Below are 55,541 nucleotides of genomic sequence, written 5' to 3'. Positions count from 1 at the left end.
GGGCAGCGCACCGCCGCATCAAGGATTTCCTGCCCTGGTCCGCTCTGGCCGGCATGGTCTGGGCGGGCTACAGCGTCTCCCTCGGCTACTTCGGCACCCAGTGGCTGGGCACCACCTGGCTCGGTACGGCCGTCTCGGTGGCCGCCCTCTTCGCCGCGGGCACCCTGGCCGCCTACCTGATGCGCCGTCCGGACCCGGCCACGGCCGCGTAACGCCTCCCGGGGGCCGGGTGCGCACGCCGGAGGGGGATCCGGCTGCGCGCTCCGGCCCCTTCTGCATGCCCCGGCACCGGTCCCGGGGCGTTCCGCGGGAGCCACCGGGCGGGCGGCCCCGTACGGAGCAGTGCGGTCACCCGTTCATCCGGTGCCGCTCACCCGTTCACCCGGCCCCGATCGCCGCCGGAAGCCCCGGCTCCTAGCGTCCGAAGCACAGCGGTGCGCAACCGAAGCTGCGTCACATCCGTGCCCTGGCCGCGCCGTTTCCGAGGAGCAGAAGGAGTTCCGCGCATGCGCCTGACCACCGTCGCGGCCGCGACCGCACTGACCACCGCACTGACCACCGCCGCCCTGATCCCTGCCGTCGCCGCCGCCGCGCCCGCCGGCTCGACGACCCCCGATCTCGTCGGCGGGGTGACCTCGGCCGCCCCCGGCGGCACGGTCGGCCTCACCCTCCGGAACTGCCGGAACACCACGTCCACCGCCACCTCGACGGCGTTCATCTCGTCTGCCACTCTGCGGCGACTTCTCGGCTCCTCCGACGACTTGCAGGGCGGCAACGCGACCCTCTCCGCCAACGTCACGCCGGGCAGCACGTACATGGTCCGGTTCACCTGCGGCAACCGCTCGACGACCGCCAACTTCACGGTCACCCCGGGCGCCGCCCGCGGTGGCCTCGGCGGCAGCATCGACACCACGAGCCCGGCTCACATCGCCATCGGCGCCGCCCTGGTCGCCGGCGCCGCGGGCACCGCCGTCTGGGTCGTCCGCCGCCGCTCGCACTCCCAGGCCTGACCCGCAGCACGCCGGGGGCCGGTCAGTCGTGGGCGTGAGCGTGGGCGGGCGCGTGCCCGCCGCTCCCGCGCACCTCGATGCCGTCCAGCAGCGCCCGGGTCGCCTCCGCCACGGCCGCAACGGCCGCGTCGAACACCTCCCGGTTGTGCGCGGCCGGCGCCCGGAACCCGGACACCTTCCGCACGTACTGCAGCGCCGCAGCCCGCATCTCCTCGTCGGAAGCCTTCTCGGGAATGGCCGGCGGCCTCAGGGTCTTAATACTCCGACACATACTCCGAGTATCCTCCCGGGCCCTGCTCCCGGGGCGGAACTCCGGCGCTTCGGCGGTCGAGGAGCCCATTCCGTTCCCCGGCCGGCGAGCGCGGCCGGGACCCGGGCCGCGAACCGGGCCGCGAACGGGCCACAAGTGGACACACCAACCCGGTCTCGTTACGGTCGAGTGGTAGGAGCCACGGCCGCCCCGGCAGCCGCATCCGGCGGGCAGACCCCCGGAGCCGACGCCTCGGCCGCACCGCCCCTCCAGCGCCACCCGTGCACGGCACCCGCCCGTACGAGACGTACGGGCGTGGACCATGGCCGCACCGACCGGCGCACCCAATCCCAGCGACGGCACCCCGCAGGTGGCGATCCGACGCCGCGCCCGGACCGGCGACCAGCTCTTTCGACGTCCCTCTCCACGGTCAGCGCGGGCCGAAGCAGACGAGCGGAGACCGACATGCAGGTCCTCAGCAGCAAGCGCAGAAGACTCGCCGCCACCCTGGCCGCAGCCTCACTGGCCGCCGCCCTCCCGGTCGCGGCCACGGGCACCGCGGAGGCCGACCCGAAATCGAGCCGGGTCACCGTCGTGGGCACCGCGAGCTGCGAGGAGGAATTCGTCGACACACTGGTCACAGAGGTGTCGATCACCCCCAAGGGCGGGACGCCCAGAACGGCCGAACTGTCGGGCGAGGAGCCGTCGGAGAAGTACTCCATCAAGTTCACCGGTATCCCGAAGGTGAAAGGCGTGACGGCCAAGGCCGTGGTCACCTGCGTGGACGGCGACGGCGAATCCCACCAGTTCGACAAGAACATCACCATCAAGAGGCCGGCCGGCACCACCATCGAACAGACCGTGGACCTCAAGTAGCGCCCGCCCCGTCCCCGAACGCCGGAGGCCCCCAGCCAAGATCGACTGGGGGCCTCCGTCATGGTGGGCGCGGACGGTTTCGAACCGCCGACATCTGCTTTGTAAGAGCAGCGCTCTACCCCTGAGCTACGCACCCGTGGACGAGGAGACAGCCTACATGGAGGGGCGGGGACGGACGCAAACCCGTTGCCGTGAGGGAGAATGGACCGGGGCATGGCGGATGCGACGGGGCACGGGAGAGGGATTGTGACGGCGACTTCCCGGCGGTGGTTCGGTGGGCGGGACGAGAGCCGGCGGGCCGACGCGCAAGCGGCCAAGGACGGCGCCGCCGAGGCCTTCTACGAGCTGGACACCGCACAGCGGGACCTGCGGATCTCCATCGAGACCATCGCCGCCGTCGACCGGTCGCCGGCCGCGCGCCAGGCCGCGGAGGGGTTCGCGGCGCTCGGGCGGCGGATCGACGAGGTCAGCCACACGTACATCCAGTCCGTCGACGCGTACGACCTGGACCGGGCGGAGCTGGAGGCCTCGGTCGCGGACCGGGCGCGTACCGAGCTGACGCGGGCCCGGGACGAATTGGTGCGGGTCAAGGGCGAGCTGGACCGGTTCGCGCAGGGGCTGCAGCCGCTGCTGGACACCGCGGAGACGCAGCTCGCGCGGGTGGCGCCGGCCCGGGAGCGGGCCAAGGCCGCGCTGCTGGGCGCGAGTGACGCGCTGGACGCCGTACGGGCCTCCGGCCTGCGGGCGGACGACCTCGCGGCGCGCCTCGCCGCGCTCGGCCCCGAGCTGACCCGGCTGAACGAAGGGGCCGGGCAGCACGGCGTACCCGAGACCGTGCAGCGCGCCGACCGGGTCCTGCGGGAGGCGGAGGCGATACGGGCCGATGCCGAGCGGCTGCCGGAGCGGGCGGCGGAAATGGACCGGCGGCTGGTGAGCCTGCGGACGCGGGCCCAGGCGCTGGAGACGCGGGCCGGGCAGGTGGACCCGATCCTCAGCGAGCTGCGGCGGCGGTTCAGCGCGGCCTGCTGGCAGGACCTGCAGCGGGTGCCGGACCAGGCGGCCGGATCGGTCCGGCAGGCCGAGGAGCGGCTCCGGGAGGCGGCCGCGGCCCGGCAGGAGCAGCGCTGGGCGGATGCGACGGCCTTGCTGGGGACCGTACGGGCGCTGCTCGACGCGACCGACGAGGCGGTGTCGGCGGCGGGCGACCGGCTGCGGCAGCTGGAGGCGGTGGCGGCGAGCCCGCAGCAGGAGGTGGACCGGACCCGGTTCGCGATCCGCGACGCCCAGCGGCTGGCGATGGAGGGCCGCAGCGTCCCCGACCCGCGGCACGCGCGCCCCCTGGACGAGTCGGTGGCGCGCCTCGACCGCGCGGTGGCCGGCCTGGAGGGCCGCCACCCCGACTACTGGCACTTCCTCCGGGAGACGGAGCAGATCCGGGCCGCGGTGGGCCGTGTCGTGGCGGACCTGCGCGACCGCCGCGGCGCGAGCTGAGCCGACGGCGGGGCTGGGCGCTCCCGGAGTTGTCCCCGTACCGCCACCGGCGGATGCTGGGAGGTGCAGGGAACGGAGCAGAGGAGGGCGCCATGGCTGCCCACACATTCCGGAAGGCCCGCGAGCCCCAGGCACCCCCGGCGTCCGGCTACGCGCCGCACGCCGCGTACGGGTGCACCGAGCCCCACGAGCACTACGCGCCCTACATGCCGCACGAGCCGTACGGGCCGCCGCCCGTGGAGGAGACGGGTCCGGTCCGGCACCTGGTGGACCGCGTGGTGCACCCGGTGAACGCCACGCTCGACGAGCACCTGCCCACCGACCACAAGCTGAGCAAGGTCTACCGGGTCGGCGCCGGCGTGATGGGGCTGCTGCTCCTGGTCTTCGGCATCCTCGGCCTGACGGACAACATCGGCTTCTTCGACACCGGCGGCGACACCGTCCTCGGCCTCAACACCAACGGCGCGCTGAGCGTCCTGTCGATCTGCGTCGGCCTGCTGCTGTTCGGCGGCATGGTCGTCGGCGGCACCTTCGCATCGACCCTCAACATCGCCCTGGGCCTGCTGTTCATCGCGAGCGGCTTCGTCAACCTGGCCCTCCTGGACACCGGCCTCAACTTCCTGGCCTTCCGCATCCAGAACGTCCTGTTCAGCTTCGTCGTCGGCGTCATGCTCATGTGGTTCGGCATGTACGGCCGCGTGGGCAGCGCCCTCCCCCACGACAACCCCTACTGGCGGGCCCGCAACCCGGAACAGGCCGCCCGCGAGTCCCGCCCCCCGGCCCGCCCCCGCCCGGCGGTCTCGCACTGAGCGCGGCTTCCCGCCGCCCCGTCCGGCCGCTTAGCCTGGGGGCATGCCTCGATACGAGTACCGGTGCCGGACCTGCGGCGAGACGTTTGAGATGAATCGGCCCATGGCGGAGTCCGGGGCTCCGGCCTCGTGCCCGGCCGGGCACGACGACACGGTGAAGCTGTTGTCGGCGGTGGCCGTCGGCGGGACCGCGGCGGCTCCGGCGCCGTCGGGCGGCGGGTGCTGCGGAGGCGGCGGCTGCTGCTGACCCCTGTCACACCGCGTGCCGGGCCGGGGAGCGCCCCCGGCCCGGCGCGCGGTGCCGGTCAGCGCTTGCGGGAGAGGGTGAGGCCGTCGGAGATCACGGTCAGGACGCTCTCCATGCGCGGGTCGGCCTGCACGTGCTTGTTGAAGGCCTGGACGCCGGCCGCCGACTCGGACGGGTCCGCGTCGAGGACGCTGCCGTGGAAGAGCGTGTTGTCGGTGACGATCAGGCCGCGCGGGCGCATGCGCGGAACGAGTTCCTCCCAGTAGAGGATCTGGTTCTGCTTGTCCGCGTCGATGTACGCCATGTCGATGTGCGGCTCGGCCGGCAGGGCCCGCAGGGTGTCCAGGGCAGGCGCGATGCGCAGGTCGATGCGGTCGGCGACGCCCGCCGCCGCCCAGGCCTCGCGCCCGTACGCGGTCCATTCCTCGGAGACGTCGCAGGCGATCAGGGTGCCGTCGGCGGGCAGGGCGCGGGCCATGGCGAGGGTGGAGAAGCCGGTGAAGGTGCCGATTTCCACGATCGTGCGGGCGCCGGTCAGGCCGACGAGGAAGGCGAGCAGCGGGCCCTGTTCCTCGGCGGACTGCATGCCGGCCGAGTCCGGGAACTTCTCGTAGGTGGTGGCGACGAGCCCCCGCTGGATCTCGTCCAGCGGGGGGTTGTGCGCGAGCATGTACGCGTAGAGCTCGTCGGTGATCTTCGTGGAATTGCCCTTGGTCATGGGCTCAGTCTGCCGAGGGGACGTCCGTTCCGCGCGCGGCACGGCCGAACTGGCGGACGATTTCCTCTCCGGCCAGCACGCCCGCCTCGGTGAGGGCGGTGACGCCGGGCGCCGTCCAGCGGCTGTCGGCGAGTTCGCCGTGGCCGGGCCGCCAGGCCTGGTCGGCGGCGGTCAGCAGGTCCGCGTCGAGCAGCGAGTCGCCGGCGGCGAAGGTGCGGACGGCACCGGTGCGGCGGGCCACCTCGTGCATGGCGGCGCTCTTCGTCAGCGGGCGCGGAACGGCGTAAATCTTTCGGCCCTGGAGGGAGACCGTCCAGCCGCGGGCCTCCGCCCACGCGCTCAGCTCCTTCACCCAGTCCGCGGGGAGCAGCTGCCGTTCGACGACCAGGTAGGCGAACAGGTCCTCCGCGACCCGCTCCTTGCGCAGCCAGGCCGGATCGGCGGCCGCGGTCAGGTGCGCCCGTACCTCGTCCAGCGGGGCGCACTCGGCGGCGAGCCGGGCGGCGACCTGCCGGCGCCAGTCGCGGTCGGGCACGCCGTCGACGAGCAGCTGGCCGCCGTTCGCGCAGATCGCGTACGGGGCCGGGCGGCCGGGGAAGCGGATCCGCTGGTACTGCTTGCGGGTGCGGGTGGTGGTGGGGACGAAGACCACGCCGGGGTCCTCGGTGAGCGCCGCGAGCAGCCCGGCCGCCGTCTCGGTCATGTAGGACAGCGGCTTGCTCTCGTGTACCTCGACGCACAGCAGCCGGGGGGCCTGCGCGTCGGGCATGGTCAGCCCGAGGGCCGCCGTGGAGTAGATGAGCGTACGGTCGAGGTCGCTTGCGATCAGCACGGTCACTGGGAGGCCACTGCCTTTCCGTCGGCGCCGGTGGCGCCTCGTGTGTAGCGCGGGTGGATGAGACCGACACAGGAGTAGGGGAGGTCGTCGACCTCTTCGACGGGTACGCCGCGCTGTTCGGCGAGCAGGCGTACGTGGCCGAGGTCGGCGTCGGCGCCGCGGCGGGCGAGGATCTTCCAGGGGACGCGGCGCAGCAGGACGCGGGTGGTCTCGCCGACGCCGGGCTTGACGAGGTTGACGTCGTGGATGCCGTACTCCTCGCTGATCCGCTCGACGGCCGCCCAGCCCTCCCAGGTGGGGGTGCGGTCGGCGGCGAGCAGCTCCTTGACGTCGGCGGCCACGGCGTCGGCGACCTCGCCGAAGCGGGCGGCGACGGTGTCGACGAAGTCGGTGGAGACGTCGGCGGGGGCCAGTTCGCGGTAGAACTTCGCGCCGTGGAAGTCGTCCGCGCCGACCAGGTCGGCGCGCAGCACGGTCCGCGATATGAGCCCGGAGACGGTGGAGTTGAGGCACGCGGAGGGGATGAGGAAGTCCTCGCGGGTGCCGTACGTGGAGACGCAGCCGCCGGGGTCGGCGAGGACGACGATCTCCGGGTCGAAGCCGGGGAAGTCGGCGAGGGCGGCGGCGAGTTCGCGGGTGATGGCGCCCTTGCCGGTCCAGCCGTCGACGAACACGACGTCGGCGGGGTCGTGGTGGGCGGCCAGCCAGCGCAGCGCGGTGCGGTCGATGCCGCGGCCGCGCACGATGGAGACGGCGTAGTGCGGCAGGTCCAGGCCGTGCCGGTACGCGGCCCAGTGGCGCATCAGCACGCCGACGGGGGTGCCGGCGCGGGCCAGCGAGACGAGCACCGGGGCCGGTGAGCGCTCGGCGAGCACGGTCTCGGTGACGGCGCCGACGGCGCGGGCGAGGCGGGTCGCGGAGGCGTCGAGGGCGGCCTGGTAGAGCTGCTGGTAGGCGGCGGTCGGCTGGTACTCGACGGGCAGCGACTCGGCGTAGTGGGCGCCGCCGGACTGGATGGCCTCCTCGCGCTCCTCGGTGGGGGCCTCCAGCGCGGTGTCGGAGAGGTCCTGGAGGAGCCAGCCGACGTCGGCGGCGGGGTACGAGGAGAACTCCGGGCCGCGCAAGGGGGCCGGGCCGTCCCACGGGTGGGAGGGCTGGGGCATCGTCGGCTCCTGCCGGTCGGGTCGGGGTGCGGGGGTGTGCGACGGTACGACGGCCAGCAGGACCCGGCCGGTGTGCGGGGCGAGGCGGGCCAGGAGCCCGTCGGGGGCGTGCAGGGCGGGGGTGTCGCCGACGGAGTCGACGACCGCGACGACGGCGTCGAAGCCGGCGCCGGCGATGTTGTAGGCGTACCGGTCGCCGGGGCCGTCGGCCGGGTCGTCGTGGGCGGGGAAGACGAGCCGGGTGCGGATGGCGTAGCCGGGGTCGTCCACGGCGAGGACGGGCGAGCGGGTGGTGGTGGAGAACCGGACCTCGGCGGCCGCGCCGGCCGCCTCCAGCGCGCGGGCGAGCCGCAGCGGCGCGTACATCAGCTCTTCGTTGCCGAGCACGAGCACCCGTCCGGGCCGCGGCCCCAGCGCGTCGGCGATCCGCCGGGCCATCCCGGGCAGCGCCCCCTCCAGGGCCTCCCGTTCCCCGGTCCCGAAGCCGTGGCGCCCTCCGTCGGGCACCCCGGCGGGCCAGCCGAGGCCGACCCGCAGGACGGGGCCGGACGGCGCCGGGGCGCCGGTGGCGCCGGCGTCCGTCGCGCCGGCCGCCGCTTCGTGCCGTTCCACCAGGGCCGCGCCCTGGGCCAGGACGTCGTCCGGGAGGGTGACGGTGCCGGTGGCCAGGGCGATGAGGTCGATGCGGGCGCCGAGGCCGGCGGCGAAGGCGTCCAGGCGGTCGCGGTCGGCGGGGGACCGCATGTCGACCAGGGCGACGACCACGTAGCGGTCGCGCGGGTGGCGGGCGTGCAGGTCGCGGATGGTGTTGAGGACGGTGTTGCCGGTGGAGAACTCGTCGTCGACGAGGACCAGCGGGCCGGAGCCGGCCAGCAGGGCCGGGTCGGCGGGGAGCAGGAGGTGTGACGTGGCGTGCGAGTGCGCCTCCTCGAAGCCGCCGGCCCGGGCGACGCCGGCGACCGGCCGGCGGGTGGAGTGCAGGTAGGGCGCGGCGCCCAGGCCGTCGGCGACGCAGTGGCCGAGGCCGGTCGCGGTCTCGGCGTAGCCGAGGACCAGGGCGCGGGCGGCCTCCTGCGGGCCGAGCAGCGCGCGGACCCGCACGCCGAGGCCGTGGCCGGCCCGGTAGACGGTCTCGGGCGACTGCGGCACGTGCTTGCCGAGCACCTGCGACACGAGCAGGTGCGCCCGCTTCGGGTTGCGGCGCAGTGCCAGCCCGAGCAGGTCGTGCAGGCCCGGTCCGGCCGCGCCGCCGTCCTCTTCGAGCCGTATGCCGAGCCGTTCGGCGACCCAGGTTCCCGACCACACCACGTCGACTGCTTTCCCTCGTCTCGTCGTCACCGGGTCAGACCGCGAGCCCGGCCGTGAGCAGGTCGACGAAGCCGACCCGCTCCCTCGCCACGCCGAAGACCTCGGCGCGGAGCATCGTGCGCTCCGCCCAGGCCCGGTGCGGCTTCACCTCGTTCATCTTGTTCGTATAAGCAGACCGCATCACCCCGCCGCCGTCGCGTTCGGGGCGCAGGATGTCCTCCGCGTCGCAGTACTCCTCGTGGGAGACCACGGACAGGGCGTGTACGGGAGTGACGTGCGCCGGGTGGATGCAGGTCTTGCCGAGCAGCCCGTTGGCCCGGTCGAGTTCGATCTCGCGGAGCAGTCCGTCGAGGTCGTGCTCGATCAGCGCGGTGCGCAGTTCCTCCGCCTCGCCGTCGAGGAAGGGGCTGCGCCGCAGCTGGGGCTTGAAGAGGCGTTCCTGGTGGCGGAAGTACTCCCAGACCGGTCCGGTGACGGTGAAGCCGGTGCCGTCGGCCCGGCTGAGGACGTTGACCACGTCCGCGATCACCCCGGCGACGATCTGGACGTCGTACGCCGTCATGTCGGGCGTGCGGCGCAGCCCGTACGCGGAGCAGAAGTCGGTGACGCCGAGCCGGAGGGCGAGGACCCGGTCGCGGTGCCGGTTGACCGTACGGGAGATCGCGGCGAGCGTCTCGGCCCGGGTCTCCAGGTGGAGGATCTCGGGCGATTCGAGGACGGGCATCGCGAAGAGCCGGCGCCGCGAGGATTCGGCCGCCCGGGTGACGGCGTCGAGGAAGACCTCTCCGCGCTCGGCCGTGAACTTCGGAAGGACGAATCCGGCCAATCTGCGGACGGCAGGTCCGAGCCGGGTGACGAGATCCGGGATCTGCTCCGGCTGCCGCACCCGGATGAACAGCAGCGGCAGCTCCCCGCCCCGCGCGTCCAGGTCGGCGAACTGCCGGACGAGGTTCTCCTCGGCGCCGGCCACTTCGGCATCGCCGATGGAATCCTCCAGGCAGAGCACCATGGACACGACCCCGCGGGCGGCCTGCTTGCGGACGTCGTCGGCGAGGTGCGGGCGGGTGGCGGGGCTGTAGAGGGTGGCTCCGAGGGCCGCGGCGAGGATGCGCGCCGGGGAATCGGCGGTGAATTCGCACGGCTCCCGGTGGAAGAGGTCCTTGCGGAGCGCGGGCGAGATGTGCCCGAAGTGACGCATGTGCTTCCCCCGTACTGCCTCGGTGGCCCGACTGGCGTGGCCGGTAATAGTACGTACGAATGAGTGTCAAGAGTTCCCCAAGCGCATGAATTTCGGGTAACCCTGTTGCACCATGCCCACGCACCGTCGCGGGGACAAGGGGCACGGCACGGCCCCGCCGGGCGCGGCACGCCCGTCGCAGGGGGGCCGCATTGTCCCGCCCGGCTCCGGGAGGGCAGGATGACGGGCATGACGCACGCGATGCAGAAGGGCTCCAACATCCCCGTGACGCCGACGGCGGTCCGGGCGGTGCTGCGCTGGACCACCGGCCCCGAGGTCCCGGATGTGGACGCCTCGGCCCTGGTCCTGGGCCGGGACGGCCGTGTGCGCTCGGACGAGGACTTCGTCTTCTACAACCAGCCCCGGCACCCCTCCGGCTCGGTGTGGCGGCTCGGCAAGAAGCTGCTCGGCGAGGACGTCACGGACGCGATCCAGGCGGACCTGGCCGCGGTGCCCGCCGCCGTGGACCGGGTGCTCGTGGTCGCCTCCGCGGAGGACGTCCCCTTCGAGCGGGTCCGCGACCTGCGGATCCTCCTGTACGACGCCACCGTCGAGGGCGGCGCCGAGCCGCTGGCCTACTTCGACGTGCGGCCCGAGACCGGCGCGGAGACCGCGCTGATCTGCGGCGAGCTGTACCGGCGCGGCGAGGGCTGGAAGTTCCGGGCGCTCGGCGAGGGCTACTCGGACGGCCTGGTCGGTCTCGCGACCGACCACGGCATCTCGGTGGACGAGAACCAGGCCGACCCCGGAGCCACCCGGCACGCCACTCCCCCGACCACGCAGTCGGCCGCCACCCAGGCGATGGCCCAGGCCCCGCAGACACAGGCCCCGCCGGCCGCGCAGCCCGCGTACGGCTACCCGCAGTCGGTCGGGGCCACCCCGCCTGCACCCCCGGCCGGCCCTCCGGTACCGGTCCCGGTGCCCGGCCCGGCACACGGCGGCGACCAGGCCTTCCGGCTGCCCCCGCAGGGCCCGCAGTTCCTGCGGCCCTGACCGCCCGGGGCGCTGCCCCCGGACTCCGGCCCGCCCGGCCCCCGGCTGCAGCCGGGGGCCGTCCTCAGCCCTTGCCCTCCTTGTAGCCCCGCCCCCACTGGAGCCCCCAGCCGTACAGCCGGTCGAGCTCCGCCTGGAAGCCGTACACGAACTTCACCTCGCGGCGGACCGTCAGCTCGTCACGGACGTTCTCCATCAGCAGCACGGCGCAGGAGCGGGCCTGCGGGTGCCGCTCGTCGAGGGAGATCTCGATCCGCGGCCCGGTGGTCGGGTACAGGGTGACCACGGCGTGCGTCCGGTCGAAGGCCGGCGTCTGGTCGTAGATGTAGACGAACACGAGCAGCCGTTTGATCTTGTCGGCGTGGTCGAGGTTGACGAACAGCGTCTCCCCGGACGGCGCCCCGAACCGGTCGTCGCCGCTGATCTTCACGTACGGCGGGCTGTTGATGTCGCCCAGGAAGTTGCCCAGCGGCTGCACCACGCCCCGGCTGCCGTCCGTCAGCTCGTACAGGCAGCCGATGTCGAGGTCGACGTTGACCATGCCCTGGGTGTGGGCCTGGACGATCTCCGGTTTGAACATCTTGAACGGGTGCCGCAGCAGGCTGCTGTGCGCGGACCGGCCGCCGAAATCGGAGGTCCGCATCCGCCAGGACAGGTTGACCCGCAGGTTTCCCGTGGCCGCGCCCTGTTTGCTGAGCGAGACCGTCGGATGTCGTTTGGTCAGCTCGATCGCGTTGGACGATGCACTGCCCGACTGGAACTGCGCCGCCCGGCCGCCCAGTAACCCGTCGAAGAATCCCACCCCAGCCCCCCATAACATTCGAAAACAAAGGAAAAGCGCGGAATTTCCGCACACGCCAAAACGGAGGGGCGGCCGCCGGGTCCGTGGACCCGCCCGGCCGCCCCTCGTCAGAAGCGTTCCGCATTCACGGCCGGGTCACACCCCGGACGTGACCTCCGCCTTGCCGTCGGAGTCGGCGCCGCCTTCGGCCGCGAGCCGCTTGTTGCGGACCACGGAGGACCAGAAGGAGGCGGCGATGAGCACCACGCCGATGAGGCCGGTGATGATCTCGCTGATCTCGTGCTGGATGGTGACGAGCAGGATCACGGCGAGGGCGCCGATCGCGTAGTGCGCGCCGTGCTCCAGGTAGACGTAGTCGTCCAGGGTGCCCTGGCGGACCAGGTAGACCGTGAGCGACCGGACGTACATCGCGCCGATGCCGAGGCCGAGCGCCATCCAGAAGATGTGGTTCGTGATGGCGAAGGCGCCGATGACACCGTCGAAGGAGAAGGAGGCGTCGAGGACCTCCAGGTACAGGAAGAGGAAGAACGCCGCCTTGCCGGCCAGGCCGACCGCGGAGATCTCCTTGCCCGCCGCCTTGGCCTTCTCCTCCTCCTCGTGCTCGCGCTCCTCTTCCTCTTCGAGCTTGTCCTCGAAGAAGCCGGAGAGGCCGCCGACGATGAGGTACGTGATCAGACCGGCGACACCGGCCAGCAGTACGGTCGCCGACTTGTCGGCGTGCCCGGTGCTCGTGTGCGCCTCGGTCGCGAAGGTCATCGCGGCGACCAGCAGGGCGATCAGCGCGATGCAGACCGACAGCATGTCGACCTTGCCGAGCTTCGCCAGCGGGCGCTCCACCCAGGCCAGCCACTTGATGTCCCGCTCCTCGAAGATGAAGTCGAGGAAGATCATCAGCAGGAACATGCCACCGAAGGCGGCGATGGCCGGGTGGGCGTCGGTGACGAGCGCCTCGTACTTCTCCGGGTTGTCGAGGGCGAGGTTGACCGCCTCGATGGGGCCGACCTTGGCGCTGATGGCCACGATCGCGACCGGGAAGACCAGACGCATGCCGAAGACGGCGACCAGGATGCCGATCGTGAGGAAGATCTTCTGCCAGAAGGCATTCATCTTCTTCAGGATTCCGGCGTTGACGACCGCATTGTCGAACGACAGCGAGATTTCGAGGATCGACAGGATCAGAACGATCCCGAACGCCTCCCACCCCCACTGCCACGCGGCAAAGGCAAGACCGAGCGCCGTGATGGCGAACGACCAGCCGAAGGTTCTCAAAACCACAGGTACCTCATCCGGACGCGGCTTTACGAAACATTGACCCCGAAGTCTAGAGCGATGCCCCGCAGACCCGACGCGTACCCCTGCCCGACCGCCCGGAACTTCCATTCCCCGCCGTAGCGGTAGACCTCGCCGAAGATCATTGCGGTTTCGGCGGAGGCGTCTTCGGAGAGGTCGTAACGGGCGAGTTCCTGGCCGTCCGCCTGGTTGACCACGCGGATGAACGCGTTGGTGACCTGGCCGAACGTCTGGCGGCGGGCGTCCGCGTCGTGGATGGAGACGGGGAAGACGATCTTCTGGACCTCGGCCGGCACCAGGGACAGGTCGACGATGACCGACTCGTCGTCGCCGTCACCCTCGCCGGTGAGGTTGTCGCCCGTGTGTTCCACGGAGCCCTCGGGGCTCTTGAGGTTGTTGTAGAAGACGAAGTACGTGTCGCCGAGCACCCGGCCGTTCTGGCCGCACATCAGGGCACTGGCGTCGAGGTCGAAGTCGGCTCCCGTCGTGGACCGCGCGTCCCAGCCGAGCCCGATGAGGACGCGGGTCAGGTTCGGTGCGGCCTTGGAGAGGGAGACGTTGCCCCCCTTGGCGAGTGTGACGCCCATGTTCGTGGTCCTCCCCGGACGGACACTGCGGGTACTGCGCGCTACGGCCGACTACCGGGCCTCGCGGGAACGGCTCAGACGTTGACGCCGAAGTCCTGCGCGATGCCGCGCAGGCCGGAGGCGTAGCCCTGGCCGATGGCGCGGAACTTCCACTCGGCGCCGTTGCGGTACAGCTCGCCGAAGACCATGGCGGTCTCGGTGGAGGCGTCCTCGGAGAGGTCGTAGCGGGCGAGCTCGTTGTTGTCCGCCTGGTTCACGACGCGGATGTACGCGTTGCGCACCTGGCCGAAGCTCTGCTGGCGGCCTTCGGCCTCGTAGATCGAGACCGGGAAGACGATCTTGTGGACGTCCGCCGGGACGCCGGCCAGGTTGACCTTGATCTGCTCGTCGTCGCCCTCGCCCTCACCGGTGAGGTTGTCGCCGGTGTGCTCGACCGAGCCGTCGGGGCTCTTCAGGTTGTTGAAGAACACGAAGTTCGAGTCGTTCGTGACCTTGCCCTGGTCGTTCGTCAGCAGCGCACTCGCGTCGAGGTCGAAGTCGACCCCGGTGGTGGTGCGAGCGTCCCAGCCCAGACCGACGATGACCGCGGTCAGGTTGGGGGCGGCCTTGGTCAGCGAGACGTTGCCGCCCTTGCTGAGGCTGACTCCCACGGGTCCTCCATAGGTTGTGTGGGGCGGGGGCCCCGTCGTGCGGTTGCTATCGGATCAACGGTTCGATCCTAGTGACGGGTTCCCGGTGCGTACCGGTTTTTCCCAGGCTGCCGTGCGGAGTCAGAGGCTGTCGAGAGCCTTGATGTACTCGTTCAGGTCGCGGGCGTCCGGCAGACCGTTGACGACGGTCCAGCGGACCACGCCGTCCTTGTCGATGATGAAGGTGCCGCGGACGGCGCAGCCCTTGTCCTCGGCGAAGACGCCGTACGCCCGCGAGGTCTCGCCGTGCGGCCAGAAGTCGGACAGCAGCGGGTAGTCGAAGCCCTCCTGCTCGGCGTAGACGCGCAGGGTGGGAACCGAGTCGTTGGAGACGGCCAGCAGCTGGACGTCGTCGTTCTGGAAGCGCGGCAGCTGGTCGCGCAGGGCGCACAGCTCGCCGGTGCAGACGCCGGTGAAGGCGAACGGATAGAAGAGCAGGACGACGTTCTTCTCGCCGCGGAAGTCCGACAGCCGGACGGTGGCGCCGTGGTTGTCCCTGAGCTCGAAGTCCGGTGCCTTGTCGCCGACCTCGATCGCCATCTCTCGCATCCCTCCAGTGGGCTGTTCGGATGAGCCCAGCCTAGGGGGTGCACGCCCCCGGAACGCCGGACCCCCGCCGGCCCGTGGGGGCCGGCGGGGGTCTGGTCCGTCTGGCTGCGGCGCGGTCAGCGCTTGCCGGACTTGGCCGCCTTCGGGGTCACCAGCCGGCTGGCGCTCCACTCCTTGCCCACGCTGACGCTCTTGGTCTGCGACAGGCCCGCGGTCTGGGCGGCCTCGCTGATGTCGCTGGGCTCCACGTAACCGGCACGGCCGGTCTTGGGCGTCAGCAGCAGGATCAGCGCATTGTCCTCGACCAGCTCGGTGGCATCGACCAGCGTGTCCGTCAGGTCGCCGTCGTCCTCCCGGAACCAGAGGAGCACGGCATCGGCGACGTCGTCGTAATCCTCGTCGACGAGGTCGTTGCCGATCAGGTCCTCGATGGCCTCACGGAAGTCCTGATCGGCGTCGTCGTCGTAGCCGATCTCCTGGACCACCTGGTCGGACTGGAAGCCCAGCCGGGCGGCCAGGCTGGTCTCCGCGTGGTCCGCGGTCGCGCTCACGGGTTGCCTCCTGCTCGTGTTCGGTGATGTCTTCGGCCGCGCGCGTACGCGCAGCATTGGGCGTAGTCCACACGGGCGCGGCGGATCGCGCAAGTAGCCCGACGCCCGAGACCGTCGAAACGGTGACGATTGCGGCCGTCTCGCCGCAACTCCAGGCACTCCTGTGGTGGACTGCGGTGATGCATGCCACACCATTCCAGCACCATCGGCGGCGCTTGGGGACCTTCCTTCCCGTTTGAGGGACGAATAGGCCTTAGGAACCCGGTAAACCTCTTGGGCGTAAGGTTGCGATCTGTCCGGACCGTCCCGTTGTGGGTCCCCTGGACACCGCCGGTCGAGTGACCCTCCGTTTTCCCGAACCGGCGGTTCGAGGGACTGCCGAGCGGTAAAGATGACGATTCTGGCGCAGCGGTACACGATGGGAGGCGGCCACCCACGGCCGGTCTCCCCCGACAGCGAAGGAACAGCGTGGCTTCCGCATCCGATCGCAATCCGATCATCATTGGCGGCCTGCCGAGCCAGGTCCCGGACTTCGATCCGGAGGAGACCCGGGAGTGGCTCGACTCCCTGGACGCAGCCGTCGACGAGCGGGGCCGTGAGCGGGCCCGCTACCTGATGCTGCGGCTGATCGAGCGGGCCCGTGAGAAGCGCGTGGCCGTGCCCGAGATGCGCAGCACGGACTACGTGAACACCATCGCGACCCGGGACGAGCCGTTCTTCCCCGGCAACGAGGAGATCGAGCGCAAGGTCCTCAACGCCACCCGCTGGAACGCGGCCGTCATGGTCTCGCGGGCCCAGCGCCCGGGCATCGGGGTCGGCGGCCACATCGCGACCTTCGCCTCCTCCGCCTCGCTGTACGACGTGGGCTTCAACCACTTCTTCCGCGGCAAGGACGCGGGCGACGGCGGCGACCAGATCTTCTTCCAGGGCCACGCCTCCCCCGGCATCTACGCCCGCGCGTACCTGCTGGACCGGCTCTCCGAGCAGCAGCTCGACGCCTTCCGCCAGGAGAAGTCGAAGGCCCCGTACGGCCTGTCCAGCTACCCGCACCCGCGGCTGATGCCGGACTTCTGGGAGTTCCCGACCGTCTCCATGGGCCTCGGCCCGCTCGGCGCCATCTACCAGGCCCGGATGAACCGGTACATGGAGGCGCGCGGGATCGCGGACACCTCCAAGTCCCACGTTTGGGCGTACCTCGGCGACGGCGAGATGGACGAGCCGGAGTCGCTGGGCCAGCTGTCGCTGGCGGCCCGCGAGGGTCTCGACAACCTCACGTTCGTGGTCAACTGCAACCTCCAGCGCCTCGACGGCCCGGTGCGCGGCAACGGCAAGGTCATCCAGGAACTGGAGTCGATCTTCCGCGGGGCCGGCTGGAACGTCATCAAGCTGATCTGGGACCGGTCCTGGGACCCGCTGCTGGCGCAGGACCGCGACGGCATCCTCGTCAACAAGATGAACTCGACGCCGGACGGCCAGTTCCAGACCTACGCGACCGAGACCGGCGCGTACATCCGGGACCACTTCTTCGGCGGCGACCAGCGGCTGCGGGCGATGGTCTCGGACATGTCCGACGACCAGATCCTGCACCTGGGCCGCGGCGGCCACGACCACAAGAAGATCTACGCGGCGTACGCGGCGGCCCGGGCGCACAAGGGCCAGCCGACGGTGATCCTGGCCAAGACGATCAAGGGCTGGACGCTCGGCCCGAACTTCGAGGGCCGCAACGCGACGCACCAGATGAAGAAGCTGACGGTCGACGACCTCAAGCGCTTCCGCGACCGGCTGCACATCCCGGTCACGGACGCCCAGCTGGAGGGCGGCGCGCCGCCGTACTACCACCCGGGCCGCAACTCGCCCGAGATCCAGTACATGCACGACCGGCGCAAGGCGCTGGGCGGGTACGTGCCGACGCGCGTGGTGCGGGCGAAGCCGCTGCCGCTGCCGGACGACAAGGCGTACGCGACGGCCAAGAAGGGCTCGGGCCACCAGTCCATCGCGACCACGATGGCCTTCGTCCGCGTCCTGAAGGACCTGATGCGGGACAAGGAGATCGGCAAGCGGTTCGTGCTGATCGCGCCGGACGAGTACCGCACGTTCGGCATGGACGCGTTCTTCCCGAGCGCCAAGATCTACAACCCGCTGGGCCAGCAGTACGAAGCGGTCGACCGCGACCTGCTGCTCGCGTACAAGGAGTCGCCGACCGGGCAGATGCTGCACGACGGCATCTCGGAGGCGGGCTGCACGGCCTCGCTGATCGCCGCGGGTTCGGCGTACGCGACGCACGGCGAGCCGCTGATCCCGGTGTACGTCTTCTACTCGATGTTCGGTTTCCAGCGCACCGGCGACCAGTTCTGGCAGATGGCCGACCAGCTCGCGCGCGGCTTCGTCCTGGGTGCGACCGCGGGGCGTACGACGCTGACCGGTGAGGGCCTCCAGCACGCGGACGGCCACTCGCAGCTGCTGGCGTCGACCAACCCGGGCTGCATCGCGTACGACCCGGCGTACGGATACGAGATCGCGCACATCGTCAAGGACGGTCTGCGCCGGATGTACGGCCCGGAGGCCGAGGACGTCTTCTACTACCTGACGGTCTACAACGAGCCGATCGTGCACCCGGCGGAGCCGGCCGACGTCGACGTCGACGGCATCCTCAAGGGCATCCACCGGGTGTCGGCCGGGCAGTCCGGCGGCATCCCGGCGCAGATCATGGCCTCGGGCGTGGCCGTGCCGTGGGCGCTGGAGGCCCAGCGGATCCTGGCCGAGGAGTGGAACGTCAGGGCGGACGTCTGGTCGGCGACCTCCTGGAACGAGCTGCGCCGCGAGGCCGTCGAGGCGGAGCACCACAACCTGCTGCACCCGGAGGAGGAGCAGCGCGTCCCGTACGTGACGCGCAAGCTGTCCGGTGCCGAGGGTCCGTTCGTGGCCGTCTCGGACTGGATGCGGTCGGTGCCGGACCAGATCTCGCGCTGGGTGCCCGGCGCGTACACCTCGCTGGGTGCGGACGGCTTCGGCTTCGCCGACACCCGCGGTGCGGCCCGCCGCTTCTTCCACATCGACGCCCAGTCGGTGGTGCTCGCGGTGCTGACCGAGCTGGCGAAGGACGGCAAGGTGGACCGCTCGGTGCTGAAGCAGGCGGTGGACCGCTACCAGCTGCTGGACGTGGCGGCGGCCGATCCGGGCGCCGCGGGCGGCGACGCGTAGCGGCGCGGCACGACGGTCACGGGGAGCGGGCTTCCGGCAGTGCGCCGGGGGCCCGCTGCCCGTTCCGGTCCGGGCGCCGGGGTCCGGGGTCCGGGCGGCGTCCGCGGCGAGCCGGCGGGCTCCTTACGATGCCCGCATGAAGGAACAGCCCGCGCAGCTCCGCTGGGAGCGGCGCACCCAGGTCCCCCTGTTCGTGTGCGCGGTGGCGTTCGCCGTGGCGTACGCGGTGCCGATCATCGCCCCCGACGCGGACCCGGTGGTGCAGGAGGCCTGCCTGCTGGTCGAGTGGCTGGTGTGGGGGGCCTTCGCGCTGGACTACCTGGTGCGGCTGGGACTCTCGGCGGACCGGCGGCGGTTCGTCCGCACCCACTGGCTGGACCTGGGCGCGGTGCTGCTGCCGATGATCCAGCCGCTGCGGCTGCTGCGGCTGGTCGCGACGCTGCTCCTGGTGGGCCGGCGGGCCCGGATGGCCCCGCAGATCAAGCTGACGACGTACGTCACGGGTGCCGTGGTCGGGCTGCTGATGTTCGGCTCGCTGGCCGTGCTGAGCGTGGAGCGGGGTGCGCCCGGCGGGAACATCCGCAACCTCGGGGACGCGGTCTGGTGGTCGTTCACGACGATGACCACCGTCGGGTACGGGGACCATGCGCCGACCACGGGCCTGGGCCGCATGATCGCGGTCGGGCTGATGCTGTCCGGGATCGCCCTGCTCGGTGTGGTGACGGCGAACATCGCCGCCTGGTTCATCGCCCGCTTCGAGCGCGACGACCGGGAGGAGCGCCTCCAGACCGCCGCGATCGAGGCGCTGACCGACGAGGTCAGGGCCCTGCGGGCCGAGGTGGCCCGGCTGTCGGGGAACGCCCCCTCCGCGCTCCCCGCACCGCCGACCGTCCCCGGCCCGGCGGCCGCTAGTTCTCCCAGATCTTGAACGCGCGTACCTGGTACGGCGATCTGGGGAGCCAGACGCCGTCGCCCGGGTAGGTCTGGAACTCGCCGGTCTCGGCGCACTCGGGCGACTGGTAGGTGGTGACGGGCCGGCCGGTGCGGTTGGCGAGGGACTGGACGGTGCGGCCGGCCGCCAGCGGGATGCAGCTGTCGACGGAGACGTCCTCGTCGCCGAGTTCGCGGACGGTCCGGCCGCCGGTGAAGTCCGGCCGGGCCCACAGACACAGCTGGCCCGCCCCGCAGGGGCCGAGGCCCGGCGGGGCGGCGGCCCGGGCCGCCGGTGCGGCCCGGTGTCCGGGCGCGGCCTGGGCACTGGGGGCCGCGCCGGGGAAGAGGGCGGCGGTCGCCAGGGCGGCGGTGGTCAGGGCGGTGGCGGCGAGGGCCGCGGAACGCATGCGCATCGGTGTCAACTCCTCGTGTGGCGCCTCACCCACGCGGGTGGTCCGGTGGACCGGGGGCCCGCGGGGCCGGCTGCTGCACCCCACGCTGACCTGCGCGGATGGCCCGGCGGAAGGGGTTGCCCGCAGGTCCACCCTGATAGGTGGCAACGCTGCGGGGCCGTCCCGGCGGGCGGCCGGGCGGCGGCGGGTTGACGCCGGGGAACCTTCCGGGGTGCCCGTGCGTGGCGGCCGGCCGGGTGCCGTCCGGGCTCGTCGGCGCGGTCCCTCAGGAGCGGGGGCGGCCGGGCCGGGCGCCGGTATGGTGAGCCAGCCCAGCGGGCGGAGGGAGGACGGCACAGTGGTGATGACCCAGGAGCAGGCCGGGGCCGCCCCGGCCGAGCCGGCCGGACTGCGCGAGCGCAAGAAGCGGCGCACCCGGGACGCCCTGCTGCGCGCGGCGCTGGTGCTGTTCACCACCCAGGGGTACGAGCAGACGACCGTCGACGAGATCACCGATGCCGTCGAGGTCTCGCAGCGCACCTTCTTCCGGTACTTCGCCAACAAGGAGGAGGCCGCGTTCGCCGTGCAGGACGTCGTGGAGTCGCACTTCCTGGCGGCGCTGCGGGCCCGGCCCGCGGCGGAGAACCCGTTCACGGCCCTGCGCGGCGCGGTGCTCAGCGCCTGGGACACCGTCGGGGAGGCCATCGCGGACGTGGTCCCGGTGGACCTGTACATGCGGACGTACCGGCTGATCGAGTCGACGCCCGCGCTGCTGGCCGTGCACCTGCGCCGGTCGGCCGAGGTGGACGAGGAGATCGCGCGGATCATCGCCGGGCGCGAGGGCCTGGACCTGGACGCCGATCCGCGGCCGCGGGTGGCGGCGGCGGCCTTCTCCGCCGTCATCCGGGTCACGGGCCGGCTGTGGGGGCAGGGCGCGGACCCGAGCGTGGCCGCGATCCGCCGGATCACCGAGGCCCATCTCGACCACCTCGCACCGGCGTTGGCCGCGGACTGGCGGACACTGCCCGGATGCGGAGTGTGACGGGCCGCTCGGTGGAACGTCCGGAATCCGGCGAGAACCCCTCAATCGGGCGGTGACGCTGGTCACCCCGTGTGCCTTCGGCCCGCGCCGTCTCCTAGGCTGGCCGCCAGTGAACTCCTCCGGCCCGGCACGCTCCTTCGGTCCCGTCGATCACGGGCACTCCTCGCCGCTTTCCCCGTCCGCCCCCGCCTGGCGCGCCCTGCTCGCGCTCGTGGTGGTGTTCGTCATGCTCGCCACCACCGGATGGACGGCGCTGCACCGTCCCGACCACGGCGGGGCACCGCTGGCGGCGGCCCTCGCGCTGTGGGACCGGGGCTCCGTCGACGGCCGGGCGCTGCCCGCCTCCGATGCGCCGGCGGCGGTGATCGCCCGCTTCTTCGGCCTGCTCGACCCGGGCCAGCGGGCCCGGCTCGGCGAGCGGTACCCGCTGGCCGTCGGCAACCTCGACGGGGTGCCGGTCGCCGTGCGCTACCGGGCGAACCGGCTGGCCCTCGGGGCGGCCCGGCGGTCCGCGCTGCGCCGGGCCGCGGACTACCGGCTGGCGCCAGCGGACCGGGAGCAGGCCGGCCGGCAGGCCCACCGGTTCACCTCGCTGGTGGCGCCCGGCCGGCAGATCCTCGCGTTCGATCCCACCGGCAGCGGCCGGGTCGCCGAGGTGTTCGGCGACCTCGACCAGGCCCGGCGGGTCTCGGTGATCGTGCCCGGCGTCGACACCAACCTGCTCACCTTCGAGCGGACCGCCCGCCGCTACACCGCCCCGGTCGGCATGGCGGAATCGCTGTACCGGGCCGAGCGGGCGGCGGCGCCGGGCGTGCCGACCGCGGTGATCGCCTGGGCGGGGTACACGGCGCCCGAGGGCGTCGGCATGGACGCCGCCACCGGGCGGCTCGCGGTGGAGGGCGCGAAGCGGCTGGGCTCGCTGGTCGGGGCGCTGCCGGGGCAGTCGCCGGTGGCGCTGTTCTGCCACAGCTACGGGTCGGTGGTGTGCGGGGTCGCGGCGCGGTCGCTGCCGCGGCGGGTCACCGACCTCGGGGTGGCGGGCAGCCCGGGGATGCGTACCGGGAGCGCCGCGGACCTGGGGACCGGCGCCCGGATCTGGGCGATGCGCGATCCGGGCGACTGGATCGCGGACGTGCCGTACCTGGAGGTCGTCGGGGTGGGACACGGCGCGGACCCGGTGTCCCGGGGGTTCGGGGCGCGGCGGCTGTCCGCGGGCGGCGCCGAGGGGCACACCGGCTACTTTGAGCCAGGCACGGTGGCGCTGGACAACTTCGCCCGTATCGGAACCGGTTCCTTCGGTTCCGTGGTCTGCGCCGAGGACGATGCCGCGTGCCGCCGTGGAATTTCCGGCACGGACGGGTACTGACACGCGTACATGCGGGAAAATCGCCCCCGGCAGTGAGGGGGACGCCGGTGGGGAGGCCGCTTACGATGAGCCGCATGGGTGAAGTGCTGGCCGGAAATCATGCCGTGTGGGAGTTTCACACGGATTCCGTGCTCATCCGCTTCGAACGGGGAATCCGCACGCCGAGGTTGTGGTCTGCGCTGGGTCAACGGCGCATACCGTACGACGCCTTGGCCGCGGTGACGGTGACCCCCGGGAAGCGGGACACGGTGGTGCTGCAGGCCGTTCCGCGGCCCGGCGCCGATCCGCTGATGGATGCTGCCGCAGGGCAGCTGCGGGAGAACAGCGATCCGTACCGGCTGGTGCTGCCGGCCGAGCGGACCGCGGCCGCCGCGGGGCTCGCGGACGAGCTGCGCTCCGCGATGGGCCCTGACGCCGACGAGCCGGCGGCCCGGTTCCTGGTGCCCGCGCCGGAGGTCCCGATCCAGTTCAAGGGGTACGACGCGAAGGCCGTCTTCGACGGCTCGGCGGTGGTGTTCCGCTGGTCGCGCACGGGCGCCTCCAGTACGAAGTGGAAGGCGGGCGACCAGTACTTCGGGCTGGACGGGATCTGCGGAGTGGAGTGGCGCAGCCCGGAGGAGCCGGGCGGCTACCTGCGGCTGCAGCACCGCGAGGGCAGTGGGCCGGGGGGTGCGGCCGCGGGGGCCGTACCGGCCGACCAGGACCCCTCGGCCGTGCTGTTCGGCCTCGGGTACGGCGCGGTGTACGAGTCGCTGCCGTTCGCGGCGGCGGTGCTGCGGGCGGTGCGCGGGCGCGGCCCGGCGCTGCCGGTGGCGGCGGTCCGGCCGGCCCGCCGCGACCCGGCCGACATCGCGGAGCGGATCCGGCACCTGGGCGAGCTGCACGGTGCGGGGCTGCTGACGGACGTCGAGTTCACCTCGAAGAAGGCCGAGCTGCTCGCCGAACTGTGACGGGTGCGGCCCCCGGACCGCGGGTGCGCGAGGGCCCGCGGCCCAGCGGCGGCGGTGCTCAGCCCTCCCGGGCCACGGACGTGAACGTCATGTCCGGGTAGCGGTCGCCGGCCACCGCGCCGGCGATCGGCTCCAGCCTGCCGAGTTCCGCCGCGGTCAGGGTGAGCGAGGCGGCCGCGAGGTTCTCGGTGAGCCTGCTGCGCTTGCGGGTGCCGGGGATCGGCACCACGGCGAGGCCGGGGTGGGCCTCGGCCCGCTGGTGCACCCAGGCGAGCGCGACCTGGGCGGGCGTGGCCCCGTGCGCGGCCGCGATCTCGTGGACCGGTGCCAGCAGGGCCGCGTTGGCCTTCGCGTTGTCGCCGGTGAACCGCGGCTGGAAGCGGCGGAAGTCGCTCTCGGACAGCTCCTTGCCGGCGTCCGCGAACGCGCCGGTCAGGAAGCCCCGGCCGAGCGGCGAGTACGGCACGAAGGCCACGCCCAGGTCGGCGGCGGCGCCGGCCGCACTGATCTCGACGTCGCGGCTGAACAGCGACCATTCGGACTGCAGGGCGGCGATGGGGTGCACGGCGTGCGCCTCGCGCAGCTCGGCGCCGGTGACCTCGCTGAGGCCGAGGTGGCGGACCTTTCCCTCGTGGACCAGCTCGGCCATCGCGCCGACCGAGTCGGCGAGCGGCACCTGCGGGTCGCGGCGGTGCATGTAGTAGAGGTCGATGGTGTCGGTGCCCAGGCGCCGCAGGCTGCCTTCGACGGCCTGCCGGATGTAGGCGCGGTCGTTGCGGATGCCGCGGTGCTGCGGGTCGCCGGTCCGCTCGATGCCGAACTTGGTGGCGAGGACGATCTCCTCGCGGTGGGCGGCGACGAAGGGGGCGAGGAACTCCTCGTTCGCGCCGCGCCCGTAGATGTCCGCGGTGTCGAAGAGGGTGACGCCCCCTTCCAGTGCGGCTTCCAGGGTGTCCCGGGCCGCGGCCTCGTCCGTGCCGCCGTAGAACTCGCTGATGCCCATGCAGCCGAGGCCCTGGACGCCCACCGCCGGGCCGCCGGTGCCGAGCTCCACGTGCGCGAGCTTGCCGTTCGTCAAGGCTGAGCCTTTCCGTATAAACCGATCTTGTAATCGAGGATGGCCAGGGTCCCCGTCAGCTCGTCGATGCGCGCGGCCACCTCGCGGCGGGTGCGCTCCAGCAGGGCGCGCCGTTCGTCGAAGGTGTGCTCGCCCTCGCGGACGAGTTCGGCGTAGCGGACCATGTCCGCCACCGCCATGCCGGTGCTGCGCAGTTTGCCGACGAAGTCCAGCCAGGACAGGTCCGCTTCGCTGAACCTCCGCTGGCCGGAGTGCGAACGGTCGACGTGGTGCAGCAGCCCGATCCGCTCGTACCAGCGCAGGGTGTGCTGGGTCAGACCGGTCCGGGCCGCGACCTCGCTGATCGTGTAGCGGGTCTCCGTGAGGTTCATGCCCCCACGCTATGAGGTTGGAGTGCACTCCAGGCAAGCGGCGTCGGGTGCGGCCGGCCGGCGGCGGGAGGGCGCCCGGCGGGGCCGGTTAGGCTCGGGGCATGGAGAGCCTGCGGATGATCGAGAACTGGCCGGTGCCGACCGCTGCGGCGGCGGTGGTCCGCGCCGACGGCGGTGTCGCCGGGAGCCACGGCCCGGTGGACCACCGGTTCCCGCTGGCCTCCGTGACGAAGCCGCTCGCCGCGTACGCCGCGCTGGTGGCGTACGAGGAGGGTGCGATCGAGCTGGACGAGCCGGCCGGTCCGGCGGGGGCGACGGTGCGCCACCTGCTCGCCCACACCAGCGGGCTGGCGTTCGACGAGCACCGCGTAATGGCCCCGCCCGGGGAGCGCCGGCTGTACTCGAACGCGGGCTTCGAGGTGCTCGGCGACCACATCGCGAAGGCCACGGACATCCCGTTCGCCGAGTACCTGCGGCAGGCGGTGCTGGAGCCGCTGGGGATGACGTCGACCTCGCTGGAGGGGTCGCCCGCCAAGGACGGCGTCTCGACGGTGGCCGACCTGGCGCGGTTCGCGGCCGAGCTCCAGGCGCCGCGGCTGCTGGACGTGCGGACGGTGGCCGAGGCCACGGCGGTGGTGCACCCGGGGCTGAAGGGCGTCCTGCCCGGGTACGGCCACCAGGTGCCGAACGACTGGGGTCTGGGCGTGGAGATCCGGGACGGCAAGTCGCCGCACTGGACCGGCCGGAACTCGTCGCCGCGGACCTTCGGGCACTTCGGCCAGTCGGGCACGTTCCTGTGGGTGGACCCGCAGGCGCGGGCGGCGTGCGTGGCGCTGACGGACCGGGCGTTCGGCCCGTGGGCGGTCGAGGTTTGGCCGGTGTTCACCGATGCGGTGCTCGCCGAGCTCGCATTGGGCCGTTGAGAGGTAGATCACACCGCACATCCTGGTGATCTGCCGGATTCCGACCGTTCTTACCGCTTGCCTGGCTGAAATCGATCGGTAGATTCCGTTTCTCATTCCCCTGGGAGCACGGAGACCACCGGTGCGCACGCGCAGAATCTGGGTGACGGCCGCGACCGTCGCCACCGGCATCATCGGCGTACTCACCCTCCAGGGGGTGACCGGCCTCGACGCCTTCGACGCCCGTGACGACGACAAGGCGCCGGGCACCGTGTCCGGCCCCGTGGTCTCCAAGGTGCGCACCGAGGGCCTCGACGTCGCCGGCAACGAGGCCGTCTTCAAGGACGAGGACACCAAGACCTTCAGCATGCTCGCGGTGTCCTGGGACGACCCGGCCCGCCGGGTCGACGGCACCATCCGGGTCCGCACCCACTCCACCCGCTCGGACAGCTGGTCCGACTGGCTGGACCTGGGCTCCGAGGGCGAGTCGTTCAACGACGGCGCCGCCCGCCGCGGCCTGCGCGGCGTCTCCGAGCCCGCCTGGGCCGGCCCCTCCGACGGCGTCGAGGTCCGCGTCACCGGCAAGGGCGCCGCGCTGCCCGCCGGACTGCGCGTGGACCTGGTCGACCCGGGCCGTGCCCGGGTGCTGCGCACCGGACCCGCCGCCTTCGCCGTGGACACCACCGGAGGCAGCGCCGCGACCGAGGACCCGGCGCAGACGCCGGAGGCCTCGCCGAGCCAGTCGGCCGCCGAGTCCGCCACCCCGTCCCCGGAGGCCTCCGCCGGCGCCACGCCCGACGCCTCCGCGACCCCGACGCCCGAGGCCACCCCGGCCGTCACGCCCGACGCCTCCGCTTCCGCTTCCGCCGTGCCCAGCCCGAGCACGTCGGCCACCCCGCTGCCGGACGCCCCGCTGTCCACGGTCCCCAAGCCGCCGTTCGTCTCCCGCGCCCAGTGGGGCGCCGACGAGACGATGAACGACGAGGCCCCGACCTACGGCAAGGAGGTCAAGGCGGTCTTCGTGCACCACACCGCGCAGACGAACACCTACACCTGCGCCGACTCCGCCGCCATCGTCCGCGGCATCCACACGCTGCACGTGAAGACGAACGGCTGGAAGGACGTCGGCTACAACTTCCTCGTCGACAAGTGCGGCACGGTCTTCGAGGGGCGCAAGGGCGGCCTGGACCTGCCGGTCATCGGCGCCCACACCATGGGCTGGAACACCGACACCGCGGGCATCGCCGTCATCGGCAGCCACACCGAGGTGGACGCCGCCGCCGTCGCGAAGACCGCCGTGGCCCGGGTCGCCGCGTGGAAGCTCGGCCAGTACCGGTACGACCCGCAGAGCACCGTCCAGATGACCGCGGCGATCAACAACGGCAAGTTCACCGCCGGCCAGACCGCGACCTTCCAGCGGATCTCCGGCCACCGCGACGGCTACGCCACCGAATGCCCCGGCACCCTCCTCTACGGCCAGCTCCCCCTGATCCGCACCTGGGCAGCAGGCCCGGTCGCCGGCCTGGCCGTCAAGTCCGTGGCGGGCGCCGCCCTGTCCGGCAGCACGTACTGGACCAAGGGCCAGATCACCGTCGGCTGGAGCAGCACCACTCCGGCCTCGCTGATCACCAGGCACGAGCTGCTGGTCGACGGCAAGTCCGTGGCCACCGCCTCCGGCACGGCCACCTCGGCCGCCACCACCCTCGCCCTCGGCAGCCACCAGGTGCAGGTCCGGGCCACCCACCAGTCGGGCCGCACCGCCACCTCCGCCGCGGTCACCGTGGTCGCCGAGACCACCGCACCCACCTTCACCACCAAGCCCTCGCTGGCCCTGCGCACCGGCACCGTGAACACCACCGCGGTCCCCGTCACCCTCGGCTGGAAGGCCGCCGACACCGGCGCCCTGAAGGACGTACGGCTCACCGCCCCGCTCACCGGGACCTTCGCCGCGACCACCACCGGCTCCCCGCAGACCGCCAAGTCCGGCGTGGCGACCACCTGGACGCTGACCGCGTCCGACTTCGCCGGCAACACCGCCGCCGCCTCCGTCGCGGGCACCCCGGTGATCCTCCAGGAGACCGCCGCCACCAGGACCGGCACCTGGAGCAGCCGGTCCTCGACCAGCTACCTGGGCGGCACCTCGCTCTCCAGCGCCACCACCAACTCCAGCCTGACCTGGACCTTCACCGGCCGCTCGGTGGCCTGGGTGGTCTCCCGCGCGTCGACCTCCGGCCAGGCCCACGTCTACGTGGACGGGGTGAAGGCGGCCACCGTCGACCTGAAGTCGGCGACCACCAAGTACCGGGACGCGATCTTCACGAAGAGCTGGGCCACCAGCGGCACCCACAAGCTGAAGATCGTCGTCGTGGGCACCGCGGGCCGCCCGACCCTCACCACCGACGGCATCGCCTACCTCAAGTAGGTCCCGCGGGGATCAGACGAGTTCCCACAGGAGCAGCTCCCCCGGGGTCCGCGCCAGGACGGCCAGGCCCTCGGCACCGGTGATCCGCACCGAGTCCCCCGGGGCGAGCCGCTCCGCCGGCCCGTCCGCGCCGCCCGCCAGCTCCAGCTCGCCCGCGACCACGTGGACGTACACCCGCGGCGCGGCCGGCACCGGCACCCGCTCCCCCGCCGCCGGCCGGGCCACGTGCAGCACCGCCCGCGCACCCGGCACCTCGTACGGGACGCCGTCCTGCAGGCCGCGCACCACGTCGTAGCCGGGTTCGCCGCCCGGCTGCACCGGCGCCAGCCACATCTGCACGAAGCGCAGCGGCCGCGCCCCGTCGTTGCGCTCCACGTGCCGCACCCCGGAGGCCGAACTCAGCCGCTGGACGTCGCCGGGGCGGAGCACGGTGGCGTGCCCGGCCGAGTCCCGGTGGGTGAGTTCACCCTCGACGACCCAGGTGACGATCTCGGTGTGACTGTGCGGGTGCTCCTCGAAGCCCGCCCCCGCCGCCAGGCTCTCCTCGTTGCACGCCATCAGCGGCCCGAAACGCAGGTTGTCGGGGTCGTAGAAGCCCCCGAAGGAGAACGCGTGCCGGGTGGCGATCCCGGCCTCCGCGTCCCCGCCCGGGTACCGGTCGTCACTGCGCCGCACATCAATCATGGGGGTCACCGTAGCCCCGGCCCTCCGCCGGGGCGGCCGGATAAGGCAGTCTTGTCCCGTGCCCCACGCAGATCCTGAGCCCTCCCCGGCGTCCCCCGCGGCCCCGGCGCACCCTGCCCATCCGCACGCCGCAACCCTGCGCCGGCTGGAGAAGTCCTCCGGCCGGCTCGCCGCGAACGCGATCGCCCGCATGGACGAGATGCTGCCGTGGTACCGGGCGATGCCACCGGAGAACCGGTCGTGGATCGGCCTGGTCGCCCAGGCCGGCATCGCCGCGTTCACGGAGTGGTTCCGGCATCCGGAGACCCCGCAGGCGATCTCCACCGACGTCTTCGGGACCGCTCCGCGCGAGCTGACCCGGGCCATCACCCTGCGCCAGACCGTCGAGATGGTGCGCACCACCATCGAGGTCATGGAGGCGGCGATCGAGGAGGTCGCCGCCCCCGGCGACGAGTCGACCCTGCGCGAGGCACTGCTGGTCTACGCCCGGGAGATCGCCTTCGCGACCGCCCAGGTGTACGCGCAGGCGGCGGAGGCGCGCGGCGCCTGGGACGCCCGGCTGGAATCGCTCGTGGTGAACGCGGTGCTGTCCGGCGAGGCCGACGAGGGCGCCCTGTCCCGGGCCGCGGCGCTGGGCTGGAACTCCCCGGAGCACGTGTGCGTGGTCCTGGGCACCGCCCCCGACGGCGACAGCGAGCTGACCGTGGAGGCGATCCGGCGGGCCGCCCGGCACGCCAAGCTCCAGGTGCTGACCGGGGTCCTCGGGGACCGGCTCGTGGTCATCGCGGGCGGCAGCGACAACCCGCTCCAGGTGGCGAAGTCCCTGATCGGGCCGTTCGCGAACGGTCCGGTGGTGGCCGGGCCGGTGGTCGCCGACCTGCTGGCCGCCACCCGCTCCGCCCAGGCCGCCGCGGCCGGGCTCAAGGCCTGCTCGGCCTGGCAGGACGCGCCGCGGCCGGTGCTGGCGGACGATCTCCTGCCGGAGCGCGCCATCGCAGGCGACCCGTCGGCGCGAGAGCAGCTGGTGGAGGAGATCTACAGACCGCTGGAGGAGGCGGGCTCGGCGCTGCTGGAGACGCTGAGCGTCTACCTGGAGCAGGCGAGCAGCCTCGAAGGCGCAGCTCGGATGCTGTTCGTACACCCGAACACGGTGCGCTACCGGCTTCGACGTGTGACAGACGTCACCGGCTGGTCACCCTCCGATGTCCGCTCGGCGTTCACGCTGCGGATCGCCCTGATTCTCGGGCGTCTGGCCGAGGGCGATCTTCAGTCCTAGACTTTTGTCGGACATCAACAATTCCCCCGACGGTTCTTCGTCCCTGTCCCCACGGGCGGCACGGACCATCCACAAGAGAGAGTGTGAGGGTGCTCGTACTCGTCGCTCCCGGCCAAGGCGCTCAGACGCCCGGCTTCCTGACCCCCTGGCTCGACCTCCCCGGTGCTGCCGACCGCATCGCCGCCTGGTCCGACGCCATCGGTCTCGACCTCGCCCACTACGGCACCAAGGCAGACGCGGACGAGATCCGCGACACCGCGGTGGCGCAGCCGCTGCTGGTCGCGGCCGGCCTGCTGTCGGCCGCCGCGCTGGACGCCCGCACGAGCTTCGGCGCGGTCGCGGGCCACAGCGTCGGTGAGATCACCGCCGCCGCCTACGCGGGCGTGCTCGACGACGCCGACGCGCTGCGGCTGGTCCGCACCCGCGGTCTGGCGATGGCCGAGGCCGCCGCCGTGACCCGGACCGGGATGGCCGCCCTGCTCGGCGGCGACCCCGAGGTCACCGTCCCGCACCTGGAGAAGCTGGGCCTGACCCCGGCGAACATCAACGGTGCGGGCCAGATCGTGGCCGCCGGCACCGCCGAGCAGATCGCGGCGCTGGAGGCGGACAAGCCCGAGGGCGTCCGCAAGGTCGTCGCCCTCAAGGTCGCGGGCGCCTTCCACACGCACCACATGGCCCCCGCGGTCGCGAAGCTGGACGAGGCCGCGAAGGCCCTGTCGCCGGCCGACCCGGTGCTGACGTACGTGTCGAACAAGGACGGCCGTGCCGTCTCCTCGGGCGCCGAGGTCGTCGCCCGGCTGGTCGGCCAGGTGGCCAACCCGGTCCGCTGGGACCTGTGCATGGAGACCTTCAAGGAGCTGGGCGTCACCGCGATCGTCGAGGCGTGCCCCGGTGGCACCCTGACGGGTCTGGCCAAGCGCGCCCTGCCGGGTGTCGCGACGCTGGCGCTCAAGACCCCGGACGACCTGGAGAAGGCCGCGGCGCTCATCGCCGAGCACACGGCCGGCTGAGCGAAGGAGCCCCACCGCATGTCGAAGATCAAGCCTGCCCAAGGGTCTCCGTACGCCCGCATCCTCGGGGTCGGCGGCTACCGCCCGACCCGGGTGGTGCCGAACGAGGTCATCCTGGAGACGATCGACTCGTCCGACGAGTGGATCCGCTCCCGGTCCGGCATCGCCACCCGCCACTGGGCCTCCCCGCAGGAGACCGTCGCGGCGATGTCCGTGGAGGCCGCCGGCAAGGCACTCGCGGACGCGGGCATCGGAGCGGAGCAGATCGGCGCGGTCATCGTCTCCACGGTCTCGCACTTCAAGCAGACCCCGGCCGTCGCGACCGAGATCGCGGACCGGGTCGGTGCGGTCAAGCCCGCGGCGTTCGACATCTCGGCCGGCTGCGCCGGCTTCGGCTACGGGCTGACCCTGGCCAAGAGCCTCGTCGTCGAGGGTTCGGCGAAGTACGTCCTGGTCATCGGCGTGGAACGGCTGTCCGACCTGACCGACCTGGAGGACCGCGCGACGGCCTTCCTGTTCGGTGACGGGGCCGGTGCCGTGATCGTCGGTCCCTCGGACGAGCCGGCCATCGGCCCCACGGTGTGGGGTTCGGAGGGCGACAAGTCCGAGACCATCAAGCAGACCGTGCCGTGGGACGAGTACCGCTCCGGAACGGTCGAGAAGTTCCCGGCCATCACGCAGGAGGGCCAGGCGGTGTTCCGCTGGGCCGTCTTCGAGATGGCGAAGGTCGCCCAGCAGGCCCTGGACGCGGCCGGCATCTCGGCCGACGACCTGGACGTCTTCATCCCGCACCAGGCCAACATGCGGATCATCGATTCGATGGTGAAGACTCTCAAGCTGCCGGAGCACGTCACGGTCGCCCGCGACGTGGAAACCACCGGCAACACCTCGGCCGCCTCGATCCCGCTCGCGATGGAGCGGCTCCTGGCGACGGGGCAGGCGAAGAGCGGCGACACCGCGCTCGTCATCGGTTTCGGGGCAGGTCTCGTCTACGCCGCCACGGTGGTTACCCTCCCCTAGGCGCCCGGATCACCCGGACGCCGTGCAGTACCCGTTTCACCTTTCAGATAGCTAGCGAAGGAGCGCCAACATGGCCGCCACCCAGGAAGAGATCGTCGCCGGTCTCGCGGAGATCGTGAACGAGATCGCCGGCATCCCGGTCGAGGACGTCGAGGTCGACAAGTCCTTCACCGACGACCTGGACGTCGACTCCCTGTCCATGGTCGAGGTCGTCGTCGCCGCCGAAGAGCGCTTCGACGTGAAGATCCCGGACGAGGACGTCAAGGCGCTGCGTACCGTCGGCGACGCCGCGGACTACATCGCCAAGCACCAGGCCTGAGCCTGACGAGCGTTTGTCGCCACCCGGCGGTGGCGCCGTGACAATTCAGCACCCCATCAGACGTGGAGAAAGAATTCCTGTGAGCCAGACCAATCGCACCGTGGTCGTCACCGGTATCGGCGCAACGACTCCGCTGGGTGGCGACAGCGCATCGACCTGGGAGGGCCTGCTCGCGGGCCGTTCCGGGGTCCGCCCCCTGGAGGGCGAGCGCTTCGCCGACCTTCCGGTCCGCATCGCCGCTCAGGCCGCCGTCGACCCCGGCGAGGTCCTGCCCCGCCCGTTGGCGCGCAAGCTGGACCGCTCGGCGCAGTTCGCGCTGATCGCGGCCAAGGAGGCCTGGGCGGACGCCGGTTACACGGCTGCCGCCGGCGAGGACGCGTCCGTGGAGCCGGAGCGCCTGGGCACCGTGATCGCCTCCGGCATCGGCGGCGTGACGACGCTGCTCGACCAGTACGACGTACTGAAGGAAAAGGGTGTGCGCCGGGTCTCCCCGCACACCGTCCCCATGCTCATGCCGAACAGCCCGTCGGCGAACGTCGGCCTCGAGGTCAACGCCCGGGCCGGCGTGCACACCCCGGTCAGCGCCTGCGCGTCGGGCGCCGAGGCCATCGGCTACGCCGTCGAGATGATCCGTACCGGCCGTGCCGACGTGGTCGTCGCGGGCGGCACCGAGGCGGCGATCCACCCGCTGCCGATCGCGGCCTTCGCCAACATGATGGCGATGTCGAAGAACAACGACGAGCCCACCAAGGCCTCCCGCCCGTACGACAAGAACCGTGACGGGTTCGTCCTCGGCGAGGGTGCCGGCGTGATCGTGCTGGAGTCCGCGGAGCACGCCGCCAAGCGCGGTGCCCGCGTCTACTGCGAGGTGCTGGGCCAGGGACTGTCGGCCGACAGCCACCACATCGCGCAGCCCGAGCCGACCGGCCGCGGTGTCGCCGCAGCGGTGCAGAACCTGCTGGACAACACGGGTCTGAAGCCGTCCGAGGTGGTCCACCTCAACGCGCACGCGACCTCGACCCCGCAGGGCGACAGCGCCGAGATCATGGCGCTGCGCAAGGTGCTGGGCGACGACCTGGACCACGTGGCGGTGTCGGCGACCAAGTCGATGACGGGCCACCTGCTCGGCGGTGCCGGCGGCATCGAGAGCGTCGCGACCGTGCTGGCGCTGTACCACCGGCTGGCCCCGCCGACCATCAACATCGACGAGCTCGACGAGGGCATCGACGCCGACATCGTGACGGGCGAGCCGCGCAAGCTGCCCGAGGGCACGATCGCCGCGATCAACAACTCGTTCGGCTTCGGCGGTCACAACGTGACGCTGGCGTTCCGCTCGGTCTGACGGCCGTAGGACCGACGCGAAGGGGCCCCGCCCGGCAGCTGCCGGGCGGGGCCCCTTCGCGTGTGCGGGCCGCCGCTCAGACCACCTGGTGCAGCCAGCGGACGGGGGCGCCCTCGCCGGCGTACCGGAAGGGCTCCAGCTCGTCGTCCCAGGGTTTGCCGAGCAGCCGGGCGATCTCCGCTTCCAGGCCGGTGCCGCCTGCGGCGGCGCGGGCGAGGGCTGCGCGCAGCCGGTCCTCGGGGACCAGGATGTCGCCGTGCAGGCCGGTGACGGCGTGGAAGATGCCGAGTTCGGGGGTGGAGCTGTAGCGCTCGCCCTCGGCGGTGGCGCAGGGCTCGGCCGTCACCTCGAAGCGCAGCATCTGCCAGCCGCGCAGGGCGGAGGCGAGCTGGGAGGCGGTGCCGGCGGCCGCCTGCCAGGAGAACTCGGCCCGCCAGGTGCCGGGCGAGGCGGGCTGTCTGATCCAGTCGAGATTCACGCGCACTCCGAGCACGCCCGCCACTGCCCATTCCACGTGCGGACAGAGCGCGCGGGGCGCGGAATGCACGTACAGAACTCCACGTGTCGTCACCGGGACCTCCAGTGTGGGACGAGGTTCGCCTTCCCCAGCGGCCTCGTGCCGGTGCCGTTCCCGAGGTCACCCATAGTAAACAACACCGGGAGTGAATCTCCTGAAAACGGACAGTATGTGACGTGATGTAATTTACCGGAACCGATCTGACATTGCGCCACCGGTGGGCGGAGGGGCGGCTGCGGCACGCTCCACGAGAAGAAACTACCGTGCGCCGGGGGTCCAGGTGTGACGTACGGTCGGTCCGAGGACAGGGAAACACCGAGCTTTCACTCAGCAGGACGCCGTTGCCGGGCGCCCGGCAGCGAGGGAGGGGATCACCGGATGCGGAAGACCGTGCCGCACAGCCGTCCGCGCACCGCCCGGGCGGCCGCGGCGGCTCTGGCAGTTGTGCTGATGGCGATGGGTACGGGCTGCTCAGCGGGGTGGGATGGGGGTGCCGGCGAGCGTGCCGCCGGGGCTGCTGCGCGGCCGCCGGCGAAGCCCGTCCCCGTATGGAACCGGAATCCGGATTCCATCGCCGCTGTGGGTGACTCCATCACCCGTGGTTTCGATGCGTGTTCGGTTCTGGCGGACTGTCCGGAGGCGTCCTGGGCCACCGGGAACGACCCGGCGGTGCGCAGTCTGGCGAGCCGTCTGCTGGGGCCGGCGGGGGCGGCGGACCGGAGCTGGAACTTCGCCCGGACCGGGGCGCGGATGGCGGACCTGCCGGGGCAGTTGGCGGCGGCCGCGGAGCAGCGGCCGGAGCTGGTGACGGTGATGGCGGGGGCGAACGACGCGTGCCGGACGTCGGCGGCGTCGATGACGCCGGTCGAGGAGTTCCGTTCGGATTTCGCGAAGGGGCTGGGGCGGCTGCGGAAGGCGCTGCCGAAGACGCAGGTGTACGTGTCGAGCGTGCCGGACCTGATGCGGCTGTGGGAGACCGGGCGGGACAGTCCGCTGGGCCGGCAGATCTGGAAGCTGGGCATCTGCCCGTCGATGCTGGCCGATCCGGAGGCGGTGGACGCGGCGGCGGCGAAGCGGCGGGCGGCGGTGCAGGCGCGGGTGGTCGCGTACAACACGGTGCTGCGGGAGGTGTGCGGAAGGGATCCGCTGTGCCGGTACGACGGGGGTGCGGTGTTCCGCTACCCGTTCACGGTGTCCCAGCTGAGCCGGTGGGACTGGTTCCACCCGGGCAAGGACGGGCAGGCGCGGCTGGCGGAGCTGGCGCACCGGCAGGTGACGGCGGCGGGTCCGCCGCGGTAGCCGGTGCGGGCCGCGGCGGGTGCGGAGCCGGGGGCGGGTGTCAGGGCCCGCCCCCGGTCCGGTCTCGGGAGGGTCCGGCGGGTCAGACCTCCAGGGTGGCGGCGAGCCGGGTGTCGGTGACGGACCGGCCGGCCTGCACCTGGTGGCGGCCGGTGGTGCGGGCCCAGCCGCCGGCCTCCTCGTCCCAGGCCTCGAAGGCGCGGGCGGGCAGGGTGACCTCCGCCTCGGCGCTCTCGCCGGGGCCGGCCTCGACGGCGGCGAAGCCGGCGAGCCGGCGGGCCGGGCGGTCCGCGGTGCCGGCGGGCGGCGCGAGGTAGACCTGGACGACCTCGCGGCCGGGGCGGGTGCCGGTGTTGCGGACCCGGACCCGGACGGTGGTGGGGGTGGCCTCCAGTGATTCGTACGACCAGTCCGTGTAGCCGAGGCCGTGGCCGAAGGGGTAGGCCGGGGAGGCGGGGGCCCGGTCCCAGGCGCGGTAGCCGATGAACAGGCCCTCGCGGTAGGCGAGCCGGCCGTCCTGCGGGGTGACGTCGGTGACGGGGGCGTCGGCGAGGGCGGCGGGCCAGGTGGTGGGGAGGCGGCCGCCGGGTTCGGCGGCGCCGGTCAGGACGTCCGCGAGGGCGGCGCCGCCTTCCTGGCCGGGGAACCAGGTCAGCAGGACGGCGGCCACGTCCTCGCGCCACGGCAGCTCCACCGGGGAGCCGGCGTTGACGACGACGACGGTGCGGGGGTTGGCGGCGGCGACGGCGCGGACGAGGTCGTCCTGGCGGCCGGGCAGGGCGAGGTCGGTGCGGTCGAAGCCCTCGGACTCGACGCGTTCGGTGGTGGCGACGACCACGATCGCGGTGTCGGCGGCGCGGGCGGCTTCGACGGCCTCGGCGATGAGGGTGTCGGGGTCCCGGCGGGGGCCGAGGTGGAGCAGGGAGAACATGACCGCCTTGAGCGGGACGGCGGCCAGGTCGGGGACCTGGTAGCGGAGCGAGACGTCGACGGGTTCGCCGGCGGTGAGGGTGGCGCGGCCGCGTTCGGTGGGGGCGCCGAAGAACGCCTCGAAGGGGTCGGCCTCGTCGCCCATCTGCTGGACGCCCGCCCACAACGGGGTGCCGCCGACGCTGAGGGCGAAGGCGCCCAGTCCGCGGGTGCCGAAGGCGTGTTCGCCGCTCTCGCGGGGCACGAAGGTGCCGGTCACCTCGATCTCGGCCATGGTGTCGTACGTGGCACCGGCGGGGAGGTCGTCGCCGATCCACTGGACCTGACCGGAGGGCAGGCTGCCCTCGCCGAGCACCGTGCCGGCGGCGTCGCGGCAGACCGCGCGGAGGATGAAGTCCGCTCCGGCGGGGACGAGTTCGTCGGACGGGTCGGCGCCGGTGCAGTAGGTCAGGGTGGCGCCGGGGACGGCGGCGAGGGCTTCGGTGAGGCCGTCGAGCGGGGAGACCACCCGCTCCGGGAAGACGGTGGCGGAGCCGCCTCCGAGCACCCGGGCATCGCGGGCGGCGGCGCCGCAGAGGGCGATCCGGCCGGGGGTGAGCGGGAGGACGCCGTTCTCGTTGCGGACGAGGACGGAGCCGCGGCGGGCGATCTCCCGGGCCAGGGCGGGACCGTCGACGGCGGCGGGCGGCTCGGCGACCACGGGCGGGGCACCGTCGAGGGCGCCGGTGCGGGCGGCCAGCATCAGGACGTTGCGGACGGCGGCGTCGAGGGCGGACTCGGGGACGGTGCCGGCCCGGACCGCGTCGGCGAGGGCGGGTCCGTAGACGGTCTGCGGGCCGGGCATGGCGATGTCGAGGCCGCCGAGGATGCCGCCGGCGGTGGAGCGGGCGGCCATCCAGTCGGAGACGTTGACGCCGTCGAAGCCCCACTCGCCGCGCAGGACGTCCTGGACGAGGCGGCGGTGCTCGGACATGGTCGTGCCGTTGACCTGGTTGTAGGCGGTCATGACGCCCCAGGGCCGGGCGTTCTTGACGATCGTCTCGAACGGCGCGAGGTACAGCTCGCGCAGCGGGCCTTCGGCGATCTCGTTGTCGACGGTGAAGCGGTCGGTCTCGGCGTCGTTGCCGACGAAGTGCTTGACGGTGGTGCCGACGCCGCCGTCCTGGACGCCGCGGACGTAGCCGGTGCCGATCTCTCCGGTGAGGTGCGGGTCTTCGGAGTAGCACTCGAAGTGGCGGCCGCCGAGCGGGGAGCGGTGCAGGTTGACGGTGGGGGCGAGCAGGACGTGGACGCCCTTGCGGCGGGCCTCCTGGGCAAGGAGGCCGCCGGCCCGGCGGGCGAGTTCCGGGTCCCAGGAGGCGGCGAGCGCGGTGGGCGAGGGCAGGGCGACCGACGGGTCGTCGGCGGTCCAGCGCACGCCGCGGACGCCGATCGGGCCGTCGGACATGACGAGGGACTGCAGGCCGATCTCGGGGAGGGCGGGCAGGGACCACATGTCGCGGCCGGACAGCAGCCGGGCCTTGGTGTCGAGGTCGAGCTTGCCGAGCGCCGCCTCCACGGCCTCGGTGCGTGCCTGTTCGGCCCGGTCGGAGTGGGGGTGCGCCGCATCTGCCACGGCCGGCCTCCTCGGTGGGATCGGGTGCGGAGTGGCCCCATGGTGGCGCGGTTCCCTGTAGACCGGTAGGTGATGTTATCTTTTCGTGATGATCGGGGCGGTGTGCCGGGGGATGGCGTACGGTCCTGCCTTGACGGACGGACGGACGGGTGGACGGACGGGTGGGCCGGGCGCGGCGGGCTGACGGGTCCGCGGGTACGGCGGCGTACGGGCGGACCACGGGAAGGGGCGCGGGGCGGATGGCCAGGGCCAGGAGCGAGGAGCGGCGCGGGGAGATCCTGCGCGCGGCGCTGGAGGTCATCGCCGAGCGCGGCTACCGGGGGGCCTCTCTGGCCGCGGTGGCCGAGCGGGTGGGCCTGACCCAGCAGGGCGTCCTGCACCACTTCCCCTCGAAGGAGGCGCTGCTGGTCGCCGTCCTGGAGGAGCGGGACCGCTGGGACACCGGCGGCGGCTCCCGGGCCGCGGCCGGGGAGTGGCGGCTGGACCTGCTGGCCTCGCTGGTCGACTACAACGCGATGCGGCCGGGGATCGTGCAGACGTTCTCGGCGCTGCTCGGGGAGAGCGTCACCGAGGGGCATCCGGCGCGGGAGTTCTTCACCACCCGGTACGCGCAGGTGCGGGCCGAGATGGCCGCGGTGCTGCGGGCCGAGTTCGGCGGCCGGCTGCCGTCGGGGCTGACCCCGGAGGCGGCCGCCCCGCTGCTGGTCGCGGTGCTTGACGGGCTCCAGTACCAGTGGCTGCTGGCGCCGGATGCGGTGGACATGCCGGCCGCGTTCCGTGCGTTCGTCACCCTGCTGCACGGGAGTCCGGCCGCCGACCCGTCCGGGCGCGGGCCCGGGCACGACCACGGAAAGGGAGCCGCCTCGTGAGGATCGCCGCTGCCCAGCTGACCTGCGTACCGGCCGACGTGAAGGCCAACGTGGCGGAGGTGGTGCGCCTGGCCGGGGCGGCCCGGGAGGCGGGGGCCGAGCTGGTGGTGTTCCCCGAACTCGCGCTCACGGGCTACGAGATCGACGCGCTGCGCGCGGACCGGGGGTTGTGGACGGGGCCGGAGGACCCGCGGCTGGACCCGGTCCGGTCGAGCGGCATCGCGACCGTCGTGAACTGCGCGGCCCCGACCGGCGGTCCGCTGCCCGCGCTGACGACGTTCGTGTACGCGGCGGATGGCAGCCTGCTGACGACGTACGCGAAGCAGTGCCTGTACGAGCAGGAGCAGGGGGTGTTCGAGCCGGGCACGCGGGACGGGCGCTTCACGCTCGGCGGGACCGGGTTTTCGCTGGCCACCTGCTATGACAACCACTTCCCGGAGCTGACGGGGCGGGGCGCGTCCGACGGCTGCCGGGTGCACTTGGCCTCGTCGCTGTACGGCACGGGCGGCGGGGTGCAGGAGCGGGCCACGGTGTACCCGGCGATCGCCGCCGCCACTGGTATGGCGGTCGTGCTCGCCAACCACGTGGGGCCTGCGGGCCCCTGGACCGGCTGCGGACGCTCCGCCGTCTGGGGTCCCGACGGCACGCTCCTCGCGGAGGCGGACGCCCACACGGCCACGGTGGCCTCGGCAGACCTGCCCGCCCCGCCGGCCTGAACCCGCCCCCGTGCGGGGCGGAGCCCCAGGGCAACCCGGCTGCGCCGGCTCCCGGGCTCCGCCCGGACCCGCGCCTCAAACGCCGGCGAGGCTGGAAGTTGCCCCCACGCCTCAACGCCGGCGAGGCTGGAAGTGCGCCCGTACGCGGCTGCCCGGCCGGGCGAAGCAACTCCGCCTTGCTCGGGCGGGCTGGCCACTGGGCGAAGCAACTCCACCTCGCTCGGGCCGGCTGCCCACCGGGCGAAGCAACTCCACCTCGCTCGGGCCGGCTGCCCACCGGGCGGGGGCAAATCCAGCCCCTCCGGCGTTTGAGGAGCGGGGTTTGGGGCGGAGCCCCAAGACAGGCCGGCCGCGCCGGCTCCCGGGCTCCGCCCGGACCCGCGCCTCAAACGCCGGCGGGGCTGGAAGTTGCCCCGCCGGGACTCAGTCGGTGGTGTGGGGCGACTTGGACAGCGGGTGGGGGGCGGCATTGGCTGCCGGGGCGTGGTCGGCGCGGATCGCGCGGTTGGCGTCGGCCGGGGAGACCGGGGCAGGGCCGGCAGGGTCCGAGCCGGCGGGGTCGGCCGAGGAGGCCCGGTCCGGGTCGGCGGGGTCCGGGCCCGGTTCGTTCAGGAGGTCGCGGGTCATCAGGGTGGCGCCGGCGACCGCACCCGGCATGAGGAAGACGGCGACCAGCGGGACGAGGAAGGCGAGCACGAGCGGCACGCCGAAGCCGATGGCCAGGCCGCGCCGCCCGCGCAGGAGCCGCAGCCGCTCCGGCAGCTCGACCCCGCGCCGCTGGAGGGCGACCGCCGTGAGCTCCTCGGCGAGGAAGAAGCCGGAGACGCAGAACCCGATCGCGGGGATCACCGTCTGCCCGATCACCGGGACGAACCCCAGCGCGAACAGCAGGACGCTGTAGCAGACCACCCGCAGCAGGATCCTGACGCTGTCCCGGGCCGAGATCCACAGCTCCCGCCACAACGGCAGCCCGGACTCCGGCACCTCACCGCCCTCGGTCCGGTCGACCTGCTCGGACAGGGACTCGTAGAACGGCTGCCCGACCAGCAGGGTCACGGCGGTGAAGGTGATCACCGACAGGAACAGGCTGAGGCCGATGACCAGCCCGGTCAGCGCACCCCGGAAGAGCCCCTGCCACGGCGAGCCCCAGTCGTCGGCGAACGGCGTCACCCACGCGGTGAAGTCGTCGGCACCGAAGCCGATGCCCACCAGCGCGGCGACGTACAGCACCAGCGCCACGAGCCCCGGCAGCAGCCCGAAGCCGAACCAACGGCCGTGTCCGGCCACCCATCGCTGTCCGGCCAGCAGGTACCGGAAACCCCCCACGAGATCACGCATCGGGCCAGCTTACGGCGCAGGCCGCACCCCCGAACGAGGGGTGCGGCCCGGCCTGCGCACCGAAGCGGTGCGCCGAAGCGGTGCGCGTCAGGCGACGGCGAGCTCGACGCTGATGTTGCCGCGGGTGGCCTTGGAGTACGGGCACACCTGGTGCGCCTTCTCGACCAGGTCCTTGGCACGCTCCTGGTCGACGGCCGGAATGGCGGCGACGATCTTGACGATGATGCCGAAGCCGTCGTCGTTCTTGCCGATGCCCACCTCGGCGGTCACGGTCGCGCCGGTGAGGTCGGCGTTCTCGTTGCGGGCGACGACGCCGAGGGCGCCCTGGAAGCAGGCGCTGTAGCCGGCGGCGAACAGCTGCTCCGGGTTGGTGCCGGCGCCGCTGCCGCCCATGGCCTTCGGCGGGTTCACGACCACGTCGAGCTGGCCGTCGTCGCTGGCGACGCGGCCGTCGCGGCCGTTCTCGGCGGTGGCGACAGCGGTGTAGAGAACGTCGGACTGCTGGATGGACATGTTGGAACGATCCTCCTGGTTGTCGCCGCGACTCGCGCCCACGATCGCGACGGCTCGGGGAGAGCCTAGCGGGTGAAAGAAACGATCATCTTTCCGGTGTTCTCTCCGCGCAGCATGCCGAGGAACGCGTCGGCGCCGTTCTCGATGCCGTGGACCACCGTCTCGTCCGCCTTCAGCTCGCCGGAGCGCAGCCAGCCGGCGACGTCCTGGACGAACTGCTGCTGGAGCCCGGCGTGGTCGCTGACGAGGATGCCCTGGAGGCGCAGCCGCTTGCCGATGACGGCGACGAGGTTGCGCGGGCCGGGGGCCGGCTCGGTGTCGTTGTACTGGGCGATGGCCCCGCACAGGGTGGCGCGGCCGTGCAGGTTGAGCGCGCCGATGGCGGCTTCGAGGTGGTCGCCGCCGACGTTGTCGAAGTAGACGTCGATGCCCTCGGGGGCGGCCTCGCCGAGCTGCTCGGCGACCGGGCGGTCCTTGTAGTTGAAGGCGGCGTCGAAGCCGTACTTCCCGGTGAGGAGCTTCACCTTGTCGTCGGAGCCGGCCGAGCCGATCACCCGGGAGGCGCCCTTGATCTTCGCGAACTGGCCCACGAGGCTGCCGACGGCACCGGCGGCGCCGGAGACGAACACGGCGTCGCCCTCCTTGAAGGAGGCGGTCTCGAAGAGTCCGGCGTACGCGGTCAGGCCGGGCATGCCGAGCACGCCGAGGTACGCGGAGAGCGGCGCGAGCGAGGCGTCCACCTTGGTGGCGTGGGCGGCGTCCACGTCGGCGTACTCGCGCCAGCCGAGGCCGTGCAGGACGTGGTCGCCGACCTCGAAGCCCTCGGCGGCGGAGGCCACGACCTCGCCGACCGCGCCGCCGTCCATCGGCTGGTCCAGCTTGAACGGGGGGATGTACGACTTCACGTCGTTCATGCGGCCGCGCATGTACGGGTCCACCGACATGTGGAGGTTGCGGACCAGGATCCGGCCCGCGGCGGGAGCGGTGACCGGCACCTCGCGCAGGGCGAAGTCCTCGGCGGTCGGCCAGCCCTGCGGACGGGCGACCAGGTGCCACTCGCGGCTGACGGCGGGGAAGTCGGACATGAAAGCTCCCGGAATACGGCAAGGGTGAGGAAGGCACGGGTGCGGAGGGCGCGCAGAGGACTGCGCACCGCCGCCGGGCCCGAATTGCTTCAGGACCTGAAACAACCATGCTCCTGGATATTTCATGTTGTCAAGTAAATGAGTAGGCTGGTGCCATGCCCTCCCGCACAGACCCCCTGACCCTCGAGGTCGTCGAACTCATCGGCGCCGTCGTGGCCCGCTACCACGAGGAGTACGAGGAGGCCGCGGCAAGCCACCAGCTCACCGGCGCGCAGGCCCGCGTACTGGCGCTGCTGGCCTTCGACCCGCTGCCGATGCGCCGGATCGCCCAGAAGCTGAAATGCGAGCCCTCGAACATCACCGGGATCGTGGACCGGCTGGAGGGCCGCGGCCTGGTGGAGCGCCACCCGGACCCGGCCGACCGACGGGTCAAGCTCGCCGTCGCCACCGAGGCGGGAATGCAGACCGCCGGGCAGCTGCGCGACGCGCTGGACTTCGCCCGGGAGCCCCTGGCCGGCCTGAGCACGGCCGAGCGGACGGTACTGCGCGACCTGCTCCAGCGGATGCTGGGCGCGGCCTAGGGGCCAAGGCGCCAAGCCGCCTCACGACTGCGGCTGCGGCTGCGGCTGCGGCTGCGGCTGCGGCTGCGGCTGCGGCTGCGGCTCAGTGACCGCCGGGGCCGCAGGTCAGACGCACCACCACAGGATCCACTCGCACTCCTCCGCCGGTTCCGGCGTAGCGGATCCGGAGGGGGTGGCGCTCGCGGACGGGCCGGGCGAGGTGCTGCGGCGCGGTTTGCGGGGCTTGGGCTTGCCGGAGTCCCCGGGGCCGGGGGCGGCCTCGGGTGATTCCTGCGGGCCGGCGCCCTCCGTCGGCGCGGCCTCGGGGGCGCCGCTCTCCTCGGTTCGCCCTCCGGCCGGGGCGGTGGTTCCGGCGACGGCCGGGGCGGTGGAGCCGGCCGCTTCCGTCGCCTCGGGGCCGGGGGCCGAGTCGGCCGCGGTCCCGGGACCGGCCGGCGGCGTGGCGGGCACGCCGGGCGTCTCGGGTGCCTCCGGCTGCCCGGTGGCGGGTTTCTCCTCCTGCTGGACCACCCGGTCCGCGCGGTCGGCGCGGCCGTCGTCGCCGTTCAGGGCCGCCACCGCGAGCGAGCCGCCGGTCGCGAAGACCAGCCCCAGCCCGATGGCGAGCGCCGCCCGGCCCCGCCGCCGCGGCCCGGCGGCCCGGCGCCGGGTCCCTTCGGTACGTCCGGCCGCCCCGCCCAGCCGGACGGCGGGCAGCTCGTCGGCGGCGGGCCCGGCGAGCCCGGGACCGCCGAACGGCTCGCCGGCGGACCCGCTCCCGGCGGGCTCCCCGGCAACCGGGCGGGCGTACGGGGACGGGTCGTGCGCGGGCCGGTCGTATGCGCCCCGGCCGTCCGAGGCCTGCCCGTACGGGGTCTGGCCGTGCGGACCCGGCCCGTACGGGGTCTGGCCGTACGCGCTCTGCTCGTACGGGTCCTGCTCGGGCGGGCCGTACGGCGCCGCGGAATACGGCGTCCCGGCGTACGGCCCCGTCTCCGCGGGGGCCGGCGCAGCCGGGGCCGGGGCGGGGGCGGCGGTCAGGTGCTCGGCGGGGGTTCCGCAGCCGGCGCACGCCAGTGCGCCGTTGAGGTGCCGCCGGCAGGCGTGGCAGTAGTCCATGGCGCCCGCAGGCTATGCGCTCCCCGGTCACGGCGGCGCCTTGACCCTGTAAGGATCCTGTGTGCTTTTCAGACCGGTGCGCCGCGGGTCCCGCCGCAGGTCGGCGCAGCGCCACGCCCCCGGCACCCGGCGTGACGACGTGTGCGCAGGGCGGCCGGAGCGGTGCGCTGCGTCACGCGTCCGGTCACCGCGCCAGGAAGGCGCGTACGCCGGCGGAGACCCCGTCGTCGCCGAGGAAGTCGTTGTGCTTCAGGCAGCCGGCGTACGTGTTGGCCGCGCCGGACAGCGGGACACTGGAGTCCGGGTTGATCACTTCGTCGCAGTCCGACCAGAACGTCGCGTACGCCACCGCCCCCGGCGTCTCGTCGCCCTCGGCCAGCTTCTTCTGTACGTACGAGCCGGGGCTCATGTCCCGGCAGGCCTGGCCCCAGATGACGCAGGCCCAGCTGATGTACGTGCCGTGGTTGGGGCCGGCCAGGGAGACCCAGCGGCCGACCTTCGGCGCGCCGCCGCCGTGCTTCACGTACCAGCGGGTGACGAGCGAGCCGAAGGAGTGGGCGACCACGTCGACCTGCGCGGCGCCGGTCCGGGCGCGGACCTCGTCGACATAGGCGGCGAACCGGCCGGCGAGCACCTCGTTCACCGACTGGTGGGTGTCGTAACCCCAGGAGAAGAGCAGGGAGTCGGGGTAGCCGTCGGCGCGGAGGTCGGAACGGAGCGAGCCCCAGACGCCGGGGTCGGCGTTGTAGCCGTGCACGAACACCACCGGATTGCGCTGTCCTGCCTGGTGGGAGGCGGTGCCGGCCACCCGTTCGGCGGCGTTGGCGGTCAGCGGCGCCGTCAGCAGTGCGACGAGCGCGAGCAGGGCGGCAACTCTCTGGCGGACCGTCAGCACGGCGTCCCCCTTACCTCGTTACGCGCGAGTAGTAGGCGCATGGTGCGGGCTGACACGCCAGAAGACCACCCCCGTGCAGCACCCCACGACTCACTCGGCGCACCGGCATCACCCCCCGACCGGACCAGCCCAACGCGCAGGATGTCCGATATGACCGAAAAGATGCGAAATGTGACCAGCAGTCGCCGGTCTTCATCTCAGCAAGCGTCAGCGCCTCGGGAGGATCTGCCGTGACCGTCAGCCTTGAGCAGTTGCGCCGCTGCCACGTCGCCGTCGACCTGGGGGCAGCGCGGACCCGCGTGTACGTGAAGGGCGCCGGGCTGGTCGTGGACGAGCCCAGCGTCGCCGCGGTCAACACCCGCACCGGCGCCCTCATCGCGGTCGGCACCTTCGCCGAGCGCATGACCGGCCGCACCCCCGACTACATCCGCGTCGTCCGCCCCGTATCCGGCGGCACCGTCGTCGACATCGAGATGGCCCAGCGGATGCTGCGCCACCTGCTCGGCGAGAAGCTCCGCCGGGCCCTGCGCCGCAAGCCGCGGCTGCGGGCCGCCGCCTGCACCCCGCACGACGCCGACCCGCTGGCCCAGCGGGCGGCGGTCGAGACCCTGGTCGGCCTCGGCGCCCGCCGGGTCGAGCTGGTGGACACGCTGATCGCGGCGGCCGTCGGCTGCGGCCTGCCGGTGGAGCAGCCGACCGCGACGATGATCATGGTGTGCGGGGCGGCGGCCACCCAGATCGCCGTGCTGTCGCTCGGCTCGATCGTGACCGCCGAGCGGGTGGCGGTCGGCGGCGACGCCGTCGACCACGCGATCGTCCAGCACCTGCGCCACCAGCACGAACTGATGCTGCCGAGCCAGGCGGTGCGCCCGCTCCAGCTCGCCCTGCACGGCAACGGCATCACCGACCTCGGGCCCGCCTCCACCGAGATCCACGGCCGGGACGTGGCCACCGGGCTGGCCCGCTCGGTCCGGGTCGACACCGCGGCGGTGCGCGACGCCATCCACACCCCGCTGACCGCCGTCCTCGACGGCATCGGCAAGGTGCTGCGCGAGTGCCCGCCGGACCTGGTCGCCGACCTGACGGACACCGGGATCATGATGGTGGGCGGCAGTGCCCTGCTGCCGGGGCTGGACCAGATGCTGCGGGACGCCACCGGCATGCCGGTGCACATCGCGGAGCGCCCCGACGTGTGCGCGGTGATGGGACTCGGCGCGATGCTCGAAGGGAAGATCGCCCCGATGGTGCTGAACCCGCTGTCCGAATGAGTGGACCGCCCGGCGCGCCCGGCGCCGACGCGGGAACGGACCCCGGCCGGGGCGGCGACGCGCCGCACGGCCTGCCGATGCTGCTCGAAGCGGTGCTCAGCGTGGGCACCGACCTCGAACTGAAGGCGACGCTCCGGCACATCGTGGAGTCCGCCCGGCAGCTGTGCGGGGCCCGGTACGGGGCGCTCGGCATCATCGAGCCGGACGGAGCAGCCGGCGGCGGCCGGCTCACCGAGCTGATCTCCTCGGGGATCAGCGAGGAGCAGCGGGCCGCCATCCCCCACCTGCCCGACGGCCGGTCGGGGATCCTCGGCCTGCTGGTCCGGGAGCCGCAGCCGCTGCTGCTCGACGACGTCACGACGGACCCGCGGGCGGTCGGCTTCCCGGCCGGCCATCCGCCGATGCGCAGCTTCCTCGGGGTGCCCATCCGGGTGCACACCGAGGTGTTCGGCAACCTCTACCTCGCGGAGAAGGCGGACGGCGGCCGGTTCACCCCCGACGACCTCGCGCTGCTGCGGGTGCTGGTCGCGCAGGCGGGCATCGCCATCGGCAACGCCCGCCTGTACGACACGGCCCGGCGGCGGGAGCGCTGGATCGAGGGCGCGGCCGCCGTGACCACGACGCTGCTGACCGGGCGGCCCGCCGCGGACGCACTGATGTGCGTGGCGGAACGGGCCCGGCTGGTGGCGGACGCGGCGGCCGGGGTGGTGCTCCAGCCGACCCCGGAGGGCGGCATGGAGATCGTCGCGGCCTCCACCCACGACGATCCGGGCGACCTGGTCGGCACCACGATCGCGCCGGGCAGCCCGGTGCTGGAGCAGCTGCTGGGCGGGGAGCCGGTGTTCGTCGAGGACTCGGCGACGGATCCCCGCATGACCACGCACGTCCGGGAGCGGTTCGGGCCGAGCATGCTGCTGCCGCTGCAGAGCGGGGGCCGGCTGATCGGCACCCTCGCGCTGCCGCGCCGCCGCGGCGGGCGGCCGTACGACGCGGTGGACCGGCTGCTGGCCGCGCAGTTCGCCTCGCAGGCGGCGCTCGCCCTGGTGCTCGCGGACGCACAGCACGACCGGGAGCAGCTGGCCGTGTACGAGGACCGCGACCGGATCGCCCGGGACCTGCACGACCTGGTGGTCCAGCGGCTGTTCGCCACGGAGATGATGCTGGACGCGACGCGCCGGCGCGGGGCCGCGGCCGCGGAGGGCGAGGCCGTCGGCGACGAGCTGGGGCGCGCCGTGGACGAGCTGGACTCGACGATCCAGGAGGTCCGCACGGCCATCTTCGCGCTCCAGCAGCCGCCGTCGGACGCTCCGGCGACGTTCCGCGGGCGGGTGCTGCGGGAGACGGGCGGGGCGGCGGTGCTGCTGGGCTTCCAGCCGTCGGTCCACTTCGCGGGCGCGGTCGACGCCCTGGTCCCGGCCCCGGTGGCGGACCGTCTGCTGTCCGCCCTGCGGACCGCGCTGGCCGCCGCGCACCGGCGCGCCGGCGTCACGTCGATCGAGGTGACGGTGGACGCGGGCGGGGACGGGGACGGGGGGACGGTCCGGCTGGCGGTCGTGGACGACGGTTTCACGGGGGCCGGTGGCCGGGCGGAATCCGGCGGCCGGGGCACGACCGTGACCTGGGAGTCCGCGCTCTGAGCGCGGGCCCGGGCCTCAGAGGGCCGGGCGGCCGGCGGCGCGCAGCGCGATGCGGGTGTTGGAGTGGGCGACCCCGGCGTCCCGCTTGAGTCGGCGCAGGAGGCCGTCGAGGGCGGCCGGGTCGGCGGCGCGGGCGCGGACCAGGTAGTCGTGCTCGCCGGTGACGTGGACCACCTCGGTGATGCCCGGCAGGCGGGCGACGGCCTTCTCGAACTCCTCGTTCGTGGTGTCGAGCCGCAGGGTGACGTCGATGAAGACGACGAGCCCGCCGCCGGTGTCGGCGGCCGGGTCGACCAGGACGGTGAAGCCGCGGATCACGCCGTCACGGCGCATCCTGCGCACCCGGTCGGCGGCCGCGTTGGCGCTGAGCCCCACCCGGACGCCGAGGTCCCGGTACGAGATCCGCGCATCCTGCTGCAGGACGCCGAGGATGTCCCTGTCGATGCGGTCCATCCCGCGATTCTCGCAGTCCCGGCCGGTATTCGTCGCCGGAGTGCACGGCCGGGGCGGTGTGCTGTCCGCATGAGCGAACTGACGACGACCGCCCTGGCCGGGGCGGCTGCGGGCCTGGGTGTGGCGATGCCGGTGGGTGCGGTGGGGGTGCTGCTGGTCCAGCAGAGCATGCGCGGCCCGCGCCGGGCGGCCGTGGCCGCGGCGGCCGCGGTCGCCGTGGTCGACATGGCGTACGCGGCCCTGGCCACCGCCGTCGGTCCGATGGTGTCCTCGGCCCTGTCCGGCCGGGAGGCGTGGGTCCGGCTCCTCTCGGCGGCCGTCCTCCTGGCCATCGCCGCCCACGGCCTCCTCTCCTCCCGCACCTCCCTCGCCGCGCCCGGTGCCCCCGCGGCGGAGCCCGCACCGGACGGCGGTGCCGGAACCCTCCGTACTTTCCTGAGGTTCGCCGGAATCACGCTCGTGAACCCGACGACCGCGCTGTACTTCGCCGCGCTCACCACCGCGCAGGGCAGCAGCCTCGACGGGGGTGCGGCCGGGGCGGTGTTCGTCGGCGCGGTGTTCGCCGCTTCGCTCGGATGGCAGCAACTGCTGGTCACGGCAGGGTCGTTCGCCGGTTCGCGGATCTCGGCGGCGGCCCGCGCGTGGACCGCAGGGTCGTTCGCCGGTTCGCGGATCTCGGCGGCGGCCCGCGCGTGGACCTTCCGGGTCGGGTACGGACTGGTCGCGGTGTATGCCGTGAAGATCGCCCTGCCGCTGCCCTGACGCCGTAGGGTGATCCCGTGGCCACACTCTTTCCCGCCCTGGAGACCCCTTCGGACCGGCCGGCGCTGCGCTTCGGCGACCGGGTCCTGAGCTACCGCACCCTCGCCGGCGCCGCCGGCGCCCTGGCCGGCCGGCTCGGCGGCGCCGGGCGGGTCGCGCTGTGGGCCACGCCCACGCTGGAGACCGCGGTCGGCGCGGTGGCGGCGCTGCTCGCCGGGGTCCCGGTGGTCCCGCTGAACCCGCGCACCGGCGACCGCGAGCTGGCCCACATCCTGGCCGACAGCGCCCCCGGCCTGGTGCTCGCCGCCGCGGACGCGGAGCTGCCGGCGGCCCTCGCGGGCCTGCCCCGCGCCGACGTCCCCACCGAGGGCGACGCCCCGCTGCCGGCGGTGGCGGCCGGTGACGAGGACCCGGCGTTCGTGATCTACACCTCGGGGACCACCGGCCCGCCGAAGGGCGCGGTGCTCCCCCGCCGGGCGGTGGCCGCCACCCTCGACGCGCTGGAGGACGCCTGGCACTGGACCGCCGCCGACACCGTCGTGCACGCCCTGCCGCTGTTCCACGTCCACGGCCTGGTGCTCGGCACCCTCGGCCCGCTGCGGCGCGGCGGCTCGGTGCACCACCTGGGCCGGTTCGAGGCGGCGGCCGTCACCGCGGCGCTCGGCGCGGGCGGCACGATGCTGTTCGGGGTGCCGACGATGTACCACCGGCTCGCCGAGGCGGTCGCGACGGATCCGGCGCTGGTCGAGGCGCTGGCCGGGGCCCGGCTGCTGGTGTCCGGCTCGGCCGGGCTGCCGCTGCACGACCACGAGCGGATCGCCGCGGCCACCGGCCGCCGGGTGATCGAGCGGTACGGCATGACCGAGACGCTGATGAACACCAGCGTCCGCGCCGACGACCTCGCCTCCCGCCCCGGCACGGTCGGCCCGCCGGTGCGCGGGGTGGAGCTGCGGCTGGTGGACGAGTCCGGCACCGCGCTGGACGCGTACGACGGCGAGACCATCGGCGAGATCCAGGTGCGCGGCCCGAACCTGTTCACGCACTACCTGAACCGGCCCGAGGCGACCGCGGAGGCGCGGACCGACGACGGCTGGTTCCGCACCGGGGACATGGCCACCCGGGACGCCGCCGGGCACCTGCGGATCGTCGGCCGCAAGGCCACCGACCTGATCAAGAGCGGCGGGTTCAAGATCGGCGCCGGGGAGATCGAGAACGCCCTGCTGGACCATCCGGGGGTCCGCGAGGCCGCCGTGACCGGGGAGCCGGACGCCGACCTCGGCGAACGGGTGGTCGCATGGATCGTGCCGGTCGACCCGCAGGACCCGCCCGGCAGCCAGGAGCTGGCGGACCACGTGGCCGGCCGGCTCGCCCCGCACAAGCGGCCGCGGACGGTGCGCTACCTCGACGCGCTGCCCCGCAACGACCTCGGCAAGATCATGAAGCGGGCCCTCCATGGCTGACCGGCTCTCGGCCCGCGCGGCCCTCGACGCCCTCGCCGGCCCGGACGGCTTCACCGAGCTGCCGGCCCCGCCGCACCCTCACCGTACGGACGGCCCGCTGGGCTGGGCCGGGTACGACGACTCCCGCGCGCGGGCCGGGGAGCGCACCGGTGAGCAGGAGTCCGTGGTCTGCGGGACGGCGCGGATCGGCGGCCGGGCGGCGGTGCTGGTCTCCTTCGAGTTCGGCTTCCTGGGCGGCTCGCTGGGCGAGCGCACCGGGGACCGGCTGGTGGCCGCGTACGAACACGCCCGGGCGCACCGGCTGCCGCTGGTCTCGCTGATCGCGACCGGCGGCTCCCGGATGCAGGAGGGCATGATCGCCCTCACCCAGCTCCAGCGGGTGGCCCGGCAGTCGGTGCTGACCCGCGCGGCCGGGCTGCCGCAGCTGGCGGTGCTGCGCGATCCGACGACCGGCGGCGGCTGGGCCACGCTGGGCGCCGGGGCGGACGTGGTGCTGGCGCTGCCCGGCGCCCAGGTGGGTTTCGCCGGCTCCCGGGTGCGGCCCGCGGACGCCGATCCGGCGGCGTACTCGGCGGAGGGCCAGTACGCGGCGGGGCACGTGGACGCGGTGGTGCCGGCCGCGGAGCTGCCGGAGGTGCTCGGGCACTGGCTGCGGCTGCTCGCGCCGCCCGCGGAACCGGTCCGGCCGGCCGATCCGCCGGCCGCGCTGGCCGACGTGCCGCCGCCGGCGACGGGGTGGGCGGCCGTGGAGCGGGCCCGGCATCCGGACCGGCCGCGCGCCGGGGCCTACCTGGACGCCTACTTCGAGCTGCGGATGCCGCTGTCCGGGGACCGGGCGGGCGGCACCGACCCGGGGATGCTGTGCGGGTTCGGGCTGCGGGAGGGCCGCACGGTGGCGTACGCGGCCCAGTGCGGCACCGCGACCCGGCCCGCGGGGTACCGCACCGCGGCCCGGCTGATCCGGCTCGCGGACCGGCTCGGCTTCCCGGTGCTGACGCTGGTGGACACCCCCGGCGCGGCGAACGACGCGGCCGCCGAGCACGCGGGCGCGGGCGCGGCGATCGCGGACGCCTTCGCCGCGGTGGCGGCGGCGACCGTCCCCCTGACCACCCTGCTGATCGGCGAGGGCGGCTCCGGCGGCGCCCTGGCCCTGGCGGCCCCCGGCAACACCTGGGCCACCCCGGACAGCTACTTCTCGGTCATCGCCCCGGAGCTCGCCACCGCCATCCTGAAACGCCCCCCGGCCCACGCCCCCCTGACGGCCGACCAGCTCCGCCTGCGCCCCCAGGACCTGGTGGACCTGGGCGTGGCCCGCGGGGTGGTGACCCCGGACTCCCACGAGCCCGCGAGCTGACCCCCGGGCCGGGCCAAAACCAAGCCCCGCCGGAACCGGAAGCCGCCCCCGGACCGGGGCAAAACCAGACCCGGCGGGAACCGGAAGCCGCCCCCGGACGGGGGCAAAACCAGACCCGGCGGGAACCGGAAGCCGCCCCGGACGGGGGCAAAACCAAGCCCCGCCGGCGATTGAGGCGCGGGGGTCCGGGGGCGGAGCCCCCGAAACGGCGGACACCGCGAGGCCCGACAGACCCGCTCAGGCCTGCGGATCCCGCGCGTCATACCGCGCAAAGGCCCGCCACCGCGCCGCCAGCAGCGCGACGGCCACGACACAGGCCAGCCCGCCCCCGGTCACGGCGACCCCCGGCGATGCCAGGTCCGCCGCCGACCCGGCGAGGAAGTCCCCGAGCCTCGGCCCACCCGCCACGACGATGATGAACACCCCCTGCAACCGCCCCCGCATCTCGTCCGGCGTCGCCGTCTGCAGCATCGTCGACCGGAACACCATGGAAATCGTGTCGGACCACCCCGCCACCGCCAGGAAGAACAGCCCGAGCCACAGGTTCCGCGTGACCCCGAACGCGGCGATCGCCAGCCCCCACGCGGCCACCGACACCAGGATCACCAGCCCGTGCCGCCGGATCCGCCCCTGCCAGCCGGAGAACACCCCGCCGAGCATGGCGCCCACGGCCGGCGCCGCCACCAGCAGCCCGACGGTCCTGGCGTCACCCCCGTACCAGAGGCCCGCCACGGCGGGGAACAGCGCCCGCGGCTGGGCGAGCACCATCGCGCACATGTCGGAGAAGAACGTCATCCGGATGTTCGGCCGGGTCGCGAGGAACCGCAGCCCGTCGAGCACCGACGCCCGCCCCCGCTTCCCCTCCTCCCGCTCCGGCGGCATCGCGGGCAGCCGCCACATCGCGTACAGGGCGGCGGAGAAGCAGACGGCGTCCACGATGTACGCGGCCTGGTACCCCCACCAGCCGGTGATGACGCCGCCCAGCACGGGCCCGACGGTCATCCCGAAGGTGTTCGTCACGGAGGTCAGCGCGTTGGCCGCGGGCAGCTGCGCGGCCGGCAGCAGCTTGGGCACCATCGCCGCCCGCGCCGGCGCGATCAGCGCGAAGCACACCGACTGCAGCGCGACGACCGTGTAGAGGAACCACACCCGGTGGAAGCCGAGTACGGCCGCCACCGCCAGCGCCACGGTCAGCCCGGCGGCCCCGGCGGAGCTGTACAGCCCGAGCAGCCTCCGGTCGACGGTGTCCGCGATGGCGCCCCCGTACAGCCCGAAGACGACGAGCGGGACGAGCGAGCAGAGGCCGACCAGGCCGACGGAGAAGCTGGACCGGGTGATGTCGTAGACCTGGAGGGAGATCGCCAGCGCGGTCATCGCCTGTCCGAGCCACACGATGGTGTTCCCGAGCCACAGCCGCCGGTAGTCCGCCGAGGTCCGCAGCGGGGTGAGGTCGGCGAAGATCCTCGTCCGGGACGGCCGGGCACCGCCCCCGTCGTCGGGGGCGGGCGGGTCCTGGGGCGATTTGTCCGTGGTCGTTCGGGTCACACGGGATGGTAAGCCGCCCGCCCGGCCCTCGCACGCGAGTTCCCACCCCGTGGACACGCCCGCAGCACGGCCCGCTCCCGCCCGCCCCTCCGGCGCCTGCCTCCCCCGGCGCCCCGGCAGCCCCTCCCGCGCGCCCGGCGCCTGCCGTTCGCACAACCGGCGCAGAAGAACTCGCCGCTGTTCACCGGGGATTGACCGAAACGGTGTTCGCCACCGGCCCCGGGTCGGCTCATGATGAAACGACTCGTATGTCCAGGGAGGCGCAGTGATCGAACCTGGCAAGAGCACTTCCGCACGCTCCGGGGCCCCCGCGCAGCCGACCGGAACCGTTCCCCTCACCCTCGGTGTCGAAGAGGAGTTCCTGCTCGTCGACGGCCGCACCTGGCGGCTGGTGCCCGTCGCCACCGAAGTCCTCGACTCGGTGGGCGGCGTCCGCCCGGAGCTGCACTCCGAAGGCACCCGCTACCAGGTGGAGATCGCGACCCCGGTGGTCGACTCCGTCGAGCAGCTCCGCGAGGAGCTGGCCGGGCTGCGGCGGATCCTCACCAAGGCGGCCCGGGAGCACGGCTGCCGGCTGCTGGCCAGTCCCTCGCCCGTACTGGCGCGGGAGCTGCCGCTCGCCCTCAACCACGACGAACCGCGCCAGCGGGCGCAGTTCCAGCGCTTCGGCGCCCTCACCGACAACCTGGTGGGGTGCGGCCGGCACGTCCACGTCGGGACCCTCGACACGGACACCGCGGTGGCCGTCGCCAACCGGCTGCGGCCCTGGCTGCCCACGCTGATCGCGCTGGGCGCCAACTCGCCCTTCTGGGACGGCCGGGACACCGGCCACGCCAGCTGGCGGGCGCTGGCCTGGGGCTCCTGGCCCTCGGCCGGGCTGCCGCCGCACTTCACCTCCACCGAGCACTACCGCCATTCGGTGGAGATGCTGATCGGCTCCGGGGCGGCCCTCGACACGAAGATGGTCTATTGGGACCTCCGGCCGTCGGGGACCTGGCCCACGCTGGAGATCCGGGCCCCCGACATGTCCGCCGACCTGGACACGGCCGTCCTGCAGGCCGCCCTCGGCCGGGCCCTGGTCGCGACCGCCATCGCCGAACGGGAGGCGGCGCTGCCGGAACCGGTCGTACGGGACGAGGTGCTGCGGCTGGCGCGCTGGCGGGCCGCGCACGACGGACTGGAGGGGCACGGCCTGGATCCGTTCACCGGTGCCGAGGTGCCGGCCGCGGCGCTCGCGGAGGCCCTCCTGGACCGGCTGGCCCCTGCCCTGGCCGCGGCCGGTGACCTCGACCACACGGCCGACACCCTGGCCGCCCTCCTCAGCGGCGGCTCGGGCGCGCAGCGCCAGCGGGCGGTCTACGCCCGCCGCGAGCAACTGGCGGACGTCCTTCACCACCTGGCGGACGCCACCGAGGCCGTATAGCGCCGACCCGGCGCTGTGAGGTCCGTCACTCTTGCCGGATCCGGGCGGAATTCCGCCCCGGAACGGCGAAGTGCCCCGGCCGGAAACTCCGGACGGGGCACGGACGGCCGGTCAGAACGTTTCTTCTGACCGACTCTGCGGTGGGGCGGGTGGGACTCGAACCCACGGCCGACGGATTATGAGTCCGCTGCTCTAACCGGCTGAGCTACCGCCCCTCGACGGCGTGGCGCGTACATGTGTGCGCGCCGTCTGCCGCAGCATAGCCGCTCATACGATCTCCTGCTCCGGATGCCCCGCATGATCGGCTTCGCTTGCCTGGTGAGACCGCTCTGCGTGCTGCCCGGTTCCCGGATGCGGCCGGAAAAACACGAAAGAGGACCCACCAGGGGTCCTCTTCCGTTCCGCTCCCCCGGCTGGACTCGAACCAGCAACCCTCCGGTTAACAGCCGAATGCTCTGCCAATTGAG

The 55,541-nt window shown here is 73.3% G+C and carries 53 protein-coding genes and 3 tRNA genes (2 of these 56 only partly in view); 29 read left to right on the top strand and 27 right to left on the bottom strand.

The genetic code is table 11. From position 1 onward, the window contains the following. Nucleotides 1–212 carry the 3' end of a DedA family protein gene (locus LG634_RS08675; RefSeq protein WP_226733068.1) on the top strand. It extends 415 nt beyond the left edge of the window, so only the last 212 of its 627 coding nucleotides appear in the window; its start codon lies off the left edge, out of view; the stop codon is at nt 210–212. Nucleotides 213–506: 294 nt separating this feature from the next. After that, a complete protein-coding gene (locus LG634_RS08670) occupies nt 507–1,010 on the top strand; it encodes a hypothetical protein (RefSeq protein WP_226733067.1) in 504 nt (167 codons plus the stop codon). Nucleotides 1,011–1,032: 22 nt separating this feature from the next. Here the strand turns inward: LG634_RS08670 and LG634_RS08665 are convergent, their stop codons facing one another. Continuing rightward, nucleotides 1,033–1,281 carry a DUF2277 domain-containing protein gene (locus tag LG634_RS08665; protein ID WP_226733066.1) on the bottom strand — a complete coding sequence of 83 codons (249 nt, stop codon included), beginning with the start codon at nt 1,279–1,281 and terminating at the stop codon, nt 1,033–1,035. A gap of 444 nt (nt 1,282–1,725) precedes the next feature. On the opposite strand from LG634_RS08665, the gene LG634_RS08660 reads away from it, so the two are divergent. Then, nucleotides 1,726–2,136, top strand: coding sequence for a hypothetical protein (locus LG634_RS08660; protein WP_226733065.1), 411 nt, complete (start codon nt 1,726–1,728; stop codon nt 2,134–2,136). Nucleotides 2,137–2,197: 61 nt separating this feature from the next. On the opposite strand, the gene LG634_RS08655 is transcribed toward LG634_RS08660, so the two are convergent. Continuing rightward, nucleotides 2,198–2,272: transfer RNA gene (locus LG634_RS08655), tRNA-Val, on the bottom strand. Nucleotides 2,273–2,337: 65 nt separating this feature from the next. On the opposite strand from LG634_RS08655, the gene LG634_RS08650 reads away from it, so the two are divergent. The 3 genes from LG634_RS08650 (at nt 2,338) to LG634_RS08640 (ending at nt 4,683) form a co-directional block, all read left to right on the top strand. Next, nucleotides 2,338–3,627 (top strand): coiled-coil domain-containing protein, encoded by a 1,290-nt coding sequence (locus tag LG634_RS08650; protein ID WP_226733064.1) that lies wholly within the window; start codon nt 2,338–2,340, stop codon nt 3,625–3,627. A gap of 92 nt (nt 3,628–3,719) precedes the next feature. Continuing rightward, nucleotides 3,720–4,436: a DUF4383 domain-containing protein gene (locus tag LG634_RS08645; RefSeq protein ID WP_226733063.1), complete on the top strand. Its 717-nt coding sequence runs from the start codon at nt 3,720–3,722 to the stop codon at nt 4,434–4,436. A 43-nt stretch (nt 4,437–4,479) separates the two neighbouring features. Beyond that, complete coding sequence (locus LG634_RS08640; protein WP_226733062.1) at nt 4,480–4,683, top strand: FmdB family zinc ribbon protein; 204 nt, start codon at nt 4,480–4,482, stop codon at nt 4,681–4,683. 58 nt (nt 4,684–4,741) lie between these two features. Here the strand turns inward: LG634_RS08640 and LG634_RS08635 are convergent, their stop codons facing one another. Genes LG634_RS08635 through LG634_RS08620 form a run of 4 tightly spaced genes read right to left on the bottom strand, consistent with a single transcriptional unit; the run spans nt 4,742 to nt 9,908 of the window. Beyond that, nucleotides 4,742–5,401, bottom strand: coding sequence for an O-methyltransferase (locus tag LG634_RS08635; RefSeq protein ID WP_226733061.1), 660 nt, complete (start codon nt 5,399–5,401; stop codon nt 4,742–4,744). A 4-nt stretch (nt 5,402–5,405) separates the two neighbouring features. Then, complete coding sequence (locus LG634_RS08630) at nt 5,406–6,239, bottom strand: HAD family hydrolase (RefSeq protein WP_226733060.1); 834 nt, start codon at nt 6,237–6,239, stop codon at nt 5,406–5,408. Continuing rightward, entirely contained in the window at nt 6,236–8,710 is a 2,475-nt protein-coding gene (locus LG634_RS08625; protein WP_226733059.1) for a phosphoribosyltransferase, read from the bottom strand. Before LG634_RS08625 ends, LG634_RS08630 begins: the two co-directional genes overlap by 4 nt. A gap of 34 nt (nt 8,711–8,744) precedes the next feature. Further along, nucleotides 8,745–9,908 (bottom strand): HpcH/HpaI aldolase/citrate lyase family protein, encoded by a 1,164-nt coding sequence (locus LG634_RS08620; RefSeq protein WP_226733058.1) that lies wholly within the window; start codon nt 9,906–9,908, stop codon nt 8,745–8,747. Between the two features lie 228 nt (nt 9,909–10,136). Here LG634_RS08620 and LG634_RS08615 point away from each other — a divergent pair, with 228 nt between their 5' ends. Beyond that, a complete protein-coding gene (locus LG634_RS08615) occupies nt 10,137–10,940 on the top strand; it encodes a TerD family protein (protein ID WP_226733057.1) in 804 nt (267 codons plus the stop codon). Nucleotides 10,941–11,004: 64 nt separating this feature from the next. On the opposite strand, the gene LG634_RS08610 is transcribed toward LG634_RS08615, so the two are convergent. The 6 genes from LG634_RS08610 to LG634_RS08585 form a co-directional block, all read right to left on the bottom strand. Beyond that, nucleotides 11,005–11,742, bottom strand: coding sequence for a TerD family protein (locus LG634_RS08610; RefSeq protein WP_226733056.1), 738 nt, complete (start codon nt 11,740–11,742; stop codon nt 11,005–11,007). A 135-nt stretch (nt 11,743–11,877) separates the two neighbouring features. Beyond that, nucleotides 11,878–13,017 (bottom strand): DUF475 domain-containing protein, encoded by a 1,140-nt coding sequence (locus LG634_RS08605; RefSeq protein WP_226733055.1) that lies wholly within the window; start codon nt 13,015–13,017, stop codon nt 11,878–11,880. A gap of 23 nt (nt 13,018–13,040) precedes the next feature. Then, nucleotides 13,041–13,619 (bottom strand): TerD family protein, encoded by a 579-nt coding sequence (locus tag LG634_RS08600; RefSeq protein ID WP_226733054.1) that lies wholly within the window; start codon nt 13,617–13,619, stop codon nt 13,041–13,043. A 74-nt stretch (nt 13,620–13,693) separates the two neighbouring features. Further along, nucleotides 13,694–14,269, bottom strand: coding sequence for a TerD family protein (locus tag LG634_RS08595; RefSeq protein ID WP_226733053.1), 576 nt, complete (start codon nt 14,267–14,269; stop codon nt 13,694–13,696). A 120-nt stretch (nt 14,270–14,389) separates the two neighbouring features. Then, nucleotides 14,390–14,848 carry a peroxiredoxin gene (locus tag LG634_RS08590; RefSeq protein WP_226733052.1) on the bottom strand — a complete coding sequence of 153 codons (459 nt, stop codon included), beginning with the start codon at nt 14,846–14,848 and terminating at the stop codon, nt 14,390–14,392. A gap of 125 nt (nt 14,849–14,973) precedes the next feature. Further along, a complete protein-coding gene (locus tag LG634_RS08585) occupies nt 14,974–15,408 on the bottom strand; it encodes a DUF3052 domain-containing protein (protein ID WP_226733051.1) in 435 nt (144 codons plus the stop codon). 468 nt (nt 15,409–15,876) lie between these two features. Here LG634_RS08585 and aceE point away from each other — a divergent pair, with 468 nt between their 5' ends. After that, nucleotides 15,877–18,609: a pyruvate dehydrogenase (acetyl-transferring), homodimeric type gene (gene aceE / locus LG634_RS08580; RefSeq protein ID WP_226733050.1), complete on the top strand. Its 2,733-nt coding sequence runs from the start codon at nt 15,877–15,879 to the stop codon at nt 18,607–18,609. Between the two features lie 136 nt (nt 18,610–18,745). Next, nucleotides 18,746–19,537, top strand: coding sequence for a potassium channel family protein (locus tag LG634_RS08575; protein WP_226733049.1), 792 nt, complete (start codon nt 18,746–18,748; stop codon nt 19,535–19,537). On the opposite strand, the gene LG634_RS08570 is transcribed toward LG634_RS08575, so the two are convergent. Continuing rightward, the gene (locus tag LG634_RS08570; protein WP_226733094.1) at nt 19,518–19,949 is read right to left on the bottom strand and encodes a peptidase inhibitor family I36 protein; all 432 of its coding nucleotides are present in this window, start codon (nt 19,947–19,949) and stop codon (nt 19,518–19,520) included. The two genes, LG634_RS08575 and LG634_RS08570, sit on opposite strands and share 20 nt — an antisense overlap. A 349-nt stretch (nt 19,950–20,298) precedes the next feature. On the opposite strand from LG634_RS08570, the gene LG634_RS08565 reads away from it, so the two are divergent. The 3 genes from LG634_RS08565 (at nt 20,299) to LG634_RS08555 (ending at nt 23,292) form a co-directional block, all read left to right on the top strand. After that, complete coding sequence (locus LG634_RS08565) at nt 20,299–20,976, top strand: TetR family transcriptional regulator (RefSeq protein WP_226733093.1); 678 nt, start codon at nt 20,299–20,301, stop codon at nt 20,974–20,976. Nucleotides 20,977–21,202: 226 nt separating this feature from the next. Continuing rightward, complete coding sequence (locus LG634_RS08560) at nt 21,203–22,342, top strand: alpha/beta hydrolase (RefSeq protein WP_226733092.1); 1,140 nt, start codon at nt 21,203–21,205, stop codon at nt 22,340–22,342. Between the two features lie 74 nt (nt 22,343–22,416). Further along, nucleotides 22,417–23,292: a DUF4429 domain-containing protein gene (locus tag LG634_RS08555; RefSeq protein ID WP_226733048.1), complete on the top strand. Its 876-nt coding sequence runs from the start codon at nt 22,417–22,419 to the stop codon at nt 23,290–23,292. A 58-nt stretch (nt 23,293–23,350) separates the two neighbouring features. On the opposite strand, the gene LG634_RS08550 is transcribed toward LG634_RS08555, so the two are convergent. Together LG634_RS08550 and LG634_RS08545 are read right to left on the bottom strand one after the other, a co-directional pair. Continuing rightward, nucleotides 23,351–24,370, bottom strand: a complete 1,020-nt coding sequence (locus LG634_RS08550) for an aldo/keto reductase (RefSeq protein WP_226733047.1) — start codon at nt 24,368–24,370, stop codon at nt 23,351–23,353. Next, complete coding sequence (locus LG634_RS08545) at nt 24,367–24,741, bottom strand: MerR family transcriptional regulator (protein ID WP_226733046.1); 375 nt, start codon at nt 24,739–24,741, stop codon at nt 24,367–24,369. Before LG634_RS08545 ends, LG634_RS08550 begins: the two co-directional genes overlap by 4 nt. 101 nt (nt 24,742–24,842) lie before the next feature. Between LG634_RS08545 and LG634_RS08540 the strand changes: the two genes are divergently transcribed. Together LG634_RS08540 and LG634_RS08535 are read left to right on the top strand one after the other, a co-directional pair. Beyond that, entirely contained in the window at nt 24,843–25,664 is an 822-nt protein-coding gene (locus LG634_RS08540) for a serine hydrolase domain-containing protein (protein WP_226733045.1), read from the top strand. Nucleotides 25,665–25,785: 121 nt separating this feature from the next. Next, on the top strand, nt 25,786–28,065 hold the full coding sequence (locus tag LG634_RS08535; protein WP_226733044.1) for an N-acetylmuramoyl-L-alanine amidase: 2,280 nt from the start codon (nt 25,786–25,788) through the stop codon (nt 28,063–28,065). A 12-nt stretch (nt 28,066–28,077) separates the two neighbouring features. On the opposite strand, the gene LG634_RS08530 is transcribed toward LG634_RS08535, so the two are convergent. Further along, nucleotides 28,078–28,749 (bottom strand): pirin family protein, encoded by a 672-nt coding sequence (locus tag LG634_RS08530; RefSeq protein WP_226733043.1) that lies wholly within the window; start codon nt 28,747–28,749, stop codon nt 28,078–28,080. A 58-nt stretch (nt 28,750–28,807) separates the two neighbouring features. Here LG634_RS08530 and LG634_RS08525 point away from each other — a divergent pair, with 58 nt between their 5' ends. The 5 genes from LG634_RS08525 (at nt 28,808) to fabF (ending at nt 33,716) form a co-directional block, all read left to right on the top strand. After that, the gene (locus LG634_RS08525; RefSeq protein ID WP_226733042.1) at nt 28,808–30,025 is read left to right on the top strand and encodes a PucR family transcriptional regulator; all 1,218 of its coding nucleotides are present in this window, start codon (nt 28,808–28,810) and stop codon (nt 30,023–30,025) included. An 89-nt stretch (nt 30,026–30,114) separates the two neighbouring features. Continuing rightward, entirely contained in the window at nt 30,115–31,035 is a 921-nt protein-coding gene (locus LG634_RS08520; protein WP_226733041.1) for an ACP S-malonyltransferase, read from the top strand. Between the two features lie 18 nt (nt 31,036–31,053). Beyond that, complete coding sequence (locus tag LG634_RS08515) at nt 31,054–32,055, top strand: ketoacyl-ACP synthase III (RefSeq protein WP_226733040.1); 1,002 nt, start codon at nt 31,054–31,056, stop codon at nt 32,053–32,055. Between the two features lie 70 nt (nt 32,056–32,125). Then, entirely contained in the window at nt 32,126–32,374 is a 249-nt protein-coding gene (locus LG634_RS08510) for an acyl carrier protein (protein WP_226733039.1), read from the top strand. A 79-nt stretch (nt 32,375–32,453) separates the two neighbouring features. Next, nucleotides 32,454–33,716 (top strand): beta-ketoacyl-ACP synthase II, encoded by a 1,263-nt coding sequence (gene fabF / locus LG634_RS08505; RefSeq protein WP_226733038.1) that lies wholly within the window; start codon nt 32,454–32,456, stop codon nt 33,714–33,716. 76 nt (nt 33,717–33,792) lie between these two features. Here fabF and LG634_RS08500 read toward each other — a convergent pair whose 3' ends face one another. Further along, complete coding sequence (locus LG634_RS08500) at nt 33,793–34,287, bottom strand: DUF3145 domain-containing protein (protein ID WP_226733037.1); 495 nt, start codon at nt 34,285–34,287, stop codon at nt 33,793–33,795. Nucleotides 34,288–34,611: 324 nt separating this feature from the next. Here LG634_RS08500 and LG634_RS08495 point away from each other — a divergent pair, with 324 nt between their 5' ends. After that, a complete protein-coding gene (locus LG634_RS08495; protein WP_226733036.1) occupies nt 34,612–35,532 on the top strand; it encodes an SGNH/GDSL hydrolase family protein in 921 nt (306 codons plus the stop codon). Between the two features lie 82 nt (nt 35,533–35,614). Here LG634_RS08495 and LG634_RS08490 read toward each other — a convergent pair whose 3' ends face one another. Further along, a complete protein-coding gene (locus LG634_RS08490) occupies nt 35,615–38,077 on the bottom strand; it encodes a glycoside hydrolase family 3 protein (protein ID WP_226733035.1) in 2,463 nt (820 codons plus the stop codon). Between the two features lie 239 nt (nt 38,078–38,316). Here LG634_RS08490 and LG634_RS08485 point away from each other — a divergent pair, with 239 nt between their 5' ends. Both LG634_RS08485 and LG634_RS08480 read left to right on the top strand, forming a co-directional pair. Beyond that, complete coding sequence (locus tag LG634_RS08485; protein WP_226733034.1) at nt 38,317–38,946, top strand: TetR/AcrR family transcriptional regulator; 630 nt, start codon at nt 38,317–38,319, stop codon at nt 38,944–38,946. Then, nucleotides 38,943–39,662, top strand: a complete 720-nt coding sequence (locus LG634_RS08480) for a carbon-nitrogen hydrolase family protein (RefSeq protein WP_226733033.1) — start codon at nt 38,943–38,945, stop codon at nt 39,660–39,662. The genes LG634_RS08485 and LG634_RS08480 overlap by 4 nt, the downstream gene beginning before the upstream one ends. A gap of 423 nt (nt 39,663–40,085) precedes the next feature. Here LG634_RS08480 and LG634_RS08475 read toward each other — a convergent pair whose 3' ends face one another. From LG634_RS08475 to LG634_RS08465, 3 genes are all read right to left on the bottom strand, one after another. Next, complete coding sequence (locus LG634_RS08475) at nt 40,086–41,000, bottom strand: EI24 domain-containing protein (protein WP_226733032.1); 915 nt, start codon at nt 40,998–41,000, stop codon at nt 40,086–40,088. A gap of 87 nt (nt 41,001–41,087) precedes the next feature. Further along, nucleotides 41,088–41,513 carry an organic hydroperoxide resistance protein gene (locus tag LG634_RS08470; protein ID WP_226733031.1) on the bottom strand — a complete coding sequence of 142 codons (426 nt, stop codon included), beginning with the start codon at nt 41,511–41,513 and terminating at the stop codon, nt 41,088–41,090. Nucleotides 41,514–41,578: 65 nt separating this feature from the next. Beyond that, complete coding sequence (locus LG634_RS08465; RefSeq protein ID WP_226733030.1) at nt 41,579–42,598, bottom strand: NADP-dependent oxidoreductase; 1,020 nt, start codon at nt 42,596–42,598, stop codon at nt 41,579–41,581. 155 nt (nt 42,599–42,753) lie between these two features. Between LG634_RS08465 and LG634_RS08460 the strand changes: the two genes are divergently transcribed. Continuing rightward, entirely contained in the window at nt 42,754–43,179 is a 426-nt protein-coding gene (locus LG634_RS08460; RefSeq protein WP_226733029.1) for a MarR family winged helix-turn-helix transcriptional regulator, read from the top strand. Between the two features lie 105 nt (nt 43,180–43,284). Here the strand turns inward: LG634_RS08460 and LG634_RS08455 are convergent, their stop codons facing one another. Beyond that, nucleotides 43,285–44,277, bottom strand: coding sequence for an SCO2400 family protein (locus tag LG634_RS08455; RefSeq protein ID WP_226733028.1), 993 nt, complete (start codon nt 44,275–44,277; stop codon nt 43,285–43,287). 184 nt (nt 44,278–44,461) lie between these two features. After that, nucleotides 44,462–45,172 carry an esterase/lipase family protein gene (locus LG634_RS08450; RefSeq protein ID WP_226733027.1) on the bottom strand — a complete coding sequence of 237 codons (711 nt, stop codon included), beginning with the start codon at nt 45,170–45,172 and terminating at the stop codon, nt 44,462–44,464. Nucleotides 45,173–45,402: 230 nt separating this feature from the next. Here LG634_RS08450 and LG634_RS08445 point away from each other — a divergent pair, with 230 nt between their 5' ends. Together LG634_RS08445 and LG634_RS08440 are read left to right on the top strand one after the other, a co-directional pair. After that, entirely contained in the window at nt 45,403–46,440 is a 1,038-nt protein-coding gene (locus LG634_RS08445) for a rod shape-determining protein (protein ID WP_226733026.1), read from the top strand. Continuing rightward, nucleotides 46,437–48,077, top strand: a complete 1,641-nt coding sequence (locus LG634_RS08440; protein WP_372482390.1) for a sensor histidine kinase — start codon at nt 46,437–46,439, stop codon at nt 48,075–48,077. Before LG634_RS08445 ends, LG634_RS08440 begins: the two co-directional genes overlap by 4 nt. A 15-nt stretch (nt 48,078–48,092) precedes the next feature. Here the strand turns inward: LG634_RS08440 and LG634_RS08435 are convergent, their stop codons facing one another. Then, nucleotides 48,093–48,530: an Lrp/AsnC family transcriptional regulator gene (locus tag LG634_RS08435; RefSeq protein ID WP_226733025.1), complete on the bottom strand. Its 438-nt coding sequence runs from the start codon at nt 48,528–48,530 to the stop codon at nt 48,093–48,095. Between the two features lie 69 nt (nt 48,531–48,599). On the opposite strand from LG634_RS08435, the gene LG634_RS08430 reads away from it, so the two are divergent. Genes LG634_RS08430 through LG634_RS08420 form a run of 3 tightly spaced genes read left to right on the top strand, consistent with a single transcriptional unit; the run spans nt 48,600 to nt 52,106 of the window. Beyond that, on the top strand, nt 48,600–49,292 hold the full coding sequence (locus LG634_RS08430; protein ID WP_226733024.1) for a LysE family transporter: 693 nt from the start codon (nt 48,600–48,602) through the stop codon (nt 49,290–49,292). Nucleotides 49,293–49,309: 17 nt separating this feature from the next. After that, nucleotides 49,310–50,752, top strand: coding sequence for an acyl-CoA synthetase (locus LG634_RS08425; RefSeq protein ID WP_226733023.1), 1,443 nt, complete (start codon nt 49,310–49,312; stop codon nt 50,750–50,752). Next, a complete protein-coding gene (locus tag LG634_RS08420) occupies nt 50,745–52,106 on the top strand; it encodes a carboxyl transferase domain-containing protein (protein ID WP_226733022.1) in 1,362 nt (453 codons plus the stop codon). The genes LG634_RS08425 and LG634_RS08420 overlap by 8 nt, the downstream gene beginning before the upstream one ends. A 237-nt stretch (nt 52,107–52,343) precedes the next feature. Here the strand turns inward: LG634_RS08420 and LG634_RS08415 are convergent, their stop codons facing one another. After that, entirely contained in the window at nt 52,344–53,567 is a 1,224-nt protein-coding gene (locus tag LG634_RS08415; RefSeq protein WP_226733090.1) for an MFS transporter, read from the bottom strand. A 349-nt stretch (nt 53,568–53,916) separates the two neighbouring features. On the opposite strand from LG634_RS08415, the gene LG634_RS08410 reads away from it, so the two are divergent. Beyond that, nucleotides 53,917–55,074, top strand: coding sequence for a carboxylate-amine ligase (locus LG634_RS08410; RefSeq protein ID WP_226733021.1), 1,158 nt, complete (start codon nt 53,917–53,919; stop codon nt 55,072–55,074). A 141-nt stretch (nt 55,075–55,215) separates the two neighbouring features. Here the strand turns inward: LG634_RS08410 and LG634_RS08405 are convergent. After that, nucleotides 55,216–55,289: transfer RNA gene (locus tag LG634_RS08405), tRNA-Ile, on the bottom strand. Between the two features lie 189 nt (nt 55,290–55,478). Then, nucleotides 55,479–55,541, bottom strand: a tRNA-Asn gene (locus tag LG634_RS08400) (it continues 10 nt past the right edge of the window).

This window comes from Streptomyces bambusae, assembly GCF_020532645.1.
In the GTDB taxonomy this organism is placed as follows: Bacteria; Actinomycetota; Actinomycetes; order Streptomycetales; family Streptomycetaceae; genus Streptomyces; species Streptomyces bambusae.
This window is presented reverse-complemented; position numbering and strand designations above follow the sequence as displayed.

What these genes read in the sequence shown, in the direction of transcription:
- LG634_RS08670 (WP_226733067.1), top strand. Translation starts at nt 507, where the DNA reads ATGCGCCTGACCACCGTCGCGGCCGCGACCGCACTGACCACCGCACTG.
- LG634_RS08665 (WP_226733066.1), bottom strand. Translation starts at nt 1,281, where the DNA reads ATGTGTCGGAGTATTAAGACCCTGAGGCCGCCGGCCATTCCCGAGAAG.
- LG634_RS08660 (WP_226733065.1), top strand. Translation starts at nt 1,726, where the DNA reads ATGCAGGTCCTCAGCAGCAAGCGCAGAAGACTCGCCGCCACCCTGGCC.
- LG634_RS08650 (WP_226733064.1), top strand. Translation starts at nt 2,338, where the DNA reads ATGGACCGGGGCATGGCGGATGCGACGGGGCACGGGAGAGGGATTGTG.
- LG634_RS08645 (WP_226733063.1), top strand. Translation starts at nt 3,720, where the DNA reads ATGGCTGCCCACACATTCCGGAAGGCCCGCGAGCCCCAGGCACCCCCG.
- LG634_RS08640 (WP_226733062.1), top strand. Translation starts at nt 4,480, where the DNA reads ATGCCTCGATACGAGTACCGGTGCCGGACCTGCGGCGAGACGTTTGAG.
- LG634_RS08635 (WP_226733061.1), bottom strand. Translation starts at nt 5,401, where the DNA reads ATGACCAAGGGCAATTCCACGAAGATCACCGACGAGCTCTACGCGTAC.
- LG634_RS08620 (WP_226733058.1), bottom strand. Translation starts at nt 9,908, where the DNA reads ATGCGTCACTTCGGGCACATCTCGCCCGCGCTCCGCAAGGACCTCTTC.
- LG634_RS08615 (WP_226733057.1), top strand. Translation starts at nt 10,137, where the DNA reads ATGACGCACGCGATGCAGAAGGGCTCCAACATCCCCGTGACGCCGACG.
- LG634_RS08600 (WP_226733054.1), bottom strand. Translation starts at nt 13,619, where the DNA reads ATGGGCGTCACACTCGCCAAGGGGGGCAACGTCTCCCTCTCCAAGGCC.
- LG634_RS08590 (WP_226733052.1), bottom strand. Translation starts at nt 14,848, where the DNA reads ATGGCGATCGAGGTCGGCGACAAGGCACCGGACTTCGAGCTCAGGGAC.
- LG634_RS08575 (WP_226733049.1), top strand. Translation starts at nt 18,746, where the DNA reads ATGAAGGAACAGCCCGCGCAGCTCCGCTGGGAGCGGCGCACCCAGGTC.
- LG634_RS08570 (WP_226733094.1), bottom strand. Translation starts at nt 19,949, where the DNA reads ATGCGTTCCGCGGCCCTCGCCGCCACCGCCCTGACCACCGCCGCCCTG.
- LG634_RS08565 (WP_226733093.1), top strand. Translation starts at nt 20,299, where the DNA reads ATGACCCAGGAGCAGGCCGGGGCCGCCCCGGCCGAGCCGGCCGGACTG.
- LG634_RS08560 (WP_226733092.1), top strand. Translation starts at nt 21,203, where the DNA reads ATGCTCGCCACCACCGGATGGACGGCGCTGCACCGTCCCGACCACGGC.
- LG634_RS08555 (WP_226733048.1), top strand. Translation starts at nt 22,417, where the DNA reads ATGGGTGAAGTGCTGGCCGGAAATCATGCCGTGTGGGAGTTTCACACG.
- LG634_RS08545 (WP_226733046.1), bottom strand. Translation starts at nt 24,741, where the DNA reads ATGAACCTCACGGAGACCCGCTACACGATCAGCGAGGTCGCGGCCCGG.
- LG634_RS08540 (WP_226733045.1), top strand. Translation starts at nt 24,843, where the DNA reads ATGGAGAGCCTGCGGATGATCGAGAACTGGCCGGTGCCGACCGCTGCG.
- LG634_RS08530 (WP_226733043.1), bottom strand. Translation starts at nt 28,749, where the DNA reads ATGATTGATGTGCGGCGCAGTGACGACCGGTACCCGGGCGGGGACGCG.
- LG634_RS08515 (WP_226733040.1), top strand. Translation starts at nt 31,054, where the DNA reads ATGTCGAAGATCAAGCCTGCCCAAGGGTCTCCGTACGCCCGCATCCTC.
- LG634_RS08510 (WP_226733039.1), top strand. Translation starts at nt 32,126, where the DNA reads ATGGCCGCCACCCAGGAAGAGATCGTCGCCGGTCTCGCGGAGATCGTG.
- LG634_RS08495 (WP_226733036.1), top strand. Translation starts at nt 34,612, where the DNA reads ATGCGGAAGACCGTGCCGCACAGCCGTCCGCGCACCGCCCGGGCGGCC.
- LG634_RS08485 (WP_226733034.1), top strand. Translation starts at nt 38,317, where the DNA reads ATGGCCAGGGCCAGGAGCGAGGAGCGGCGCGGGGAGATCCTGCGCGCG.
- LG634_RS08475 (WP_226733032.1), bottom strand. Translation starts at nt 41,000, where the DNA reads ATGCGTGATCTCGTGGGGGGTTTCCGGTACCTGCTGGCCGGACAGCGA.
- LG634_RS08470 (WP_226733031.1), bottom strand. Translation starts at nt 41,513, where the DNA reads ATGTCCATCCAGCAGTCCGACGTTCTCTACACCGCTGTCGCCACCGCC.
- LG634_RS08465 (WP_226733030.1), bottom strand. Translation starts at nt 42,598, where the DNA reads ATGTCCGACTTCCCCGCCGTCAGCCGCGAGTGGCACCTGGTCGCCCGT.
- LG634_RS08460 (WP_226733029.1), top strand. Translation starts at nt 42,754, where the DNA reads ATGCCCTCCCGCACAGACCCCCTGACCCTCGAGGTCGTCGAACTCATC.
- LG634_RS08455 (WP_226733028.1), bottom strand. Translation starts at nt 44,277, where the DNA reads ATGGACTACTGCCACGCCTGCCGGCGGCACCTCAACGGCGCACTGGCG.
- LG634_RS08440 (WP_372482390.1), top strand. Translation starts at nt 46,437, where the DNA reads ATGAGTGGACCGCCCGGCGCGCCCGGCGCCGACGCGGGAACGGACCCC.
- LG634_RS08435 (WP_226733025.1), bottom strand. Translation starts at nt 48,530, where the DNA reads ATGGACCGCATCGACAGGGACATCCTCGGCGTCCTGCAGCAGGATGCG.
- LG634_RS08430 (WP_226733024.1), top strand. Translation starts at nt 48,600, where the DNA reads ATGAGCGAACTGACGACGACCGCCCTGGCCGGGGCGGCTGCGGGCCTG.
- LG634_RS08420 (WP_226733022.1), top strand. Translation starts at nt 50,745, where the DNA reads ATGGCTGACCGGCTCTCGGCCCGCGCGGCCCTCGACGCCCTCGCCGGC.